This is a genomic window from Lacimicrobium alkaliphilum, from assembly GCF_002591895.1.
GTDB classification, from domain to species: Bacteria; Pseudomonadota; Gammaproteobacteria; order Enterobacterales; family Alteromonadaceae; genus Lacimicrobium; species Lacimicrobium alkaliphilum.
In genome coordinates this window covers 57,672-113,771 of the sequence record NZ_NISX01000018.1, presented here as the reverse complement: position 1 = coordinate 113,771, position 56,100 = coordinate 57,672, and the positions used below count along the sequence as shown (strand labels likewise).

39 protein-coding genes (1 of these 39 cut by a window edge) are annotated in these 56,100 nt (G+C 49.8%); 18 read left to right on the top strand and 21 right to left on the bottom strand.

Features of this window, described 5'->3' with window-relative positions; genetic code table 11:
• Together CDA54_RS15875 and CDA54_RS15870 are read right to left on the bottom strand one after the other, a co-directional pair.
• On the bottom strand, positions 1 to 1,042 hold a 1,042-nt coding region (locus CDA54_RS15875), incomplete at its 3' end, for a HipA domain-containing protein (protein WP_099036018.1).
• Positions 1,042 to 1,314 carry a helix-turn-helix domain-containing protein gene (locus CDA54_RS15870; protein WP_099036025.1) on the bottom strand — a complete coding sequence of 91 codons (273 nt, stop codon included), beginning with the start codon at positions 1,312 to 1,314 and terminating at the stop codon, positions 1,042 to 1,044. The genes CDA54_RS15875 and CDA54_RS15870, both read right to left, overlap by 1 nt.
• Positions 1,315 to 1,906: 592 nt before the next feature.
• Between CDA54_RS15870 and CDA54_RS15865 the strand changes: the two genes are divergently transcribed.
• Positions 1,907 to 2,347 (top strand): YybH family protein, encoded by a 441-nt coding sequence (locus CDA54_RS15865; RefSeq protein WP_218962419.1) that lies wholly within the window; start codon positions 1,907 to 1,909, stop codon positions 2,345 to 2,347.
• Between the two features lie 92 nt (positions 2,348 to 2,439).
• On the opposite strand, the gene CDA54_RS15860 is transcribed toward CDA54_RS15865, so the two are convergent.
• The 8 genes from CDA54_RS15860 to CDA54_RS15830 all read right to left on the bottom strand — a co-directional run bounded on the left by CDA54_RS15860 (position 2,440) and on the right by CDA54_RS15830 (position 14,761).
• On the bottom strand, positions 2,440 to 4,998 hold the full coding sequence (locus CDA54_RS15860; protein WP_099036016.1) for a family 20 glycosylhydrolase: 2,559 nt from the start codon (positions 4,996 to 4,998) through the stop codon (positions 2,440 to 2,442).
• 133 nt (positions 4,999 to 5,131) lie between these two features.
• Positions 5,132 to 5,269 (bottom strand): hypothetical protein, encoded by a 138-nt coding sequence (locus CDA54_RS19650; RefSeq protein ID WP_180237248.1) that lies wholly within the window; start codon positions 5,267 to 5,269, stop codon positions 5,132 to 5,134.
• Positions 5,263 to 7,437, bottom strand: coding sequence for a carbohydrate-binding protein (locus CDA54_RS15855; RefSeq protein WP_099036015.1), 2,175 nt, complete (start codon positions 7,435 to 7,437; stop codon positions 5,263 to 5,265). The genes CDA54_RS19650 and CDA54_RS15855 overlap by 7 nt, the downstream gene beginning before the upstream one ends.
• Before the next feature lie 200 nt (positions 7,438 to 7,637).
• The gene (locus CDA54_RS15850) at positions 7,638 to 10,211 is read right to left on the bottom strand and encodes a TonB-dependent receptor (protein ID WP_099036014.1); all 2,574 of its coding nucleotides are present in this window, start codon (positions 10,209 to 10,211) and stop codon (positions 7,638 to 7,640) included.
• A gap of 118 nt (positions 10,212 to 10,329) precedes the next feature.
• Positions 10,330 to 11,931, bottom strand: a complete 1,602-nt coding sequence (locus CDA54_RS15845) for a glycoside hydrolase family 3 protein (protein ID WP_099036013.1) — start codon at positions 11,929 to 11,931, stop codon at positions 10,330 to 10,332.
• A gap of 10 nt (positions 11,932 to 11,941) precedes the next feature.
• Positions 11,942 to 12,730, bottom strand: coding sequence for an ATP-binding cassette domain-containing protein (locus tag CDA54_RS15840; protein ID WP_099036012.1), 789 nt, complete (start codon positions 12,728 to 12,730; stop codon positions 11,942 to 11,944).
• Complete coding sequence (locus tag CDA54_RS15835; protein ID WP_099036011.1) at positions 12,723 to 13,697, bottom strand: ABC transporter permease; 975 nt, start codon at positions 13,695 to 13,697, stop codon at positions 12,723 to 12,725. The genes CDA54_RS15840 and CDA54_RS15835 overlap by 8 nt, the downstream gene beginning before the upstream one ends.
• Positions 13,698 to 13,702: 5 nt before the next feature.
• Complete coding sequence (locus tag CDA54_RS15830; RefSeq protein ID WP_099036010.1) at positions 13,703 to 14,761, bottom strand: substrate-binding domain-containing protein; 1,059 nt, start codon at positions 14,759 to 14,761, stop codon at positions 13,703 to 13,705.
• Positions 14,762 to 14,922: 161 nt separating this feature from the next.
• Here CDA54_RS15830 and CDA54_RS15825 point away from each other — a divergent pair, with 161 nt between their 5' ends.
• A complete protein-coding gene (locus CDA54_RS15825) occupies positions 14,923 to 16,116 on the top strand; it encodes an ROK family transcriptional regulator (protein ID WP_099036009.1) in 1,194 nt (397 codons plus the stop codon).
• Positions 16,117 to 16,153: 37 nt separating this feature from the next.
• Here the strand turns inward: CDA54_RS15825 and CDA54_RS15820 are convergent, their stop codons facing one another.
• Positions 16,154 to 18,208, bottom strand: coding sequence for a S9 family peptidase (locus CDA54_RS15820; RefSeq protein WP_099036008.1), 2,055 nt, complete (start codon positions 18,206 to 18,208; stop codon positions 16,154 to 16,156).
• Between the two features lie 168 nt (positions 18,209 to 18,376).
• On the opposite strand from CDA54_RS15820, the gene CDA54_RS15815 reads away from it, so the two are divergent.
• Genes CDA54_RS15815 through smrA form a run of 4 tightly spaced genes read left to right on the top strand, consistent with a single transcriptional unit; the run spans position 18,377 to position 22,410 of the window.
• Positions 18,377 to 19,552, top strand: coding sequence for a paraquat-inducible protein A (locus CDA54_RS15815; RefSeq protein ID WP_099036007.1), 1,176 nt, complete (start codon positions 18,377 to 18,379; stop codon positions 19,550 to 19,552).
• A complete protein-coding gene (gene pqiB, locus CDA54_RS15810; protein ID WP_099036006.1) occupies positions 19,530 to 21,185 on the top strand; it encodes an intermembrane transport protein PqiB in 1,656 nt (551 codons plus the stop codon). The genes CDA54_RS15815 and pqiB overlap by 23 nt, the downstream gene beginning before the upstream one ends.
• The gene (locus CDA54_RS15805; RefSeq protein WP_099036005.1) at positions 21,182 to 21,763 is read left to right on the top strand and encodes a PqiC family protein; all 582 of its coding nucleotides are present in this window, start codon (positions 21,182 to 21,184) and stop codon (positions 21,761 to 21,763) included. Before pqiB ends, CDA54_RS15805 begins: the two co-directional genes overlap by 4 nt.
• 59 nt (positions 21,764 to 21,822) lie before the next feature.
• On the top strand, positions 21,823 to 22,410 hold the full coding sequence (gene smrA / locus CDA54_RS15800) for a DNA endonuclease SmrA (protein WP_099036004.1): 588 nt from the start codon (positions 21,823 to 21,825) through the stop codon (positions 22,408 to 22,410).
• A 971-nt stretch (positions 22,411 to 23,381) separates the two neighbouring features.
• Here the strand turns inward: smrA and purL are convergent.
• Complete coding sequence (purL, locus tag CDA54_RS15795; protein WP_099036003.1) at positions 23,382 to 27,275, bottom strand: phosphoribosylformylglycinamidine synthase; 3,894 nt, start codon at positions 27,273 to 27,275, stop codon at positions 23,382 to 23,384.
• Positions 27,276 to 27,504: 229 nt separating this feature from the next.
• Between purL and mltF the strand changes: the two genes are divergently transcribed.
• Positions 27,505 to 28,905, top strand: a complete 1,401-nt coding sequence (gene mltF, locus CDA54_RS15790) for a membrane-bound lytic murein transglycosylase MltF (protein WP_229748178.1) — start codon at positions 27,505 to 27,507, stop codon at positions 28,903 to 28,905.
• A gap of 42 nt (positions 28,906 to 28,947) precedes the next feature.
• Positions 28,948 to 29,103 carry a hypothetical protein gene (locus tag CDA54_RS19645; protein WP_180237247.1) on the top strand — a complete coding sequence of 52 codons (156 nt, stop codon included), beginning with the start codon at positions 28,948 to 28,950 and terminating at the stop codon, positions 29,101 to 29,103.
• Here the strand turns inward: CDA54_RS19645 and tadA are convergent.
• Positions 29,100 to 29,606, bottom strand: a complete 507-nt coding sequence (gene tadA, locus CDA54_RS15785; RefSeq protein ID WP_099036002.1) for a tRNA adenosine(34) deaminase TadA — start codon at positions 29,604 to 29,606, stop codon at positions 29,100 to 29,102. The genes CDA54_RS19645 and tadA overlap by 4 nt on opposite strands.
• 157 nt (positions 29,607 to 29,763) lie before the next feature.
• On the opposite strand from tadA, the gene CDA54_RS15780 reads away from it, so the two are divergent.
• From CDA54_RS15780 to CDA54_RS15765, 4 genes are all read left to right on the top strand, one after another.
• Positions 29,764 to 29,976, top strand: a complete 213-nt coding sequence (locus CDA54_RS15780) for a hypothetical protein (RefSeq protein ID WP_099036001.1) — start codon at positions 29,764 to 29,766, stop codon at positions 29,974 to 29,976.
• A 150-nt stretch (positions 29,977 to 30,126) separates the two neighbouring features.
• Entirely contained in the window at positions 30,127 to 33,408 is a 3,282-nt protein-coding gene (locus tag CDA54_RS15775) for an nSTAND1 domain-containing NTPase (RefSeq protein ID WP_099036000.1), read from the top strand.
• 34 nt (positions 33,409 to 33,442) lie between these two features.
• Positions 33,443 to 33,814, top strand: coding sequence for a DP-EP family protein (locus tag CDA54_RS15770; protein WP_099035999.1), 372 nt, complete (start codon positions 33,443 to 33,445; stop codon positions 33,812 to 33,814).
• A gap of 247 nt (positions 33,815 to 34,061) precedes the next feature.
• Positions 34,062 to 35,117 (top strand): sensor domain-containing diguanylate cyclase, encoded by a 1,056-nt coding sequence (locus tag CDA54_RS15765; protein ID WP_180237246.1) that lies wholly within the window; start codon positions 34,062 to 34,064, stop codon positions 35,115 to 35,117.
• A 109-nt stretch (positions 35,118 to 35,226) separates the two neighbouring features.
• Here the strand turns inward: CDA54_RS15765 and guaA are convergent, their stop codons facing one another.
• Together guaA and guaB are read right to left on the bottom strand one after the other, a co-directional pair.
• Positions 35,227 to 36,804, bottom strand: coding sequence for a glutamine-hydrolyzing GMP synthase (gene guaA, locus CDA54_RS15760; RefSeq protein WP_099035997.1), 1,578 nt, complete (start codon positions 36,802 to 36,804; stop codon positions 35,227 to 35,229).
• Positions 36,805 to 36,895: 91 nt separating this feature from the next.
• Entirely contained in the window at positions 36,896 to 38,365 is a 1,470-nt protein-coding gene (gene guaB, locus CDA54_RS15755; RefSeq protein WP_099035996.1) for an IMP dehydrogenase, read from the bottom strand.
• A 207-nt stretch (positions 38,366 to 38,572) separates the two neighbouring features.
• On the opposite strand from guaB, the gene CDA54_RS15750 reads away from it, so the two are divergent.
• Positions 38,573 to 39,481, top strand: a complete 909-nt coding sequence (locus CDA54_RS15750; RefSeq protein WP_143452316.1) for a sensor domain-containing diguanylate cyclase — start codon at positions 38,573 to 38,575, stop codon at positions 39,479 to 39,481.
• Between the two features lie 10 nt (positions 39,482 to 39,491).
• On the opposite strand, the gene CDA54_RS15745 is transcribed toward CDA54_RS15750, so the two are convergent.
• Entirely contained in the window at positions 39,492 to 39,974 is a 483-nt protein-coding gene (locus CDA54_RS15745) for a hypothetical protein (RefSeq protein WP_099035994.1), read from the bottom strand.
• Between the two features lie 135 nt (positions 39,975 to 40,109).
• On the opposite strand from CDA54_RS15745, the gene CDA54_RS15740 reads away from it, so the two are divergent.
• Entirely contained in the window at positions 40,110 to 41,465 is a 1,356-nt protein-coding gene (locus CDA54_RS15740; RefSeq protein ID WP_099035993.1) for a DUF3300 domain-containing protein, read from the top strand.
• 131 nt (positions 41,466 to 41,596) lie between these two features.
• Complete coding sequence (locus tag CDA54_RS15735) at positions 41,597 to 43,468, top strand: DUF885 domain-containing protein (RefSeq protein WP_099035992.1); 1,872 nt, start codon at positions 41,597 to 41,599, stop codon at positions 43,466 to 43,468.
• A gap of 370 nt (positions 43,469 to 43,838) precedes the next feature.
• On the opposite strand, the gene CDA54_RS15730 is transcribed toward CDA54_RS15735, so the two are convergent.
• The gene (locus CDA54_RS15730; RefSeq protein WP_229748179.1) at positions 43,839 to 44,582 is read right to left on the bottom strand and encodes a L,D-transpeptidase family protein; all 744 of its coding nucleotides are present in this window, start codon (positions 44,580 to 44,582) and stop codon (positions 43,839 to 43,841) included.
• Positions 44,583 to 44,714: 132 nt separating this feature from the next.
• On the opposite strand from CDA54_RS15730, the gene alr reads away from it, so the two are divergent.
• Positions 44,715 to 45,797 carry an alanine racemase gene (alr, locus tag CDA54_RS15725; RefSeq protein ID WP_099035991.1) on the top strand — a complete coding sequence of 361 codons (1,083 nt, stop codon included), beginning with the start codon at positions 44,715 to 44,717 and terminating at the stop codon, positions 45,795 to 45,797.
• A 105-nt stretch (positions 45,798 to 45,902) separates the two neighbouring features.
• Here alr and CDA54_RS15720 read toward each other — a convergent pair whose 3' ends face one another.
• The 3 genes from CDA54_RS15720 to CDA54_RS15710 form a co-directional block, all read right to left on the bottom strand.
• A complete protein-coding gene (locus CDA54_RS15720) occupies positions 45,903 to 46,691 on the bottom strand; it encodes a MurR/RpiR family transcriptional regulator (RefSeq protein ID WP_099035990.1) in 789 nt (262 codons plus the stop codon).
• 105 nt (positions 46,692 to 46,796) lie between these two features.
• The gene (gene pbp4b / locus CDA54_RS15715; RefSeq protein ID WP_099036022.1) at positions 46,797 to 49,283 is read right to left on the bottom strand and encodes a penicillin binding protein PBP4B; all 2,487 of its coding nucleotides are present in this window, start codon (positions 49,281 to 49,283) and stop codon (positions 46,797 to 46,799) included.
• 271 nt (positions 49,284 to 49,554) lie between these two features.
• Positions 49,555 to 52,563 carry a carboxypeptidase regulatory-like domain-containing protein gene (locus CDA54_RS15710; protein WP_229748180.1) on the bottom strand — a complete coding sequence of 1,003 codons (3,009 nt, stop codon included), beginning with the start codon at positions 52,561 to 52,563 and terminating at the stop codon, positions 49,555 to 49,557.
• Positions 52,564 to 53,196: 633 nt separating this feature from the next.
• On the opposite strand from CDA54_RS15710, the gene CDA54_RS15705 reads away from it, so the two are divergent.
• A complete protein-coding gene (locus CDA54_RS15705; protein ID WP_099035989.1) occupies positions 53,197 to 54,576 on the top strand; it encodes an SH3 domain-containing protein in 1,380 nt (459 codons plus the stop codon).
• A 9-nt stretch (positions 54,577 to 54,585) separates the two neighbouring features.
• Positions 54,586 to 55,680, top strand: coding sequence for a dipeptide epimerase (locus CDA54_RS15700; protein WP_099035988.1), 1,095 nt, complete (start codon positions 54,586 to 54,588; stop codon positions 55,678 to 55,680).
• A gap of 96 nt (positions 55,681 to 55,776) precedes the next feature.
• On the opposite strand, the gene CDA54_RS15695 is transcribed toward CDA54_RS15700, so the two are convergent.
• On the bottom strand, positions 55,777 to 56,100 hold the 3' portion of the coding sequence (locus CDA54_RS15695; protein ID WP_099035987.1) for a M15 family metallopeptidase. 351 nt of this gene lie beyond the right edge of the window; the window shows 324 of its 675 coding nt (coding positions 352-675); its start codon lies off the right edge, out of view; its stop codon occupies positions 55,777 to 55,779.

Genomic DNA, 56,100 nt, shown 5'->3' with positions numbered 1-56,100 from the left:
TGGCATTACCCAGAGGCTGAGATAACTCGGCATCAATATGTTTATGTATTGGCTCGTAAATGACCGTCGAGAGTAAGTCATAGTGAGGCAATAAAGCTATACCCCCTCGCGCATAGGTAAAAGACAAATTCTTCAGATGGGCGTCGTTGTTACCAACAAAAAAGTTAAACAGTACCCAGCGATACAATTTTATTGTCGCCTGTGCCCTGGTTCGGCATAAATTAGCCAGTTGCTTCAGGCTTTCAATGGTGCTGAAGCGGTACTTATTTGAAGCTGCCAAATCGAGTAATTGACAGCCATCGAGTACATGTATTCGCTGTTGGTCAGGAAAGAGACCTTTTCGGTCAAACCGCTCTACCAGATAAACGGGCTCGGGCAGATAGTCAACAGCCACATCCGGTACCGTCAGACCACATAATCGCGCCAACGACATCACAAAATATTCATTTCTCACCGTAAACGAATAAAGTTCTGGTTGGGAATGTTCTGGTTTAAGTATATGCGTTGATGGCATCTGGCCTACGGGCTCGTACAAATGACCACTATGAGCAACCACCAGCATTTTGTGTTGCGCGCCAGCCAATGACATACGCTTACGGGTACGATCATTTAAGGGTGCGCGCGGTAAGCGCCTTATCCGCTTGCTAAGCTCTTGTGCAGTTAATAACTCAAGCTCTCCTGTGGACATCTGATCACCAGGATGCAGGAGTGTAATCGCTCCGGCTGATTCGCTGCCAACGGCTTCAAGCAAGCCAAAGGCATCCTCGCTACTGACTTTTACGTCCCTTGCAATCACTGCTCTGGCCCCTTCCTCCGGTAACAGGTTATCGAAAAACCATTGCACCGGACGATGGGTGCCGGTATCACTATGCACTTGTGACTGCAGGTTCAGAGAGGGGGAAAGGGAAAAAGCGGCGCTGCTTTTTAACCAGGCTTCCTGGTATTCAAATCGCCACAGTCCATTATTTTCATACAAGGTGCCTATATGATCCTGGTTAATAAAGACCTGCAGGCACCTTTCGATACTCTGAGCTGGTGCCATTAACCCATATCCTTATGATTTACAGCCAACACGCCCTGAGACGAGTCACTTTCTTCATCAGGGATATCGAGATAAACCTGTATACCCAGAGCATCAAGCATCTGAAGCGCTTTTTCCAACTGCACCGTAGGTTTACCGTTCTCAAATTGACTGACAAAGGTTAACCCACAACCAGCGAGGGAGCCTGCTGTCACCTGATCCAATGACTGTGCCTTGCGCACCTTTCTGGCTATCGCGCCAATACTGTTGGTGTCTGATACTTTCACTAACATCATAGACTCTTTTATTCGATCGCATAAATTCCAGAAAATAAGCCACTCTCATCGCCAGAATTTATGCGTACGGATAAACTTTATCTTCTATTACTAAGTATGTCGAACAATTTATGCGAGCGCGAAAAGTTAAACTAACCAAGACCATTAATTTAACTTAGCCTCGAAGATAAAATAAGGAGAGTCGCTTCAACGTGCTCAATGCTGCATCGAAACAAAGAAAAACGGCCCTCCCCCCTCTCCTGCTATCTTCAAGGCTTCGACCAATGCAACTAGCCGAACAAGCTAGCAAAGAAGATCACGGCGAACTTCAGAAAAGGGGTCGCATGCTGTTTGAACTGAAGTACGTAACACGAGAATGAAAACCAAACATTTAAACTTTACAAATTACATTCTTATATAAAAAAAGCGTTCCATATGGGGACGCCATCTCGCTCCTTTCGCGCTCAAATCAAATTGTCCGGGCATCGCAGTTCAATCACTAAAACCTGACCTTATATCACTCAGTTAAGGGGATTTACCCCTCTGCCCTTGATCTTGCCCTGCCCTTCACGAAACATCATCATCTGTTTCATTACTACAAGTGAACATTATGAAAAAAGGATCTCTAATGATGCTGCCGTTGCTGGCAGTCCTCGCCTGGCCGGTTTTAGCATCCCATGACGAGCTGGAGAAAATGCTGCTGCAGCGTGAACAGGCTTTTGCCGATTCGATGGAGAAGCGCGATTTTGCCGCGTTTAAAACCTTTCTTGCTGACGAAGCGATATTTTTCACCTCAGATGGTGTACTGCGTGGCAAACAAGACGTTGCACAAGGATGGAAAGTTTATTATCAGGGCGAACAGGCCCCTTTTAGCTGGCAGCCCCGGCAAGTGGAAGTACTGGCCTCAGGTGATTTGGCCCACAGCAGCGGGCCGGTATTTAATGCCAAAGGGGAATGCTTCGCCACCTTTAATTCAATCTGGCGCAAACAGCAATCCGGTGAATGGCTGGTGGTATTTGATAAAGGCACACCGGGATGCGTAGAAAAATAATAACAGAACGGACCTGAGTCCGCTCTGTCAGTCTTTCCTGTAACGTCTGTTGACGGGTCCGGCCAGAACATAATGTGGCCGGACATCAGCCGCTATTCCTGGTTTTGCAATATACTTATCCTGCCCGGGCGCTCCAGTCCCGGCATCCGTGTGCGCAGTTCAATTTCCCCCTCACCCACTGCAACCGGCTGTTTATATTGCTGCCATGATTGATTGGCCTGACGATATTCAATCAGCAATTCAGGCCAGGGGCTGTTGGCGTGCAGTTTGCCCTTATCAATACGGGCACCAGGCAGAGGCAGCCTGAACATCACACCTTCATCTGCCAGGCGGGGTAAAAGCCTGTCAGTCAGCGCATGCGTAAACTGTTGCCAATCGGCCAGCATTGAGGCTTTGTGATCTGGCGTGAAAAACGCCGTATCCGGCCCGTAGTTTCTGCCGCGCACATAAGGCAACTCCCACTGTGCATGATGCCAGGCCCGCTCGGCCAGGGCCGCTATGCGCGGATAAAGCATATATTCTGCGCGATTGTCGTCCCGAACCACCTCACTCCAAAGCTGCCCCTGAATGCCTTTGAATGCCCGGCCTTCCTGTAACGGAACATCGTCTTCAAGTGGCATCGGGTTACCAAAGCGATCCTGCCAGATTTCTCCGTGAACCGGCAGATTATCCGGCATAAACTGAAACACCTTAAAACTGTCAGTGCCTCTTGACGCCCAATAGTAACCGGGTTCTTTGGGATCTGCCGTATAAGGAAAGTCAAAATATAAAACATCGGGGATCGACAACACTGTGTCCCAGCCGTTATTGGCATATTGGTGTGCCCGTTTATGGCCATCAAAGAACAAGGCATCCCAGATATTGGCATGCAGTCTGGCGGACATTTTGTCTTCCTGAACATGCTTGAGGCCATCGCTCCAGGCACCGGCGACAATCCCCATGTCATTCACTATAGTGATCACTTTTTCAACAAAGTAGGTGGTCAGCTCGCTGTCGTCTGAGATGTCCTGCTGCTCTATCAGGTTGGCGCATGCAGGAGACTCACTCCAGGCCCCTTCAGTTTCATCAGCACCGATATGATAGAGCATCAGCGGCAGGCCTGCCTCAGCATGCATGGCGCGGATTTCCTCTAACACCTTACGAATAAAGCGGTAGGTGGATGGCAGGCAAGGGTTGATCGTATTGTCGTGGTAAAACTGTACCGACGAATAGCGCGTGGTATTGTGTAAGTCGGTTAGCAGATACTCACGAGCCTTATCGGGTTGCTCCTGCTCAATATAGGTATGATATCTGGCCAGCATCGAGCGCACCGCGGCTCTGGCATGCCCTGGCATGTCGAGGGAGGGGATGACCTCAATATGACGCAGGCGGGCATAACTGAGGATCTCCAGATAATCTTCCACCGAGTAATAGCCATTGGCGTTACTGTCACGATCCGGGCCGGATCCCAGCATCGGCAGCAAACAACGACGCTCAGTCAGATCAAAGCAACGGTACGCACCAATATTAGTCAGCTCTGGCAGCCCGGGGATCTCAATACGCCAGCCTTCATCGTCAGCAAGGTGCAAATGCAGCTTATTCAGCTTTAATACAGCCATTTGGTCAAGCAGGCGAAGCAGCATCTCTTTTGAATGGAAATTACGCGCCACATCAATGTGTATGCCACGGAAATCATACCTGGGTTGATCGCGGTAATCACCTTGTGGCACTGTCATATTATTCCGGTCAAGCAGCCAGTAAAGGCTGATTAACGCATAAAACTGACCACTGCCGCTACCAGCCCTGATGCTGATATGATCATCGCCGATCTTTAACCGGTAGGCATCGGCTGGCATATCCTCATCAAACTCAAGGTTAACCTGCACGCCCTGAGCAGACATTTTAACGCCCGCTTTGGTTAATTGCAGAGCCGCTACCTGATTGACTTGCTCGACCTTCAGCGCCAGCCCGGAGCTCAGGTCCAATTGCCCGGAGCCGGCTTCAACCTGCTCTATGGCAGGGATAATGCGTGTCGGATTCTTCTCTTTGTGTTCTGGTGTTGCCGACTGATAGTAATCATAAAGGGATGATGGCGTTGCCAGCGTAATGTCTTCCCCGGCAACCCGATTGTACTGCTGCGGTGTGGTAAAAGCGCCGGCATGTGCTATTGATGTTAACTTAGTGGTCTGGTCAGGAATCTCGCGGGTGGCATCTACGGTGCGTGGCGAGAGCTGGCCGGAAACCAGAAAAAAGTTTGGCAGGACATCAGACTCTGACACCATCCAATAGGCCCCCCGGAACACAATGCGGTAGTCATTCCCCCCCTGCAATGCCACTTTGGGTGTCAGTCGGTGTATATCACCGTTAAGGTGCTCCAGGGTAAAATCCTGGCTTTCATACCACTGCATTGGCAAAGTTAAACTGAAGTAAAGTTGCCAGTCTTTGGGCACATCTTCCGGTACCCGCAACCGCAACTCAGCGCTGTAACAGTTGCCGGCGGCTACGGCTTTTTCGCACTGGCTCTTGTCCAGGTTATCCAGTACCTGAATACTGACTTTCATAGTGGCTGCAAGCCTGTCCAGTTCATTCTGCTGCATACCTGCAACAAAAAAGCTCAGCGAGAGCTGAGCCAAAAGCAATCCCCTGAGCCAGGGCATTCGTATTTTTCTCATAGATATTACATTCCTGAGTGATTAGTCGCTAAGCAAAAGCGTACACGCAATATATCGAAATGGGGCGATAGCCTCGCCCCGGGGCATAAACCAACACAGATGAGAGGGCATCGTCCATGTTGAGTTATTTTACTCATTTTTCCGGCACCACCAGCGCATTACTACAGCCCCCGCTATACTGCTTGTTGTTGCCGGTAACCAACACTGAGGACAGGGTCGCCCTATCACTCAACACACCACCCTGACGGATGGTGTGCTGTGCAATCAGCAAGACCCCTGGCTTTCCCAGACGCCACCGGTACCTGGCGTATTCCCCTGAGTCCACCATTTTGCTCTGTAGATCACGCCCTGATAGCTGACCTCATCACCACCGGTATAAACAGCGCCGGCGTCCCAGGCTGCCGGACAGCTGGTACCAACAGCGAAGGTCACGACTACCGAATGGTTAGCCGACAGGTTGCTGAAGGTATAACTACCCGCAGCGGTCTGGCTGACACCGTCGACGGTCAGGGTATCTACTGCATAACCGCTGTCAGGAACAAAGGTCAGAGTAAAATCCTGATTGCCCTGAGCATTGATAACACCGTTGCCATCGGGCGCGGGTGATACGCTGCCGTTGCCGCCGGATACGCTTACACTGATGTCGAAGAACACGGGAATGTCAGTGGTGATATCAGCAAAGTTACCTGATACACCTTCGAAGTTAGCCCCGCTCAGATCCGATATCTGGGTGTTTTTCAGAACCAACTGCTTATTATTGCCACCGGACGCCGCAGTCGTTAGTGACAGCACGGTATCCGCACCACTTTGGGTAAGTTGCAGCTCACTGAAGCTATGCTGGAACACAGACATGTTGATGACTGTTTTTTCTGGCACAAAGGTGTCCACAGTCACCACGGCATTCCAGCCCCAGTTCAGCCAGCCCAACGACACAATATAACCCAGGCGGTCGAAACTGCCGGTCATATTATCGAACATATCCACATGCAGATCGCTCAGACCCAGTCCGGGCATTTCGATATAGCTGTAGATACCACCATCACCAGCCTGAACCCCAACAAACAATGAGCCATTGCTTTCATAGGCTTTTAAATGCTTAAAGCCGATACCCGCTGTTCCACGGATCTTATCCACCGCCGGATCAAAGTTATTCGCAACCTGAGTGCCGCTCCAGGCAATAGTGTATACATCAGACTGTACGATTACCGCCGCGGGATCAGCATTAATCTGAGCTGCTGTTGCTCCTTTGAGCAATACAGATTGAGCAGAAAACGACAATAACGCACCATCCGTTGTATCGGACACCACCAGATTCGCCAATGGCGCCGTATCCGCCCAGTCACGCAGAATAATACGGTCTTCACCCACGGTGAAGTCATTAACCGTTACCGCAGAGCCGGACTCTTCGTGGAGCAAAAGGGTATCCACACCACCGCCGGTGATCACGGTGTCATCGCCCCAGCCTGCCGACATCACTTCATCATATGCCGACCCTTCAATGGTCTCGGTGGCTGGCGTGTCAAACAAGGTATTAAATCCGCCAAACTTGTGCACATACTTGGTAATGCAGGTGCCCAGTTCGTCACAGGTGATTTGATCTGTGGTCAGTAACTTGGCGGTTCCCCAGGCACCACGCAGATGCGACGCCGCCAGCAGACCAGACATGGTAGCCTGAACCTGAATCGGGTTGCCGTTATCATCGGTATCAGGCCAGGATTTGGCCAGTGCCTGCGCCCAGGTCATATTGGCGTCTTCAAGCAACTGGGTCATCACGTTATAGTTAAAACGCATCGCGTCACGCATCACCAGTTCCTGCTTCTCTGGTATGCGCAGATCAGCAAAGGAATTAATGCCATTTTTACCGATAAAGGTACCTTCCCAGTTGTTCAGAGACGTGGCGATAACCTTATTACCGCCAGACCCTTCTACTTCAACCAGCGCTTCGGTTTCACAGCCAATCCAGTTGCTGTCATCCACGAAGATATAGAATTTGTCGTATTCAACACCGTCCACAACCCCGGTAACCGGGCTATAGTAACCGGTATCAATAAGCAGAGCTTCACCCAACTGATAGCCTACAAACCCCCAGGCATTGAGGGAGTTATACTGCATATCCCGGTACATCTGGGCATCATAAGGGGTATTGGTATCATAAAACTGGTCCACCCCTAATTTGGTAAAAAACTCATTAATTGTGGTTGGTTCGGGGATCATGCTGCCGGTAGCACAATCACGTACCATCTTGCCTGGCGCAGAAACCTGAGCATAGGTATAAACAGGGTTGTTAAGGTTCTGCAGATAGAAATCCGCCAGTGCCGGGTTAATACCCGACTCGAAATCACGCAGGCTATCCAGAAAATCCTGAATGCCGCCATTGCTGGCGTGGGCGCCAGAGGCCATAAGACCGCAGACTAACATCGATGCGATTTTGTTCTTCATGTTGATTCCTCATTTTAAGGTTTATGGTAATGAGACCGACAATCACGCCTCATATCAGTAAGGGCGATAGCCTCACCCCGGGGTAAACCAATGCAGATTAGAAGTCACCGTTCATGTTGTTCTGTCCGGTCATATCCATTTGGTTTTGACAAGCCAGCGCCCCTGAAGACATGCATTCTGCTGCCTTCAGGGGGTAGGGTTCAGAGTTTGTAACTGACACCAATAAAGTAGCGGGTACCGAATTCATCAACATTATGCACAATGCCGTACTCGGGTAACCGACCAACCCTGGCTTCATTAAGGAGGTTGACCCCTTCAAGCGAGACATCCAGTTGCTCATTAACGTGCCACACTATGGATGCGTCCACTTGCTTGTAGGGATCAGCGGTAACCAGAGCACCGTTATAATTGAAGGTCCACTCGTCACGCCCGTTAAAGGCAACCCTGGTAGTAAATACCTTACTTTCGTAATAAGCGGCCAGGTTGTAGGAGTTATCAGACACTTCGTACATGGGTACCGTGTCACCAGAGGCCTGTTCCAGTTCACTGTCAGTAAAGGTGTAATTAGCCTGAACCCCGAATCCATTTCCGAAGTCATGCTGGTACTGAAGTTCAAGCCCTTTGACTGTTGACGAGCCGGCATTTCTGAAACGCGTCACCTGACAGTTCTGACAGCCATCGATACTTTCCTGCTCTGTGGTTTGTTCGATGTAGTCGTCAATATCCTTATAAAAGGCTGTAGCACTGAGTAATGAAGCAGGATTGAAGTACCATTCCACACCCAGATCAGCCTGATTTGACGTATAGGGTTCGATATCCGGGCTACCTACAGTGGCTTTTTTCTGGTGAATAGTGATATCCGTTAACATCTGCATCTGATCATAATCAGGACGGGATACGGTAGAACCGGCCGCAAAGCGCAGCAGCAGATCCTCACTCAGGTCGTACACCAGATTAAGACTCGGCAATACATTGGTGTATTTCTTTTTACCACTGAGGGCATCACCGGTTGGTGTACCATCAGTCGTTCCGAGAGAGAGTGCATCGGTCTGCACATAACGCAGCCCCACATTGCCTCTGAATGAAGCGCCCTCAAAGTTCGCCTTTGCATAGGCCGAGGTAATTTCTTCTTCCACCGAGAAACGCTTGATGATCTGCAACTGACCTTTATTTGCCTCAGCAAAGTTCCAGATATCATTGTTCATGACAGCAAAGGAGGTTAACGTGCCCTGGCGACCTTCCTTGCTGTGCAAGCCCGATACATTACCGCCATTGAAATCTTCAAGGGTCAGGCCTGCGGTCATGCCTTTTTCTAACAAACCCGCATCATAGGTATGCTGAGATGCGCCGAAAACCTGTTCCTGATACTTAATGCCAGTCTCAATGGAAGAGATCATGCCCGAGCCCAGCAAATATTTATGATCCAGTTGGTAATATTCAATCTCATGATCACGCACGTTGTTCAGATAAGAGAATTCCTGATACAACTGCTGCTGACTGTGATCCTGCACGTAATCAGGATGAGTAGGATCCATGATATGGGGCCCGGAAATATCAAAGGTGAAGCCGGTTTTACTCTTGTCTTCCTGGTTACCCCACCAGGTACTCGATTGCATGCCCCTTGATTTGGCTTCGGAACGCCCGGCAACACCGCTGAGTGTCCAGTTATCAGCCGCATACTCCATACTCAGATTCAGCACATCCGTTTCCATTTTCGGATCCCGGATTACGGTATTGTTAAACATCGGCACAAGACCGCTATCCTGACTGACAGGAATGGCCTCACCTGCAACCGTTACGCCTTTGTCATTGACCACCTGAGAGTCTGCGTCTATCACAGCGTTGTGATGAAAGAACGCAAACAACGCGGTATTGGTGTGCGGATTGGTAAGCGTAAACTTGTTGTAATCCAGTGCGAAGGACAGGTTGTCGGTTGCCTGATACTGTAAGCTCACCTGAGCACTTTCACGTTCGCGTTCCTCATCAAAAAGAATTGAGGCCATACCAATAGGCACGATCGGCGCGTTACCCTCCGTATCCAGCACGCCCAGAGCCGAGAAGTCCAGCGGCACAGAAAACGAACTCAGCGTCTCTCTGACCACATCCTGTTTTTCTACCGAATAGGCCACCAGTACGCCAAACTTTTCTTCACTATTTTTCCAGCTATACAAACCGGAGTAACCTGTTTCCACGCCACTGGCATTGTTGTTTTTACTCGACTCAATGGCGCCATAAAAGGTGTTGGCATCCATATTCAAAGGTTTGCGGGTCATCAGATCGACTGTGCCGCCCATCGCTCCCTCATTAAGATCTGCCTGAGCAGATTTATACACATTCATGCTCGAAATCTGGTCTGCCGAGAGCAGTTCAAAATTAAAACTGCGCTTAAACCCTCCCAAATCAAACCATCCAACGGAGGCGACATTCTGCCCGTTTAACAGCACCATGCTTTGCTGAGGTGAAGTACCACGGATATTGACCCCGTCCACCTCACCAAAGCCGCGATTTACCGTCACACCAGGAATACGCTGCAAGGCGTCACCAATATTTTTATCCGGGAAATCACCGATGTCTTCCGCGGTAACAGAATCGAGGACTGAATCAGAGAAGCGCTTATTGTTCAGAGACTTCGTCACACTTGCGCGAATACCCCGTACCTGAATGATTTCAGTCGTGTCAGTAGCCCCCGCTTCGGAAGTATCCTGTGCCCAGGCAGGTAATGCACAGCAACTGGCCAGTATCCCCATAGTCAGGCGGTTCAATTTGGTTTTCATGTTTTTTCCTTGTTTATTGTCTGTTTGGTGTTAATTAAAGGCGCACGGCCTTTTGTCTTTTGTTTTTACTTATTATTAATCCATCATTTAGACTAATGTCAAGAGTTTGTTTAAAAAGTTAATCCAGAGTTAACAGAAATCTGGCCAGTTCCAATGCCGCGACCCGGCGACTGGAATAGGTACACACGCAGGTTTGTAAGCCTGGAAAAGCACTTAAGGGATAGTCTGGCCCGAGGCAGGCTACTATCAGGTTGTCGGGATAACATTGCAGCAGTGATTTCAATCGCTGTTGTTGCCCCGGATCGAAATCTTCGCCCGGCAGCGGGTAGTCTTCCCACACCGCTATTACCGGCCGGTCCTGCCAGTCTGAGCCAGCACTGTGCAATTGCCTCTGCAGCGCCGTGAAAGTGATTTTCTCCAGTGCAGCTCCCTGTTCCAGCATAGCCTGATACAACTCGTTGCTTGCAGCTCTGGGATCATTGGGGCCTATCCCCCGGCTGTTCACCAGTTTGTCAAAGTTGGCCGGATTGGCCAGCGGCACAAAGTAGGCCTGTTGCTGCAGGGGCAGCAATTGTTGCCTGTTTGCCAATACCCGAATGGCCTTTTTCGCAGCCCGGGCAGCGATCTCTGAGGGGGCATCAACCAACGACATATCCGGTGGCGCTTGCTGCAACCGGCCATAGCGAACCGCCAAAACGCGGGTCAGGCGCTCATCTAACAGCGTCTCGCTGATTCGTCCCTGCCGGACGGCCCGCAACATGCCATCCAGCGTCTGTTGCTGCAGAGCCTTGTAGTCGGTGGTCTGATTTTCGTAATGTTCTTCAGATAACATAATCAGATGGGCGCCCGCTTCCAGCGCTCTGATGGCAGCATCCACAGGATCATACCGCCGACGCATAGCCCACATATTCATGCTGTCGGTAATAATCAGTCCGTTAAATCCCATGTCTTGTTGCAACAATTCAGTCAGTATGTTTTTTGACAAAGTGGCGGGATTATCCATGTCTATCTGCGGGTAGCAGATATGACTGGTCATGATCATATCCACCCCTGAGCTGACCGCCTGTTGAAACGGCAGTAAATCTGTCTTTCGCAGCACCTCCAGTGGCTTATCTACACTTGGCAGGGTTTGGTGGCTGTCTTCGCTGGTATCTCCGTGCCCCGGGAAATGCTTGGCGCAGCTGAGCAGGTTACCTGAATCAATCCCCTTTATCGCGGCTGTCACATGTTCACTAACATGGTGCGGTATGTCACCAAAGCTGCGCTGGCCGATAATAGGATTGTCCGGGTTTGCATTCACATCGGCGCAAGGCCCTAAGATACAGTTATATCCCAGCGCCCCCACCTGTGAGGCGAAGATGTGGTACATCTGCTGTGTAAGTGCGGTATCCCCGGCCTTGCCCAATGCCAGATTACCAGGCCCCAGCTCCAGGTGCTGCGTCAGTATTCCCCAGGCGCCTTCCTGATCCACGGCCAGAATCAATGGCGCATCGCAGGGACGAAGACTGGCTTCAAACTGCAATGAAGCCGTTAACTCCCTTGCCTGCTGTGGGCTGGCGGCATTATCATCGGTCAGATAAAAGCCGCCTACGTGACGTTCACGTACCAGATAAGAAGGATAGTCCGGATCCTCACCGGCAAAAGCCAGAATAAACAGCTGCCCGACTTTTTGCTCCAGACTCATGCCATTGAGTAATTGTTTGATATTCCTTTCTACCATGAACGCTTCCTTATGCTGATTCGGGTAATGGCAAATCAGCGGCACCTGTGATCATCGAGACCAGTCGGTTTTTGTCGACATCTTCGATGGCAACATCCGCGCTGCATTGCCCCTGGTACAGCACCACCGCACGGTCGCAGGTCTCAATAACATGCTGCATATTGTGGCTGATCAACAGTACTGCCACACCCTGAGAGCTGATCAGCTTGATCAGGTCATTCACCTGCGCACTCTGTTCTACGCCCAGCGCTGCAGTAGGCTCGTCCATAATCACTAATTCGGCGCCCCAGCTGACCGCTCTGGCAATAGCGACTGCCTGACGCTGACCGCCTGATAGGTTTTCAATCTTTTCATACAGACTGGGAATACGACTGTTGAGCCGGTTAAGGGATTTCTGGCAGCGTCTGGCCATGGCCCTTGTGTCCAGCCATCCCATCCAGCGCAAAAGTGGGTTGGCTGAGCGTATCTCCCGGTTCAGGTAGAGGTTTTCCACTACATTGAATTCCGGCACCATCGCCAGATCCTGAAATACGGTCTCCACGCCCGCGTTTCGGGCCGCCATGGGTGTGTCAAGATTCACTTCCTTGTTAGCGATAAGTACCTGGCCTTCATCCGGTGGATGAATGCCGGAGATACAACGTACCAGAGTCGATTTTCCTGCACCGTTATCACCCAGCAGGCCCACCACTTCACCTTTACTGATAGTGAAACTGACATCACGCAGGGCACGCACGCCACCGAATCGCTTACTGATATTGCGAACTTCCAGAATAGTCTGGCTCAGTGCATTTCTAACCATTTTTTGCCTCCCTTGCGCCTATCGCCACCGCCGTGATCAGGATCACTCCACGGGTGATCATCTGCTCGTCAGTAGAAAAGCCCGACAAAATCAGGCCGTTGTTGATCATACCCATCAGCCAGGAGCCAATAACGGCCCCTATAATACTGACCCGGCCTCCAAACAGACTGGCACCGCCAATTGCCACGGCGGCGATTACCGTCAGCAAATCAGCCTCACCCAGGGTATAGCGTGCGCCGGCCAACCGGCCTGCATACAGCAATCCGGCAAGAGCCGCGCACATAGAGCAAATAATCAAAGCCTGAATCCTGACCCGCTGAGTACGAATTCCCATGGCCCTGGCTGCGTCAGGGCTACCACCCACTGCCAGTAAATGGCGACCAAATACCAGTCTGTTCATTACCAGATAGGCCACCAAAGCACTTAACAGCGTCCACCACAGCAAACCAGGTATCCCGAACAAACTACCATTGCCAAACAACGCCCGGAAACTATCGGAAATAATAGGGATCGACTCCAGGCCACTGATCTGACGGCTGACTCCCGTAATCACCCCCATTGTCCCAAGCGTAATCAGCAATGAAGAGACTTTAAGTCGTTCAATCAACAGCCCGTTGATCAGGCCCACCACGAGTCCGGTGGCCAGCGCACCCAGTACTGCCAGAGGTACACCGGTGTATTGCAGAAGGATTGCTCCAACGATAGCACTCAGAGCCACTACTGAACCTATAGACAGATCGATATGCCCCACTGCCAGTGCAAAACTGAGTCCCACCGCCATCACCGTAATCGGTGCAGTCTGGCGAATGATATTCATAAAGTTGCTGGCACTGACAAAACCTGTGTCGTGCAAGAACAGAGCGAACCCTGCCAATACCAGAATAAACATGTAGTAAATAAAGTACTGACGCTTGAACAGCCGCATCAGTCCCTCGGTGGTTAAAAGCGCCGGGGATGTTCCGGACATGATCTTTACTCTCCTATAGCCAATTGAACAATACGCGGCAGCTGACTCCGATAGGCCTGCTGCCAACTGTTTGCGATGTTCTCTTTGGTTACCACATCAAAGGGTACCAGTGTAAAAAGAGGTGAAGACTCCCCCACCTCTGCCAGCAACGCCACCTTCGCCATGGTCACGCCTATTTCAAAAGGTCTGTCTGCAACAGAAGCGAGCATATTGCCCTGCTGCGCCATATCAAGAAGATTGTTGACACCCAGATCATGGGAAATCACTTTGACACTATTGTGGCCATCGCTGCGCAGGGCCTCCACTACCCCCTCCGCAGCGGTATCCCAGGAGACGTAAAGCAGATCCAAATCCGGATTGCGGAGCATCATCGCCGATGCGATAGCACTGGTATCGTGTTCTTTGACAAATCCCCGTTTCACCGTCATTTCTATCCCCGGAAAGGCCGACATTGCTTTTAAAAACGCCTGATCCCGGGTGTTGGTAATGAAATAGTTAGCATCGTGATAGATCATGCCGATTTTGCCTTTTCCCTGAAGATAGGCATTTGCCTGTTTCGCTGCTGTCTGGCCCATTCCCCGCATATCATCGGTAACAATACCGGCAAAATCCCGCCCATGTACGAATCCCGGAATAGGGTTGCTCAACAACACTAACTTCGTCTGTGCATCAACTATGGCTCTGTAGGCCTCCCTGGCACTCACCCCGTCGATGACCAGCGACAGTAACAAGTCCGGTTTCAATGCCTGAATGTTCTCGATGTCTGCTACCTGCTTCACTGGATCGTATTGCGCATCGGTCGTCACCAGCACCTTAACCCCATATTGGTTAAAGGTTTCTGTCGCGCCCCGGTTAACCGCACTAACCCATGGGCTTGCGCCATGCCAGGCCAGTGCCGCTGTCAGATTTTTCTTTTTAATTTGTTCCACCTGGCTTTTATTCAGTTGGATTTGTGAAGCTAAACCCGCCTTGTCCAGTTGCGCAACCAGTCCATCCTGCGCCAGCAATCCAGTTGACAGGCATAAGAACAGGCCACAAATGGCTGTTAATAAGAGTCGTTTCATTTACTATTCCATCACGATTAATTTACAAACAGTATCTAGTGTAAAATGCCTTCATATTATGTCAATCATTTTTACTTAAAAGAATGGTGAATAAAAAATACTGGTAGCTGTAGTCATAATACGTACAATGTTTCGGCGCACTAAACCCAGAGAAGCTTTCATTGCAAGCATCAAATTCCAAACAAAACAAAGCATTAAACTTACGACTGGTCCTATCTCACATCGCGACCCTCAGCCCTGTCTCCCGGGCTGAGATCGCCAAGATAACCGGCCTCACTAAGCAAACTATCACCAATATGGTGGATGAACTGCTGGCGGCCGGGCTGATCAACGAATTAGGAGTAAAACGACAGGGCACCGTGGGTAAGCCATCTAAGATGCTGGCGTTGTCAGGAAAAAACACGGTCAATGCGGGCATACGTTTGTTCGATAATCACTGTCGTTTGGCGCTCTTCAGCCTGACCAATGAAAAGATTGGAGAGTGTGATATTCCACGCGGCCAGAAGTTACCGGGAACACTGCATGAGGCTTTGCAGGCATTATTGACGGAACATGGCGTGCAACAAGGTGAGTTGCTAGGCGTAGGCATCAGTTTTGTGGATCAGTTTGATCATGACTACCCCGACCCTAAGGCCAGAGAGATGTTTTGCCAGTCTCTGGCTATCACCCTGGGGCATCCTGTGGTCATGGAATCCACAGCGGCCGCCTGTGCCGCCTGGCATATGCTCCATGGTGAGGCCAGAGGACTGCAGGGATTTGTTTATGTACATTTAGGCCTGCAGATGGAAGCTGCGGTTGTTTATGGCCGCCGCATTCTGCTCGGCCACAATCGCTTAACAGGCGCTTTTGGTGACATTTTTGTCAGCCCCGAGGTCAGTAGCAAGGACGGCGAGCTGGGCAGACTGAATGATTTTGCCTCACTCAATGCACTGAGAGAACTGACCAGACAAACGGACATGGATCTGGAGGCGATCAACCACCTGAGTGAAAACAATCCCAAAATCCTGTCACGCTGGCTCGAACAGGCGGCCGAACCCATGCGCATTGCCATTCATATGCTGGAGTCAGTACTCAATAGCCAGACCATTATCTTCGGTGGAGATATTACCCCTGAATTGCTGGATAAGATGATTGCCCGGCTGAGACCTTTGATTCCTTCTATTTCTCAGTATGGCGAACGGCATGTGCCAAGAATTATCAAAACCCCCAATGTCCAGGAAATTGCCATGAGCGGACTGGCTACCCTGCCCCTCCACAGTGCTTTAGATACCGAGCAGCCTTACTCCGCTTTTCTGCCAGCAAACTCTGACCTGACAGAAAAGCAGATTCTTCTTTACACCGCGAGCTGGGCTTAGTGCAAACATGCACTAAGCGGTTGTCTGAACGTTTCTGTTAATCCTCGTTGCGATATCGCGCAAACCAGGCCAGTGTATGCTCAATCTTGGCGATCATCCTCGATGGCTTGCCGGCGATACCATGAGGTGAGCCAGGCACTCTGACCAGCGCCGCGTCTACTTTTTTCAGTTTTAATGCCTGATAGAACTGCTCAGATTCAGATATCGGTGTGCGCCTGTCTGCTTCGCCGGTCATTATTAATGACGGCGTGACCACATTGCCCACCAGAGACAAGGGAGAGCGCTGCCAATAATGTTCAAGGTGCTCCCACGGCATGCCGGGGAACTGATTACGGATCTGTCCAAGATAACTATCTGCGGTCAGTACTTTACTGACCCAGTTAATCACCGGTTTGGTTATGGCTGCAGCGTTGAATCTGTCGGTCAGGCCAATTGCGTAGGCACTGGCAATGCCTCCTGCCGAGCCACCTGCAATAAACAGGTTTTGTTCATCAATAAAGCCCCTGGCGATCATGGCGTCGACGCCGGAGTTATGATCGGCAAAGTCTTCTTTGGAGCTGTACTTTCCATCTAATAACATGGCAAAACGCTCGCCGTAGGAAGAACTGCCACGGTGGTTAGCGTAAAACACCACGTATCCCTCGGCGGCATAGCGTTGCAACTCAGCACTGAAATGAGGTCCATAGGCCAGGTGTGGTCCGCCATGAATCTCCAGCAGTAGCGGATATTTTTGCTCAGGATCAAAGTCCGGCGGGGTGATATACCAGCCCTGAATGGTTTCGCCATCAAAGGAGGAAGCATACTCAATTTCATGTACCTGTCCGAGTTGCTTATGTTCAAGTAAATCCTGATTCAGATCGGTCAGCTGGCGGGTTGTACCTTTAAACCAGTAACCTAAATCTGCCGGGCGCTGGCTGTTCCCGTGGGTATAAGCAATGGCACCATTGCGTGCGACTGAAAAACTGCCACTGATATAAGGCCGCCCCAGGGTGGTGCCAGAGAGAGTGTCGGTCAGTGCCTGCACTTTTCCGTCAAGGTCAATTTTTGCCAGCTTACGTTTGCCATGATCATCATACTGAATCACCAGACTGGCGTTATTGTGCCAGCCATAGTGACCGACAGAACGATCCAGCTTGTCGCTGATCTGGCGCGTTTTCCGGTTGTTGAGGTTCATTAGCGCCAGACGGGTATTCTGATAAGGCACCCTGGCATCGGTGCGGCTCAGATAAGCCAGCTGCTTACCATCCCCGGAAAACTGTGGGTTGTATTCAGCACCCGCAGCATCGGTCAATTGATTCAATTCTGAGGAGTGAAGGGATATCTGATACAGGTTTGCTTCACTTCCCTGATACTCCCAGTCTTTACTGCGATTGGCCGAAAAGACTAATGCCTGGCCGTCTGGGCGCCATGCCAGCGGACCGCGGTGCTGATAATCACCTTCAGTGACCTGCCTGGCGCTGCCACCGGTCACCGGTACCACAAACACATGACGATACGCAGGTTCCAGCATCCCCTGGCCATCAGCCTGATAACGTGCCTTTTCGATTATTATTGGTGCATCTGCCCAGTTCGCTCCTTTGGGCTTTTTCGGCATTTTCACGGATTTGGCAAAGTCAGTAGGACCCGCCGGCACCTCCATGGTAAACGCCAGCCAATTGCCGTCAGGAGACCAGCTGATATCGCTGATGCCTTTCTCCACCTGTGTGATCACGGCAATTTTATCCTGCTCCAGCCAGTGTACATATAACTGATTACGGCCGTCACGATTCGAGACAAATGCCAGTTTTTTTCCATTTTCTGACCATACAGGCTTGCTATAGCTATGTTGATCCGCATGCAAAGGGTACTGATTGCCCGAGCTTAAATCATGCATCCATAAGCTGCGCCGGTTGCCATCAGTCATCACATCGTAACCACTGCGCACATAAACAATGCGGGAGCCATCCGGTGAAATCTTCGCGTCGCTGACATATTCAAGCTCAAAGATATCTTGTGAAGTGAACCCAGAATTTACCTGTGCAAAAACCGGGCTGGATATCATCAGGGCGAGCCCCAGTATCACGCAGCCCGGCAATCTAAAACCAAAAACCATAGCAGTGTTCTCCAAAACATTTCAGGTTAACGACCATATAAACAATTACCCACGGAAACAATTCCAATGCGTTGTTCTGCATAGAATAACGGGGACCTGCGTCTGCTAATGGTATTAATTCCGGTCCCTCGTTACACTGACGTCATCTTATGATGAAAAACACAGCCTATGAATGAAGATTCAGCTAATTCGCCGGATATAATTCAGGTACGGTGCCCGGAATGTCACCTGGTGGTATCGGTGACGGACCTTCAGCACAAACAGAAAGCCTTGTGCCCCAGGTGTGGTTATCAACTTACCCTGATGCGCTCTCATGCTAATGAGAAGGTATTGGCCTTCAGCCTGGCGGCGTTGTGTTTTTTAATAGCCTCTGTTCCTTTTGAGTTTATGATATTCAGTGTTCAGGGGCAGTTTCAGCGCATGAACATTCCATTGAGTATCAGCACACTGGTTGAGCAGGAATATCCCATTCTGGCTACCATTCAGTTGCTGGCTATCTACGTCATTCCGGCCTGCATTTTACTCTGTATGATCTACCTCAGTTATCATTTAAAACGAGATAAGTATCCTCCCCATGGTGGCTGGGTAAAGCGCATTCTCTTCGCCCTTCTGCCATGGAGCATGGCAGAAATTTTCCTGGTGGGTGCCCTGATCAGCCTGATCAAGATCCGGGATATGGCTGACATTCAGTTGGGTTTGTCGTTTTATGCGTATCTCTTTTTTACCCTGTGCCTGCTCTGTTGTCTGATATATCTGGATGAATTTCAGTTGTCTAAAAGTTTACGCCGCCTTGGTGAACAAAGATGGAAACTGGCAAAATCTGCCCCGCCCCCGGTAAACAAGGTGACACAACGGACATGGGCGTATTTACTCGCTGCTCTGATACTCTACATCCCTGCCAATACTTTACCTATTATGCATACCAGAGTGCTGGGGCAGGAGCAGCCCAGTACAATACTTGGCGGCGTCGTCAGTCTTTGGCAAGATGGCTCTTATCCTGTTGCACTGGTAATTTTTGTCGCCAGTCTGGCTGTGCCGATCGGTAAACTGCTCACTCTGTGCTGGCTGAACTACAGTATTCAGAGGCAGGTGCTCACAGGCCAGCACTGGCGTACAAAGCTATACAGAATCACCGACTTTATTGGTCGCTGGTCAATGATAGATGTATTTGTCGTCGCGATTCTGGTCAGCCTGATCCAGCTGGGTAATACAATGAGTGTCTACCCCGGACCAGCGGCACTGGCATTTTCAGCAGTGGTTATTCTGACCATGTTGGCCGCCAACAGTTTTGACAGCAGATTAATATGGACACAAAAACCTGATGACAACGACACAAAACAGTAGCAGCGCCCGACTCGAACAGGCTTCCTCATGGTCAAAAGTCTGGCTGGTTCCCCTGGTTGCGTTGGGTATCGGGATCTGGATGATCTACACAGAACTGAGCCAGCAAGGCCCGATGATCAATATTCAGTTCAGCTCTGCTGAAGGTCTGGAGGCTGGCAAAACCCGTATTAAAACACGGGATGTGGATATTGGTCTGGTTAAAGAGATCCGACTGGCAAAGGGCAGTAAAGGGGTGCTGGTAACGGCCAGAATGACTCAGGAATCAACTCCCTTATTAACTGAAGATGCCAGTTTCTGGGTGGTATCACCCAAGGTTAGCCTGTCGGGTGTGTCCGGACTCTCGACACTATTGTCAGGCGCTTATATAGAATTAGCACCGGGTTCGAGTGATCAAACTGCCAAAAGTTTTCGTGGGTTGGATGATCCGCCACTCACTCCGGCAGGTTCGCCCGGTATGCACTTAACCCTGAGTAGCGGCGAAGAATTTGCCTTTACTGAAGGCGATCCGATCATTTACAAAGGAATGAGCGTAGGAAAAATTGAAAATGTCTATTTTAACTATGCTGAGCGTACAGTCTATTATAACGCCTTTGTCCATGCGCCCTATCACCAGTTGATCACTCAGAATACCCGCTTCTGGAATATCAGTGGCATCCAGGTAGGGTTAAACACTGAAGGGCTGACAGTGCACACCGGTAACCTGCAGACCTTACTGACCAATGGCGTAACATTTGGCATACCCGAGGGAATGGAGGCAGGAAAAGTCGTGCGGCGACGCACTTTCTTTCATATCTACGCTGACTATGACCAGGCTTCCCGCCCGCAACTCAAACAAAAAGTTGAATACGCATTACTGATAAAGGACTCGGTAAAAGGGCTGGATATCGGCGCACCGATTGAGTATCACGGGCTCACTGTTGGCAGAGTTGAGCAGGTGAATGTGGCGCTGGAGCAGAATCACCAGCCTTATCTTGCCAGGGACTATCGCATTCCGGTGATTTTCTCCCTTTACCCTGCTCAGTTAGGCTTAACAGACGATGACAACGGCAGAGAAACACTGAAAAAGAATATGCACAATTGGATATCAGAGGGCCTGAAGGCTTCGCTGGCAACAGGAAACCTGCTGACGGGAAAACAATATATCGAGCTGAAATATCATCCGGGCATAAAGTCGGTTTCAGTAGAACAAATTGCCGACTTCACCCTGGTTCCCAGTATTTCCGGTGAGTTCTCTCTGTTGACACAAAAACTCGATGCCATATTGGATAAACTCAGTAGTTTGCCACTGGAGCAACTCAGTATGGATATCTCAGAAACCATGCAAAGTGCCACGACGGCATTACAAAAGATGCAGGGTAGTCTCTCAGGAATCGACAACCTGATCGACGATGTGGAGAAGAAGCAACTGATACAGCAGCTCAACAACACATTGCAAACATTCGAGAAACTCGGCGGCGACTACGGTTCAGGCTCTTCCAGTCATACCCAGCTAAACCGCTCCTTAAAGCGGCTGGAGCAAAGTCTCAGTCAGTTACAACCGCTGCTGCATAAGCTTAACCGACAGCCCAACAGCCTGATATTCGACCATAACAGCGATGAAACAGAGCCTAAAGCCAAAGGAACCCGGGAATGAAAAATAGCCACTTGCTTCTGTTTGTCCTGCTGCTGAGTGCCTGTAGCAGCGCCCCCACTCAGATCACATACTACATGTTGGATAACCCGACCCGGACAATGTCAGCCCCTAACAACCAGGCACCGACAGTGACGCTGCAAAGTCTTAACTTACCGGATTATTTACGTCAGGATGGACTGGTAATGCGCCTCAGCAATAATCGGCTACAATTGTCCAGTGAACATTATTGGGCACAGCGTATTGATGCCAGCATCGAAACAATAATGCTCAAACAACTCAATCACCCCGATGCGTCGTTTCACCTCCAATCGATTACCGAGCCTCTGGCACAACAAAGCGACTACCAGTTGCATATTCAGATTATTCACCTGCTGATTGAACAACAGAATGCTGTCCGGTTGCAGGCCAGGTACTGGGTGACGAAAAGTGACTCTCATCAGTCCCTGATGAGTGCCAATAGCGATATCGATATACAGCTTACAGCCGATGGCTATGAGCATGCGGTAGAGAAAATGCGTCAGGCACTGGTTCACTTCAGTGATGAAGTCAGTAAAGATATCAGCACAATAGTGAAGTAAACTAATCCACTTTCTCTTTGTCACGTAAATATAGACTTGTCAGTGCAACAGGAGGAATCATGGGGGCAGCTAAACAAGATCAACAAGCTTTTCTCGACGCCATGCAGGACGTCAGGCCAATTGCAGCCAATGACAAAGTGGTTCACCAGGTTCGGGGCACAGAAACCCTGGCTCAACGACTCAAACGACAGGCTCTTGAAAAAGCAGCATCACAGAACCCAAATATCCTCAGTATCGAAAAAGTTGAGTCCGTGGAGCCTGATGCTTTTCTTGAGTTTAAAAAACATGGTGTTCAGGAAGGTGTGTATAAAAAACTACGCCTCGGTAAATATCGCATCGACGATGTATTGAATATCCGCAGAATGAAGTTTGAGCAAGCCCGGGAGCAGATGTTTGACTCGCTGACACAGGCCCATGACAGAGGAGTCAGAACCCTGTTGATACAGCATGGAATGGGGATAGACAGTAAACCCTTTCCGGCATTTCTGAAAAGTTATGTGAATCAGTGGCTAAGACAATTACCTCAGGTACTGGCTTTTCACACAGCGCAGAGAGCCCACGGCGGCCTGGCAGCCACCTATGTATTGTTACAGAAAAACCAGCGACAAAAACAGACTAATCGCGAGCTCCATCAGAAACCACGGTAACCTCACTTTTATGTTCTGCGTTATTCTGATAATCAGGCGCAGACTCGGCCCTCGTCCCGAAAAATGCAGTAACGACCATGATAATCACGGCGAACAACACCCCGGCCAGGCCAAAACCTCGTGATGAGCGATTCATAAACCATCTCTTTTATTGTTTTATTGTCTACAAATCCCTGCTCTGTCCGATTTACTTACCCATTACGTCCCTGCTATGAACAAACTTCTGTAAACCGGCAATTTCCGGGAAATAGCTTAAAAATCAGCTTCCCCTCGGAAATTAGTATAGATACTAAACAGGGTTTTGTTATTTAACAACAGCTTAGGTAAAAAAATGTCATTTTTTTGACATTTAGGCAGCAGAACACCTGTTTTCGGCCAAATATAGGGGTCGAAAGCGAGTACAGGGAGGGTTTGTCTCGTGAACAGAAGGATGGAATTATGCGTCGAATCCATTCGGCCAGTGCACCGCATTGCTCTCCCAAAGGTGCAGAGAAATAGGAGAAATTCACCACCAAAATCCTCAGCGCCTCTGCGAGATCGACTTCCTGTCATTCAGGCCCAATAAATTGGGCTCTACAAAGCTGCGCATTTTCCGGGCGTTCACAGCCCCTGGACATCGCCGAAAAAATGTTCCCGACATTTTCGGTATACGACCGCCAAGGAGGGCGGAAGTGCAGGTTATGCAGGAGCACCATGGCGTATGGAACGCCATGGAACAGCTTTAGCTGGCCTGCGCAGCAGGTAAGCTACAGGGAGGTAGCTTATAATCACCTGCCCGTCCTTCCCTGGACATCGCCGAAAAAATGTTCCCGACATTTTCGGCATACCGTCCTTCCCTGGACATAAAAAAGGCACCAGCCGAAAACCGGCGGTGCCTGTTAAAAGTGAGCCGAAACTCATTCAATGTTCACTCAAAACTCCACGCTAAGGAGTATCCATACAGACAGGAGAAGAGAACAAAAAGTTTCAGGTTACCCCACAAATACTCTCGCATTCCTGAACAAACGCATCCAGGGGCTGTCTTCCTGCCACTCATCGGGGTGCCAGGAGTTCGCAACAGTGCGGAATACCCGTTCCGGGTGCGGCATCATAATCGTCACGCGACCATCACTGGTCGTCAGGCCGGTGATGCCCTCGGGCGAGCCATTAGGATTAGCCGGATACTGCTGCGTCACATTCCCATAGTTGTCCACATAACGCAGCGCCAGTTCACCACTTTGCACAGACTGCTTCAGAGCACTGGCATCGGCAAACTCTGCCCGGCCCTCACCATGGGACACTGCTACCGGCATCCGTGAGCCCGCCATGCCTTGCAACAGCACTGAGTCTGATTGCATCACCTCCACCATAGAGAAGCGGGCCTCAAAGCGCTCACTGCGATTAGTAACAAAATGAGGCCAATGGCCGGCGCCGGGAATTAACTCTTTCAGATTGGACAACATCTGGCAACCGTTACAAACCCCAAGGGAGAAGGTTTCATTGCGATTGAAAAATGCCGCGAACTGATCTCTGGCACGGCTATTAAATAAAACAGACTTCGCCCATCCTTCACCGGCACCGAGCACATCACCGTAGGAAAAGCCACCACAGGCCACCAGCCCCTGGAACTGATTCAGCTCAACCCGACCGCTGAGAATATCGCTCATATGCACATCAATAGCACTGAATCCGGCGCGACTGAATGCTGCTGCCATCTCCACATGGGAGTTAACTCCCTGTTCCCGCAATATCGCCACTTTCGGCCGTACACCCGACGACAGATTAGTAGCAATTAATGGCGCCGCCACGTCTTCGTTTAAATCAAAGGTAAGACTGGCATGTAAACCAGGATCGGTCGGGTCATTTTTCTGCTGCAATTCCTGCTCAGCACACTCTGGGTTGTCCCGCAAAGATTGCATATGATGGGTGGTCTGTGCCCAAAGGTTCCGATAGTGGCTGCGGGTGTTTTCCAGCACCGTCGCGCCTTTCTGAACAAAGCGGATACCATCTCCGGCGGTTGGCTGACCGATATCATGCACATGCTCTTGCAGGCCCTGTGCGGCAAACTCCTGTTTGACCGCTGCAATATGTTCTTCGGCTACCTGAATCACCCCACCCAGCTCTTCACTGAACAGCGCTGGCATCGCCTCGCCCAAACCATCAAGGTTGATATCGAGACCACAATGACCGGCAAAAGCCATTTCCGTTAATGTGGTAAACAAGCCACCGTCTGATCTGTCGTGGTAGGCCAGCAGTTTACCCTGAGCGATCAATTTTTGAATCGAATTGAACAGACCTGAGAGTAAATCCGGCTTGTCCAGATCAGGCACCTTGTCACCCAGCTGTTCATAGACCTGAGCCAGGCATGACCCACCCAGACGATTCTGTCCTGCCCCTAAGTCCACTAACAACAGGCGGGAAGCCCCCTTATCCATGCGTAACTGCGGCGTCAGGGTACGACGAATATCTTCGACCCGGGCAAAGGCGGTGATCACCAGAGACAAAGGAGATGTGACGGATTTATCTTCGTTTTGTTGCTGCCAGCGGGTCTTCATTGACATCGAGTCTTTACCCACCGGAATGGTTAATCCCAGTGCCGGGCAGAGTTCCTCACCCACCGCTTTTACTGCAGCATAGAGACCTGCATCTTCACCGGGGTGCCCTGCCGCCGCCATCCAGTTTGCAGAGAGTTTAATACGTTTCAGATCACCGATATCAGCCGCCGCAATATTGGTAATGGCTTCCGCCACTGCCATTCTCGCCGATGCACCATGATCAAGAAGTGCCAGCGGAGTGCGCTCCCCCATCGACATGGCTTCACCATGGTAGGTGTCGTAACCAGACGCGGTAACAGCTACATCAGCCACCGGGATCTGCCAGGGCCCGACCATCTGATCCCTATTCACCAATCCGGTTACCGAGCGGTCACCGATAGTGATCAAAAACGTTTTTTCTGCCACCGCAGGCAGTTGCAATACCCGCTCGGCCGCATCCGACAGCTCAACGTGGCTTAACTCAAGCCCATTACCTTCAACGCTGGCCGTTTTAACATCACGATGCATTTTCGGCGGCTTGCCCAACAGCACATCCAGTGGCATATCGACCGGATTGTTATCGAAATGGCTGTCGTGCAGGTTCAGATGGGCTTCTTCGGTCGCTTCACCGACAATGGCGAAAGGCGCACGCTCTCGCTCACAGATCGCAGTAAATACATCCAGATTTTCTGGCGCCACGGCCAGTACATAGCGCTCCTGAGATTCGTTGCACCATAGCTGCAACGGCGACATTCCCGGTTCATCGTTGGGAATCTTACGCAGCTCAAAACGCCCGCCGCGTCCGGCATCATTGACCAGCTCAGGAAAGGCATTTGACAGGCCACCAGCGCCCACATCGTGAATAAACTGGATAGGATTATTTTCACCCATGCCCCAGCAACGATCGATAACTTCCTGACAGCGCCGTTCAATTTCGGGATTATCGCGCTGCACAGAAGCAAAATCCAATGCCTCATTGGATTGTCCTGACGTCATCGAGGAGGCCGCGCCCCCACCCAGGCCAATATTCATTGCCGGTCCGCCCAGAGCAATCAGCTTTGCGCCAACGGTAATTTCACCTTTCTGCGTATGCTGAGGGCGGATATTACCCAGCCCGCCAGCCAGCATAATGGGCTTATGATAACCGCGGATTTCAGTGCCATTAAAGCTGGTAACCTGTTGCTCATAGGTGCGGAAGTAGCCAAGAATATTCGGCCTGCCGAATTCATTGTTAAACGCGGCGCCACCCAGAGGCCCCTCCAGCATTATTTCCAGCGCACTGACAATATGCCCGGGTTTGCCATACTGTTGTTCCCACGGCTGTTCATAGCCGGGGATGCGCAAGTTAGACACACTGAACCCTACCAATCCTGCTTTAGGTTTGGAGCCGCGCCCTGTAGCACCCTCATCACGTATTTCCCCGCCTGAGCCTGTCGCAGCACCTGGAAACGGAGATATCGCCGTAGGATGATTATGCGTCTCTACTTTCATCAGTATATCGATGCGCTCCTGATGAAACTGATACTCTTTGTTGTCACCATCGGCAAAGAAACGCCCGGCAAAAGAGCCTTCCATTACCGCAGCGTTATCCTTATAAGCGGAGTGCACATAATCCGGACACTGTTCAAAGGTATTCTTGATCATTTTAAACAGCGACTTGGGCTGTTTCAGGCCATCAATGCTCCAGTCTGCATTAAAGATCTTATGCCGGCAGTGCTCTGAGTTGGCCTGGGCAAACATATAGAGTTCAACGTCATTGGGATTGCGGCCAAGGCGTTCGAAGCTGCTGACCAGATAATCAATTTCATCTTCCGCCAACGCCAGTCCCATCTCTTCGTTGGCCAGCACGAGGGCCTGTCGGCCCTGGCCGAGGATGTCTACTGTGCGCATTGGTGCGGGCTGCTGTTGCACAAACAAGGCTTCGGCTTGTGCGGTTCCGGCTAACACCGATTCAGTCATGCGATCATATAATAACGCCTCGCACTGTTGCTGATCTTCCTCACTGACGCCTTCAAGGTAATAAGCAATGCCCCGTTCAATTCGTATGACCTTATTCAGACCACAGTTATGCGCGATATCGGTGGCTTTTGACGACCACGGAGAAATTGTACCGGGTCGGGGCACAACCAGTATCAGCTTGCCTTTGGCTTCGCGTTCATCTGCTTTTGGTCCGTACACCAGTAAGCTGGCGAGCACCTGGTGTTCCTCAGCGCTTAACTCCCCCTCTGTCTGAGCGAAGTGCACGTATTCGGCGGTCAGGGCCGATACCCCAAGTTGTTTGTCCGCAAATTGTGCGAGCAGTTTATTGATTCGAAACTCAGAGAGGGCCGGCGCCCCGCGAAGAACTAGCATGCTATCTGTCACCAAAATTGCTGGAAATGTCAGGGCGCGAATTATATACCTAAATGCCCCCTGAGTGATAGTTTCAGCGACGCTCGTTGCGTAATACCAATGCGCATAGATACATAGCTTATCTGCACTGGTTTTCCTGCTTTACCCTGTGCGTTTTCGACAACACTGGCACCCACGCTAAATTTTGGTCACAATGGCTATTAATCTGTTGATTTAGTGCAGGATAACCGTGCTTTCGCTAACCACTTCCCGTCGGGCAATATTGCTATTCATATTGAGCCTCTGTTTGCTGTCGTGCCAGCCACAGAGTAAGCCCAATGTGCTGCAGCAGGTTACGGACTCAGGCGTACTGAAGGTGGGCACACAATATGGACTGACTACGTATTACACCGGACCAAACGGACCCGAAGGGTTTGAATATGAACTGGTAAAAGGCTTCGCTGATTTTCTGGGCGTACGCCTTGAAATCTATCCCTATTTCAGTCTCAGTCAGGCATTTTCACAGGTGCAAAAACAGCAGATTCAGCTGCTCGCAGCTGGCCTGTCGGTAACACCACAGCGCTCCAACGAGTTTAAATTTGGCCCCCCCTATCAATACGTAAGCCAGAAATTGATTTTTAAGCAGGGTGCAGTAAGACCAAGAGGGCCCGAAGACCTTACCGGCGAAATGATTGTCGTGGCGGGCAGCAATCACACTGATACCCTGAGACGCCTGCAGCAGGAATATTCGAACCTCGACTGGCAGGCGACGAATGAGATGGATAACGAGGAGCTGATGGAAGCGGTACTGCGTGAGGAATATGACTATACCATCGCCGATTCCAATATCCTGGCCATTATGCGCCGCCGCCATCCTGAATTGTCCATCGGTTTTACCCTGCAGGAACCTCAACGGGTCGCCTGGGCAATGAGCAAAGCCCAGGACGATTCATTACTCGCCGCCATGCTGGATTATTTTGGGACACTGTATGAGGATGGCCGCCTGGCTGCGCTGGAAGATAAGTATTTTGGCCACATCAGACAGTTTAACTACGTCGATACGCGTTTATTTATCAAAGCTGCAGAGAAGACCTTGCCTGAATACCTGCCGCTATTTGAGCAATATGCCGATAAAATAGACTGGCGTTTGCTGGCGGCGATGAGTTATCAGGAAAGCCACTGGAACCCCCGGGCTCGCTCACCCACTGGCGTAAGAGGCCTGATGATGCTGACCTTGCCCACGGCAAAGGAGCTCGGCGTCACGTCCAGGCTGGACCCGAGACAGAGTATTCAGGGCGGCGCCAGGTATCTTCAGGGGTTGATAGAACGTATCCCTGAGAGAATAGAATATCCGGACAGACTATGGTTTGCGCTGGCCGCCTATAACGTTGGTATGGGGCATCTGGAAGATGCCCGGATCCTGACCGAACGCCAGGGAGGCAACCCGGATATCTGGGTGGATGTGAAATCAAGACTGCCATTGTTGCGCCAGAAACGTTTTTATAAAACAACCCGGTATGGGTATGCCCGCGGTGACGAAGCGGTTACCTATGTGTCTAATATTCGCCGTTATTATGACACGCTAGTATGGCTGGACGAACAGCAGAGGCTCGGCGTCGATACTGATCAGCCGGAAGCGATCGGCGACTAATGTTTTCGAAATCTGAATAATCCGGTATTAAAGGAGATAAGTTTGCGCAGAAGAAACCAGCTCAGAGCCACGCCACCTCCTCGCTCCCATCACCGGCGTCGTTTGGTAATGAAAAAACTACAACGCAAAATACAACTCAGACGACAGCAGTATCAGACAACTGAGGCTCAGACCGACGACACCACACAGACCGACTAAGCTTTACGTTCAGGCGCTATCCGGGAGGCTTTTTTTTGCGTTCTTCGCCAGCGAAAAAAATCAGACAACAACGTGGCACAGGATTCTGCCATCACCCCGCCTTCAACCTCTATCTGATGGTTCAGCGCAGGATGACGAACAATATCCATTACCGAACCACACGCCCCTGTTTTGGGATCACTGGCACCGAACACTAATCGGCTGATGCGACTATGTACCAGAGCACCGGCACACATGGCACAGGGTTCCAGCGTCACATAGAGCACAGTATCCAGTAGCCGGTAATTGCCAATATTCACACCCGCTTCACGAATTGCCATCATTTCAGCATGGGCGGAGGGATCATGGCTGCCGATGGAACGGTTCCACCCTTCGCCGAGAATCTTCCCCTCCCGCACCAGCAAAGCACCAACCGGAATTTCTCCTTCATTCCAGGCTCTCAGGGCCAGTTTACGGGCCTCGCCCATCCAATATGCATCGGTCTTTTGTTGGCTATCTTTCATCTGGTCAAAGTTACTATTGATTCGCTTAATTCACCAACAGCACGTGGCTATGGTTCTTTGCTAATTTATAAGACAATGAAAATTATAACTTTTTTCATTGGCCTGAGGTTTGCTATACAGGTTAGGATACTAGAATCTCAACAAGGAATATATTGCTATGAATATTACCGCCGTCGTCATCGTCGCCATTGTTTGCTGGGCCATTGTGGAACTGTTCAGTTCACGCAACAAAAAGGCACCAAAGAATCAGGATTTCAGCGCGCTCCAAAAGGAACTGGCTGGCTTAAAAGACCGGGTTCAGACTCTGGAGAAAATTGTTATCGACGAAAACTACGATCTGAAAAAGCAGTTTGATGATCTTAAAGACTGAAACCTTCTAAGGGTGCGTTTTGCATAGTTCCGAAACGCATTGCCCACCATCAACATGCAACTGAAACAGTGGCGGGCAGAATAAATATGCGTATAGTAAGTTAGCATTGACGTTGGCCCCCTGATCACCGCCAAAGGTGTCATCAGAGGCATGCTTTTTGAGCGAGAAGTGGATAGTAGTCAGTTTTATCTTGGCGATTGGCAGGTATCACCTGCAAGTAATAGTCTGAGACTGGGTAAAACAGTCAGCGTAATCGAACCCAGAGCCATGGACGTATTGCTGTTTCTATGTCAGCAGGCAGGTAATGTCGTCAATGCCGAGACGATCGTGAATCAATGCTGGGGCGGTGAGGTGGTGGGCGATAATCCAATCCACAAGTCCATCACTCAGTTGCGCAGAGCCTTAGGTGATAAGGCGAACACCCCGATTTATATCGAAACGATCCGTAAACGTGGATACCGTGTTATCGCCGACGTGGTATTTCCGCAGGATGATCAGGCCAGAGCTGAAAAAAGCCAATGGCAGGGTAGCTCACCTTTTCCCGGACTCAAAGCGTTTACCAGTGATGATGCCGGTGTCTTCTTTGGTCGACAATCACAAATAGAACACATTCTTGAACGGCTAACAGAGCAATTGAAACGCAATCATGCGCTAACCCTTTTGCTCGGTGCCAGTGGCTCAGGTAAATCCTCGCTTATCCACGCAGGCCTTATTCCCCGGCTGATGGCGCCGAATGGCATTGATGGCGTAGGCGTTGTCAGCGCTGTGACGATTGACTTTGCCGACGTCATAGCGGAAAACCTTTGGCAACACTTCGCCAGTTGTCTGTTAGATTGGGACGTTAACGACGCACCGGTATTCGAAGGTCACAGTGCCGAGTCATTAGCACAGGTGTTGCAAACAGATATTGGTCAGGTGTGTGAGTTATGCCAACTCGCTATCAGAAACTCCCCGGCTTACAGCCAACCAAAACTTCTACTGGTACTGGATCGCCTGGAGGTGCTGCTGGATGCCCCTCAGTACAGTTCGGCAGTGCGCTCGGCATTTTTAACCATGACAGACGCTCTGGCAGGTTGTCACGCTATTATCATCTTTGCAGCCTGTCGTAACGAATTTTATCCGCAATTAACCCGCTACCCGATGTTAATGCGCGGCAAAGACAAAGGTGCCCATTTCGATCTGGCACCGCCCTCGCCTCACGAGCTTAGCCAGATGATTCGGCTACCCGCCATTGCCGCAAAACTGGAATGGGATATCGACAGTACGACAGGTATGCCACTTGACGATTTATTGGTACTGGAGGCCACCTCTCAGCCTGATGCACTGCCATTATTGCAATATACTCTTCAGGAGCTGTACGAACAGCGCACTGACAATCAGCTACAGGCCTCTGTTTACAGGGAGCTAGGGGGAATTGAGGGTGCCATAGGACACAAAGCAGAAGAAATTTTCGCTGCCATGAAGCCTGACAATCAGCACGCTTTCCCCCATGTATTGTCTCTCCTTATCACGCTCAGTCATGACACCAGTAATCTGACCAGCCGAACTGCCCGCTGGGAAGAGCTGAAAACCCCGGCACAGCACCAATTTGTGCAATCAATGGTCGATAATCGTTTGTTTGTTTCCCGTTTACAAAACCAGCAACCCTGCTTCCAGGTCGCTCACGAAGCGCTGTTGCGCTGTTGGTCCCGTGTCACAGATTGGATCACCCGTCACAAAACCAGTCTGGCCATCAGAAGCCGCCTGCATCAGCAAGCCGACAACTGGCTGGCAGAACAAAAAAGTACCGCATATTTGCTTGCAGAAGGTAAACCCCTGCAGGAAGCAAAGAGCTTACTCGAGGTAGATAGTTTTACCCTATTGCCTCATGAGTTAGCTCTAATAAAGGCGTCTTCCAACAAAGCCAGAACCAGGCGTTGGCTCAAACGGGCAACACTGGGGTTATTAGCAATACTCACCAGCATATCGTTGTTTATGAGCCTGCAAAGTCAGCATGCCCAACAGATAGCCGAACAAAAACGCCAGGAAGCAGAGAGTTTGCTTGGCTTTATGGTAGGCGAGTTTGCGGACAAGTTGCGCAGTGTTAAGCGGATGGACCTCCTTGATGGTATCAGCGCGAAAGCCATTGAATATTTCAGCACCAGTGAGGCGCTGACCGAGGATCATCCCTGGTGGGCACTTTTTACCCTAAATCGCAGTACTGAAGGCCGTTTTCAGAGGGCACTAACACTTCAGGCATTGGCGGAAGTCGCCTATTCCAGAGGCAACAGCAATGAAGCGAGGCAGAGTTTTACTGCTGCCGGGCAGCAATTGAATAAACTATGGCAAAAAGATAAAGACAACCCTGAACTGTTGCAAGCGCTTGGCGTCAACGCCTTCTGGCGTGGTCAGCTTGATTACGACGCAGGGCACTACCAGCAGGCGTTACCGGCTTTTGAGCAGTATCTTGCCTACAGCGAGCGCCTTGTAGCAGTTCAACCTGGCAATACTAATGCTCTTGCTGAACTGTCTTATGCTCACAACACACTGGGTTCCCTGGCCCTTAAACAGCAAAAATATAAGCAGGCATTGACCGAGCTGAATCATTCACTGACTCTTAAAAAACAACTGATAGAAAATGATACTGGCAATGTTGCGTTACTTGCTGACATTGCAGACACCTATTCCTGGCTCGCATCAACTGCCCGTCATCTGGGCGATATTACTGCCGCTCTTGATTACTTCTCACAAGGACAACAACGTCTGGAAAAGGCACTAAAAGTAGATTCAGACAATGCTTATACCATGGAGAGCCTGGCGCTACTGTTGTGGCAACATGCCAATCTGCGCGAACTAACAGGGCAAATAAGCCGGGCCGTGTCGCTGGCTGAAGGCGCGCTGCACTATCTGGACGCACTTGTAATGCAGGATGCAGACAATTTGTTCTGGCAACAAGACAGGCGCAGTGTTCAGTTGTTACTGATTCGACTCAACACTAAGCTGCCAGATCAACACAAGCATCTCACACAGACCGAAGTGAACCAGCAGGTCTCTGCCATCAGGGCCTCTGGTGCGCTTGCTGGCTCTGATTATCTGAACCTTGCGCGGATTTACCAGCTGCGCCGCCATTTTGAACAAAAACACTCTATGCTGGAGAAAGCCAATGACTGGCTGCAAAGCCTGGATTCTGCAACGGACACTCAGGATGCCGTCTTTTTTGCCCAGTTTCAGATGCTACTGGCACATCCCGCAGAGGCTTTACAGACTCCAGATAAACAGGCTCAATATTGTCAGCGTGCTGTAGATGCACTGGCACCATACACCAGAGTCAGCAAGGATCCACAGACGTTGCTACTGTTTGTGCGTGCGAGCCAGTGTGCTTCAGACAATCCCGACGTGACTTCGTATGTTAAGCAGTTAACCCGGCAGGGGATTTCCCTGTCTTTATTTTAATAACCCTTAACTCAACAACCAAAAGGTACGCTATATGACTGACACTCCACAGATTGAATTTAAAGTCACTGTTGATATCTCCGTTACACCTCCGGTTTTTACCATTTATAATCAACAGGGCCATATCGACAATAATCCAATCAATGTGACAGAAAACAACACACGGATAATTTACAGGCTAAAAGATAACAATGATGGCCTGAAATTTATTGCACCAGAGGTTTCTGATGACCCTCACGGTGACATTACCCCCAGTATTTCTGAGGATGGTCAAACGCTGACCATCACCGATAGCGATGCCGACAATGAGACCATTTGCGTCAGGCTCGTGGTGATTCAGGCGAACTCACCAGATACGCATTATGTCAGTCAGGATCCACAAATCCGCAATCGTCCGCCAGCCTGATATAAGTCACATCAACGCAGCCCGAAGTTTCACCTGCTATCGGCGTTCCTGGCCCCCGGACATGAGCTGGCGGGCCTGCACGTTTCTGTTTCAGCACCTTCAAATCGCTGATTCAGTTCACACAACATAAAATATTCATCTATTTTTCAACACCTTACACGGGAAGGTTGGCGGAAGGTTTAGCGCGCATAAAATTGATACGCTTTTTCCTGGCATAAGCCTGATTCATTGAAGTTAAGGAAAAATGATGCGTAATACTGACAAAACCAGTGATCAGTCCCGGACAAACGGTTATGAAGCCCATCAAGGCTCCCATGCTGTTTCAACCTCCCCCCAGACAATAGAATTTTCTAACCACCATAACGCACCGCCATCCATAACATCACAAAGCCATGGATTGCTGTCTGAATCAGGTTCACTTGCGACGATGATTAATTTCATGAGCGAAGGTATTGTTATCCTCAATGCTTCGGGGATTATCGAAATGGTTAATCCGGTCGCGGCAACATTATTCGGCGACTCCAGAGCCTCATTACTGGGATGTAATCTGCTGTCTATGATGAGCGAAACCTATGCAGAAGAGTACCGCATCCTGTTTAATGAAATACGAAATGACAACGGGCTCAAACTCAGTCACGGCCCAAAAGAAGTGGCGTTTTGTCGTAATAACCGCAATCTGCTTGAGGCCGATATGTCATTGTCGAGCTTACCGGATATTTTCAGCTTTGATGGCGTTTATCTGCTGGGCGTGATTCACGATTTAACCGTTCACAAAGCCGAGTATGGACGCCTGAAGAGACTCGCCCGGACAGACCATCTCACTGGCCTGTCTAATCGACACCGTTTCGCTGAAGCCCTTGCCGAGAACTGGCAACTCTGTGCCCGTGAAGGTTTACCCTTGAGTATGCTGTTGATAGACGTTGATTTTTTCAAACGGTTTAATGATCAGCACGGCCATATTCTCGGCGATAAATGCCTCAGGAAGATAGCGAACATCATTGAGTTGTGTCTGCCAGCACGGGATTGTCTGGCAGCGCGTTATGGTGGCGAGGAATTTGCGGTATTATTGCCGCGCTGCCCGGCCCGTGTTGCCCAGCTTATTGCGATCAGAATGAATCGTCATATTGCCGAACTCACTTTTGAAGACCTGAATTTACCTTCTGCGGATCCCATCAGTGTCAGTATTGGTGTGGCTTGTCAGCAAGATCATCGCTTTGAAAACTCAGAGTCCCTGATTTGCGCTGCGGACTCGGCACTCTATGAGGCCAAAGCAAAGGGTCGCAATCGTATTCAGTGCAGCTAACCGCCGCTACGTGTTGCCGGAGTATTACTTAACGAAGACGACACCATTCAGGAAAGGCCGCGATCAAAACGATAGCGTGCCTTTTCAAAGTCAATGAATTAGATACGCTTCATTCCCACTCAATTGTCGCCGGGGGCTTACCGGAAATATCATAGACCACACGGGATATGCCATTGATCTCGTTGATAATGCGGTTGGACACTTTACCCAGAAACTCATAGGGAAGATGGGCCCAGCGCGCCGTCATAAAGTCGATGGTTTCCACGGCTCGCAGTGATACCACCCAATCATATTTGCGCGCATCGCCCATCACACCGACCGAACGCACCGGCAGGAAGACGGCAAAGGCCTGACTGACCTTGTGATAGAGATCGGCCTTGTGCAGCTCTTCGATAAAAATCGCATCGGCACGGCGCAGCAGATCACAATACTCTTTTTTCACTTCACCAAGTACACGCACACCCAGACCGGGGCCGGGAAACGGATGGCGGTAAAGCATGTCATAGGGCAGACCTAATTCCAGACCAATCTTGCGCACTTCGTCTTTAAATAATTCTCTTAAGGGCTCCACCAGTTTCATCTGCATGTTATCCGGAAGACCACCGACATTATGGTGAGACTTGATCACATGAGCCTTGCCGGTTGCCGAACCGGCCGATTCAATCACATCCGGATAGATAGTACCCTGAGCCAGCCACTTGGCATTAGTCAGCTTACCGGCTTCTTCATCAAACACCTCAATAAAGCTGTTACCGATGGCCTTACGCTTAAGCTCAGGATCATCCACCCCGGCCAGTGCATCCAGGAAACGTTGTTCAGCATCAATCTTGATAATATTCAGGCCAAAGTGGTCACCGAACATGTCCATAACCTGTTTGCCTTCATTCAGGCGTAACAGGCCATTGTCGACAAAGACACAGGTCAGCTGTGAACCAATAGCCTGATGTAGCAGCATGGCAGTAACCGAGGAATCTACACCACCGGAAAGCCCGAGAATGACCTCATCAGTCCCCACCTGCTGACGAATCCGTTCAACGGCATCTTCAATAATCGAAGCCGGTGTCCATAACTTTTCACAACCACAAACATCATTGGCAAAATGTTCAAGCATCCGCAAGCCCTGACGGGTATGTGTCACCTCAGGGTGAAACTGCAAACCGTAGAATTGCTTCTCCTGATTAACCATCGCCGCAAAGGAACAGCTGTCCGTGCGGGCCAGCGTTTCGAAACCTTCAGGAATAGCACTGACTTTATCGCCATGGCTCATCCACACATCCAGCAGGGCATTGCCATTCTCACCAATATGATCTTCAATATTGCTCAGAAAAGGCGAGCGCTTTATCACTTCCACCTGCGCATAGCCAAACTCGCGCATATCAGAGCCCTGCACTGCACCTCCAAGCTGCACCGCCATGGTCTGCATGCCGTAGCATATCCCCAAAACCGGCACACCAGCCTCGAATACATAATCAGGCGCTCTTGGGGAGTCAGGTAACGTCACCGACTCCGGACCTCCGGAGAGAATAATACCTTGTGGGTTAAATTCGCGGATCTGTGCTTCGCTCACATCCCATGCCCAGAGTTCACAATATACGCCTATCTCTCGGATCCGGCGGGCTATCAATTGGGTATACTGGGATCCAAAGTCCAGAATCAGGATACGATGGTCATGGATGTTTTTGGTCATGAAATTTCCTGGAAGGTCTGTTTAAGTTACAACATACAAAAAGCAGTTTTAACACGGCGGTACGCAAAGCGTACCGCACAATGGAAGCACATCAGCCCATACGGTAATTCGGGGCTTCCTTGGTGATAGAGACATCATGCACATGGGACTCTCCCATGCCCGCAGCACTCACTCTGACAAAGCGGGCTTTACTGCCGAGCTCATCAATAGTGGCACAACCTGTAAGGCCCATGGCACTTCGCAACCCGCCCATCTGCTGATGGATAATATTAGCAATAGGGCCCTTATACGCCACACGACCTTCAATGCCTTCAGGCACCAGTTTCTCGGCGTTGTCTGAGTCCTGGAAATAGCGATCAGAAGAACCATGACTCTGGTTCATGGCACCCAATGAGCCCATCCCCCGGTACGACTTGAAATAACGGCCCTGATACAGCTCCACCTCGCCAGGCGCCTCTTCGGTACCGGCCAACATACTGCCGACCATTACACAACTGGCACCTGCCGCCAGGGCTTTGGCGATATCACCTGAGAAACGAATACCGCCATCAGCAATAACCGGAATACCGGTTCCCTTGAGCCCTTCAACGGCATCAGAAACCGCTGTAATCTGAGGTACACCACAACCGGTCACGATTCGGGTAGTGCAGATGGAACCCGGGCCGATACCCACTTTAACCGCATCCACACCGGCATCGGCCAGTGCTTTGGCGCCCTCTGCGGTGGCCACATTACCTGCGATCAAATGCAGTTCAGGATAATCTTCACGCACCCGGGTGACGCGGTCGATAACGCCCTGAGAGTGACCATGGGAGGTGTCTATCAACAGAATATCGACTCCTGCTTCCACCAGCAGTGCAATTCGTTCATCAGTGCCGGCGCCAACCCCTACTGCTGCACCTACACGTAAGCGGCCTAACTTATCCTTACAGGCATTGGGTTTACTTTCCGCTTTCTGGAAATCTTTTACCGTGATCAGACCTTTGAGTTTGAAGGCATTATCCACCACCAGGATTTTTTCAATCCGGTGTTCATGCATCAGTGCTAATACCTCATCCGAGCTGGCTCCTTCTCTGACCGTTACCAGACGCTCTTTTGGCGTCATTACCTTGCTGATAGCCAAATCGTGATTGTTTTCAAAACGCAGATCCCGGCCGGTCACGATCCCTACCAGATTATTCTCCGCATCCACAACCGGAAAACCAGAGTAACCGTGCAGCTGGCTAAGGGCATTGATTTCTGTGATCGTGGCATCCGGAGTAACGGTGATAGGATCAGAAACCACACCACTCTCGTATTTTTTCACCTGGCGCACATGGCTGGCCTGCTGTTCGGCGGTCATATTCTTGTGAATAAAACCAATTCCCCCTTCCTGCGCCAGAGCGATGGCAAGGCGTGCTTCACTGACAGTATCCATCGCAGCGGAAATGAGTGGAATACTCAACTCAACGTCGCGGGTCACTCGGGTTTTAAGACTGGCTGTGTGGGGAAGAACAGTGGAATGTCCTGGCACTAACAATACGTCATCGAAAGTCAGGGCTTCTTTTTCGATTCTGAGCATGGCAACAACACCTTTAGAATGGGGCTTTAGTTGCGGCGCAATTCTAACGGTTTTGCCCTTTTGGGTAAACCAAATTCCACCTTTATCATGCAAGTTTTTACCGCTGAGGAATCACACCGACGATGGTTTTCTAGATCCAGGTCAAAAGATCCTTTAACAGTTCCATTACAATAATAATCTGAGTCTGTTATCAGGGGTGTCGAAAACGTGGATATATCAACGCCAACAATGGTTTTCGACACCCTGTTACAGGCCCTTCCTGATGCCGTTCTGGTTGCGGATCGCAATGGCAGAATCATTATGTGTAATGACCAGCTATCACAGTTATTCGGTTATAAAAAAAGCGAACTGATAGGGCAAACCGTTAACATTCTGGTGCCGGAAACGCAGCGAAAGCAACACCAGAATAAACTCATGAATTATATGGCTGAACCGAATCGTCGTACGATGGGTAAGATTATGTCGCTGGCCGGACAACATAAAAATGGCGGTCTTGTTGCTGTTGATATCATGCTCAGCCCCATCATCCTGGAAGATAAAACCTGGGTTATCTGTTCCATCAGAGACATAAGTGAATTACAACGGCTGCAGTTATCCCTTAAACACGCCCTCGATAAAGAGAAAAAGCTTGCCCGTATGGATTCTTTGACCAATGTGGCTAACCGGCGCGCTTTCTATGAGTTTGCAGAAAAAGAAAAAGATCGCAGCCTTCGTCATAGTCTGATATTCACCCTGGTGTATATTGATCTGGATAACTTTAAACTGGTTAATGACCGCTTCGGTCACAATACCGGTGACAAATTACTTAAAATGGTCGCATCGAATACCCTGCACAGCATCCGAAGCTCAGATATGCTGGCAAGACTGGGCGGCGATGAATTTGGAATTTTACTACCGGAAACAGACGCGGCGCTGGCCAGAAAAATGATGACCAGACTGATCAGAAAGCTTGAAAAAGTGATGGATGAAAATCAATGGCCGGTGAGTTTTAGCATTGGCGTATTAACATGTCAGAATGCCAACACCGCCTTTGAAGACCTGATGAAAAAAGTCGATGGGCTGATGTACCAGATTAAACATCAGGGTAAAAATGCGATTAAATATTGTATTGAGTAATCACCACCAGTTACTCAAGGACGGGCAATATTTCTCTGGCCGCTGTCTGACTAAATTGCTGATGCATAACCTGATATTGCATAAAACTGGCAAAGCCTTCGGCAAACCAGGCATTGTTACTGCCAAGATAGGGTAACGCCAGGTGACTTAATTCATGATACAGGGTCCAGTCCCGGGTAAAATGCTCCAGGGAAAAACGACTATCGACGTAAAGGTGAACTGATTGCGCACCTGCCCGCCATGTATTCGCCCATGGCACAGGTTGCCTGCCCTGACGGGGATGCAGGTGCAGCTCCATGGTAAAGGGATACGTCCCGAACACCCGCTTCGTTTGTATAACGCCATGATCCAGCCACTGGTTTAGTTTTTGTTGATGCTCTGAGGTAAACCGCTGTGCTCCTTTGATAACATAGGTCTGCGGGTGTTCATCTCCCTGCAGCACCGCAGAGATCAGGAATAAAGCTGCGCACCACCATCTGATTTGTATTCTCATGCCTTATCCGGTTACGCCAACTTATGGTTATTAATTATACCAACCGAATCAGCTTTTCAGTTCACCTTTAATTCAGCCGGGGTTAAGGCCCGATTGTCTATAAAGCAATAGTGATTCGTTAAACCGGAGGCAATTATGCCCACTTTACCCTACTGGAAAGCCCATCTTCGCTTACTGATTATTCTGCTGCTGGCACTGTGTGTCGCGTCCGTTACACAGGCGGCACAGACCGATGAACAACCGGACGAAGCCTTGCTCGACAGCCTGCTAGCTCCTGTCGCACTGTATCCTGACACCCTTTTGTCACACATACTGATTGCCGCCAGTTACCCACTTGAAGTGGTTCAGGCATCGCGATGGCGCGCGCAACACCAGGATCCTGATCAAAGCGACATAATTGACAAAGCCGAAGATCAGGAATGGGACCCCAGTGTTAAAGCACTACTGCCCTTTGATGATATTCTTTCACGTATGAGTGAAGATCTGCAGTGGACCCAGAATTTAGGTGAAGCGTTTATTGCCGATGAGGAGCTGGTGCTGGCCAGAATTCAGGTACTGCGTCGTAAAGCGTATGACGCTGGAAACCTTTATTCCAACGAAAATGTAGCGGTAGAACCAGAGCCGGAAGTGATCCGTATCGAGACCATTCGCAAGGAAGTGGTATATGTGCCTTATTACGATACCCGTACGGTTTATGGTGACTGGTGGTGGGCTCATCATACCCCCCACTACTGGCATAATCCTTATGCCCATGCTTCAGTCAATATTTTTTGGGGTCCGCGCATTACGGTAAGGCCCTATTTCTACTTCAGTAATTTTCACTGGCAAAACCACCATATCGTGGTCAACCGCCCCCACTTTTACAAACGGCCGAGATACTACCCACGTCATACCGTCATCATTCGCGATGGTAAACGCTGGCATCATGAGCAGAAACATCGTCGTGGGGTACAGTATAAAAACCCCGTAGTACACAGAAAAGTCAACAATCAGCGTGTCAGTCTGAGTCGTGAAAGCCAACAACATCCCGTCAGAGTTTTAGGAGCACAAAGCCGGGCTGTGAGATCCAAAGAATCTGTTCGCCATCATCAGGCTGTGCAGCACAAACTGCATAAACAATCAAAAACGCAAAGGCCGGTGCACAAATACGGCAGGTCGGTTGAACAGAGTCGAAACAAGGCCAGCGATACGGTTAAGTCTCCTACGCAACGTGCAATCAGACAAGCCAGGAGGATGCGCTCTGAATCTGTAAACAAGGGGCTTCACTCCGCAAAAGGGATAAAGCGGAAACCTGTTCCGGCTGGCAAAACCAAACACACCGCAACCCGCAGCAGATCTCAGGTGCATAGCAGGCAGAGACCTGAACGTACCCAGCGCCTGAAAACGAACCATACCCGGACGCACCAATCCAGAGCGGCAAAGACTGTGCAACACACTAAGCCATCACGTCATATTCGCAATAATGACAAGTCAAGGATACAGAAACACTGAACCATCATAGTCGCCCAAGCAGTAAATGATCAGACAGAATCCGTGGGTTTCACGGTAAAAGCCATGCCATTTCACCCACAAACGGAGTAAGTTAAGCTAATAAAGTCATTTTTTAACTGAAGAGCATCGCAATGTACTCAAAAAGTCTGATCAGTTGTGTTATCGCCATGTCGCTGGCGGGTTGCCAGCCTGATTCCACCACCCAAACACAGAGCAGCCAGGCTCAGGAACCTGCAGCGCAGCAAACTCAGCAACAAAATGTCAGAGCCGAAATTGACAGGTATACCCAACAGTTTCTGGCACTTCAGCCGGCTCTGGCTACCATGCTGGATATTCCTGAAGAGCTTGCAGGGGGGCCTTATAACCATCGCTTGCCGGATTATTCTGCAAAAGGTATGCAGGCAGTGCAGCAGTTGATGGCAGAGGCGTTGGCGTCATTGGAGAAAGCCGATAATCAGCAGTTAGATGAAGATACCCGCCGGCATGTGAATATCGTCAAGGTGATACTGGCCTACTATGCGGGTGATAAAGACTACAGTGCAGGATACATCGATACCTGGGCAGGTCACCTTCCTTATATCATAAACCAGATTTCCGGGCCGCTGATTGATATCCCCAAATTAATGCAGGTACAGCAACCGGTGACCAATGCGGCTCAGGCAGAAGCTTATCTGCAAAGACTGGAAGCCCTTGAGCAGATGACTAACCAGGTGGTCGCTAAATTTCAGCAGGATCAGCAACAGGGGGTCAGACTGCCCGCCAATCTTATCCCCGGTACGCTGGATTATTTTGAACGCTTTGTGGCACCACAGCCATCTGAACATTCACTGGTCACAAGCTTTGCAAAGAGGCTGGAAAACGTTGAATCACTGGCTGACCAACGTCAGGCGTTAGCCGATAAAGCCGCTCAGCTCATTGCCACAAAAATCTATCCCGCCTATCAGCGCGCTCAGCAGGTGGTCGCGGATTCAGTCGAACAGGCGCCTGAGGGCGATGGTATCTGGGCACAACCGGGAGGTGAAGGGTTTTATCAACACGCGCTCACCTATCTGGGTGATACGCAAATGAGCGCAGAACAGGTACACCAGACCGGGCTTGATGAAGTAGACCGGATCAGCACTGAGATGGATACCATTCTTAAGGCCAATGGCTATGAAGAGGGCACGGTGGGCGAACGCATGGTGGCCCTTGCCAGTGAGCCACAATTTCTGTTCGGGGATTCCGACGAAGGGCGCCAGGCTTTGCTGGACTCACTGAACGTAGAAATCGATGCTATCATGGAAATGGCGCCTTCTTTGTTTGCCACCATGCCAAGTCAGTCTGTAGAAGTCCGTCGTATTCCAAAAGTGTCGGAAAAAGGCGAAGCAGGTGGTTTCTACACGCCGCCTTCGATGGACGGTAAACGCCCCGGAATCTATTGGATAAATCTGCGTGATATGTCGGCGGTACCCAGTTTTGGTCTGAAGACCCTGACCTACCACGAGGCCGTGCCGGGGCACCACTTTCAGATTGCCCTGAATATGGCCCAGCAGGATATTGGCCTGATGCGTCAGAACGCACCGTTTAACGCCTTTGTAGAAGGCTGGGCACTGTATTCTGAACTGGTGGCCGAGGAGATGGGCATGTACCAGGATGACCCGTTTGGCGATCTTGGGAGACTGCAGGCAGAACTTTATCGTGCAGTGCGTCTGGTAGTGGATACCGGGCTGCATGCAAAGAAATGGACCCGCGAGCAGGCCATTGAATACTTCCATACCGCAACCGGAACCTCTATGACAGACGTCGTGGCTGAAGTGGAGCGCTATATGGCCTGGCCTGGTCAGGCGCTTGGCTACAAACTGGGAATGCTGAAACTGGTTGAGCTACGGGACATGGCCAGACAACAACTGGGAGAGGATTTCGACCTGAAATTTTTCCATGATCTGATCCTGCTGCCAGGAGCACGGCCGATGAGTATTGTTGAACAGGATGTGAAAAACTGGATCGCTGAAAAGCAAAAATAACCACAGAGGCGCGGGGGGAGTGATTAGTGCTGAATGATGAATAAAAAGCTATTCACCACAGAGTCACAGAGAACACAGAGGTATCATAATTTAAGTCGTCAGTTGTCAGTAGGGGCGAAGGCGGATACAGGGATAGTTTGTTTCGCGAACCGAAGCATCAAGCGCGGGGCTGGCTCGAAGGATGGAACTTATTCACCTGACACCGCCAGATTAACCATACAAGTCCAATAAATTGGACCCTACAGGGGAACGCGGTGTAGGGTCGAATTCATTCGACTAACAACGTTGGCTCAACACCATTAGCTTACAAAATAAATATTTTTAGCCCTCTGTGTTCTCTGTGCCTCTGTGGTGAAATCTTTTGAATACCTTACAGCGCCGGTAGGCCCCAGGCAGACTGGCGCTTTATATATTCACCACGCGGCAGCAATACCATGGCAGGCGCGTCATCGGCATCCAGCCAACGAATTAACTTATCCATGACTTCTGCCGGCATTGCAGTGCAACCCGCTGTAGGTTTATCGTCGCCACGCCACAAATGCAGGAAAATACAACTCCCGGCACCGGGCACATTCTTCGGGTTGTGGGCAACAAACACGCCTTGTCGATATAGCTCATCACCATAGTGCAGATCACGGCGCATCCCCTCTGAAGATCCTTCAACGGCGTCTTCTCCAACAACACTGGCATCAACTATCTGGTTGTAATAAGCAGAGTCATTGACATCCATACAGTAGTGGCTGCCCTGCATCTGCTGGTAAGGTATCTCCAGTCCGGACAAGGCCTCATAGCCAAAACCACTGGTCAGCGCAAAGATTCCGGCAGGGGCTTTACCATCCCCTTCTTTTTTCTGCTGTCCCGGCTGAGCAGGATGAAGTCCAATACCCCAGGCCGAACCGGTACGGCCAATGGTTACACCAGAGCTGTATGGCTGAGCCTCCCAACCATTGTCAGTACGGACATAAGTTTGCAGTGTCCCGGTGATCCCGTCCCAATCGTCCGTCGTCACCACCACCAACTGTTGCGTTTCGTCGGGAACCTGCCAGGCCGCCTCAATCGGCAGACTGGTAACCACCAGCAGGCCCATAGAAAGTTTGAGTAGTGTGTTCAACATATTAATCCTTATCACCTTAGCAAGATTAGTGAATAATAGAGCAAGCCCACTCAAGAATAAACTATTACTAATATCTAAACTTGTAGTAAGTTAATATTCCTCATATAAGTTGCATTGGAGCCCTTTTCAGATATGACGTACAGGCCAAGTTTCGCCGAAATAGACCTTAATGTTATTCGCAACAATTACCAATTGAGTTGTCAGCAGGCTCCCGCATCAAAACAACTGGCAGTGATCAAGGCAAATGCTTATGGTCATGGTGCCGTTCAGGTAGCGAAGCAGCTGGAGGATATTGCACCGGCTTTTGCCGTCGCGTTTATTGATGAAGCCCTGGCATTGCGTGAGGCCGGGATCCGTTCTCCGATATTAATTATGGAGGGATTTTTTCGCGCACAAGAACTGAGTCTTGCTTCAGAAAAAGGGTTCTGGCTGATGCTGCACAGTCCGGAGCAGATTGAAATGCTGGAAAAAACACCTCTGCCATCACCTCTTAACTGCTGGTTAAAAGTAGACACTGGCATGCACCGGCTTGGCATCCTCCCTGAACACGTGCCGGCAATACTGGAAAGACTGACTAAAAGAGGAAAGCTGGCTCAGTCGCCCGTACTTGCAACCCATATGGCTAACGCGGAAGAGATGAATAATCCGCTAAACCAACGGCAGATTGATCGATTAAGACAACTGGGAAAAGATACGAACAGCCCACTGAGCCAGGCCAACAGCGCCGCACTGATGCAACTGCCTGCCAGTCATAGTAACTGGAACAGACCGGGTATAATGCTCTACGGCTGCTCACCGCTTGTACAGCGCTCGGAGCAAATTGGCCTGCAACCGGCCATGTCAGTATACAGCGAAATTATCGCCATTCGGGAGCTGAAAAAAGGTGATGCCGTAGGTTATGGCGGTTGCTGGCAAGCCCGGAAGCCAAGTCGTATTGCCACCCTTGCCATCGGTTACGGAGATGGTTATCCACGCAGTACAGACAGCCAGTGCGAGGTGTTTTTGCATGGCCAGCGAGCTACCGTGGCGGGCAGTGTCTCTATGGATATGCTGGGGGTGGATATCAGCCATATCCCTGAGGCCAGAGTCGGCGATAAAGTGGAATTATGGGGCAACAATATACCGGTAACAGAACTTGCCCGGCGGGTGAACACGTTAAGCTATGAACTGCTGACCCGCGTTAACCAGCGCCTGCCCAAACATTTTGTTGATTAAATTCCCAAAAGCACGAAAAAGGGGTCGTAGTTAATTATCCGGCTCTGCAAGTAGTCGTATACCGGCCAGGATAAAATAATTAACTACGACCCCTTTTTAGGTTATTCACTCACGGCCACGCTGCAGCGCAATGATCAGCATATCCATCAGATAAGAAAGGTTAATTGCCTGTGGTGGCAGTAACAGTTGGGGTACCTGCGTATCTACCAGCATCTGCAGGGTAATATCACACATACTGGGCAGCTTGGTATCACCATACTTGCATATACCGATGATTTTATTCCGGTGGCTGCGGTTCAGTCGAATCAGTTCCTGCAGATGCTCATCGCAGTCTTCCAGGCTGATAATCACCAACACCTTATCTTCCACTACCTGATCGGCCAACAATAGATCGAGCCGATAGTCTGCTATGTGCTGTACCTGCTTGCCCAGTTGACATAACCCCTGAGCCAGTCGGGTCGAAGGGTACAAACCTTCCCCCAGCCCCTGCAGTTGCACCCATTTGGCTTCTGCCAATACATTCACCGCATGTACAAAAGCATCAGAGGCTTCCACCTCAGCAAGATATTCAATGGTTTTTGCTGATTCCTCGCGGATAAAGTCGGTAATAGATTCTTTCTTCTGCCGCCGCGACAGGGGTCCATTGCTGGTATTCAGCCCGATCCCACGGGCCAGACTCTCGTTCACAGCCAGCTTCAGATCCGGATAGCCCCTGTAGCCCATTTTCTGACTGAACTTGACCACACTGGACTGGCTGACCCCCACTGCACTGGCGAGTTGCTGTGAGGAGTAGTCCCTGAGCAAATGGGTATTATCCAGAATAAAATCAGCCAGCTTCTTCTCACTGGAAGAAAGGTTGTCACGCATGGCTTTCATTTTCAGTAAACAGGTCAATGGCTTTCCCTACTGCAATTGCATTTTTATTGTTGTTTATCTGCATAGAATACCGCTTTTTATCTCTGAGTCATCCCTGGAGTCACAATTTTGACAGGCAAATTGTCAACGAGAGATTACCGACTCATATATCAGTGAGACAATACTGCCATAGCGGCCCAGTTCGAAATCATCGCCGGTAAAGCCATAGAGATCATCTTCCAGATTCACAACGGGTGTATGTCGCCGATTAGTCAGCAACACAATCGCCAGATCATATTCAGGATCCACTACGGTCACGGTACCCGTCCAGCCGGTATGGCCGATGGCCTGAGAGCTGGCGTAAGGGCCAAAATGCCAGCGACGCTCACCATTGCCTGCCCGGCGCCAGCCGAGCCCCAGCGTAATATCCATATCAGACGCTTTGGTAAACTGATCAAGCACAGAGGGAGCAAAGATTTGCTGTTCACCGTAACCGCCGCGATTAAGCAATATCTGGGTCAATACGGCCATGTCTTCTGCGCTGGAAAATAACCCGGCATGGCCGGCGACGCCTTGCATGGAGTAGTAAGCTTTTTCGTCATGCACCTCTCCCTGCAACACATAATCGCGGATATTATCAAAGCTGACCCGCCCGCCACGGCTGTTACCCTGTATCTCGGTAGCCGCAAACTGACTCTTAACAAAGCCTTTTTTAAGCGGAGTGAATTTGCTGTTACGCAAACCAAGAGGCTCATAAATCTGTGATTCTACATAGTGATCCAAACGCATACCGGTGACTCTCTCCACCAGCACTCCCAACAGCATAAAGCCGGTATCGCTATAGACAGGCTTAAGACCACGACCGATTTCCAGCGGCACTTCGTTGAGCAATAATTGTGCAGTTTTGTTCTTATTCTGAGAGAAAAAAGCCTCTCCGAACTTGTTCTCCCGTTCGAAAAAACGCACTTCCGGCCCATACCCGGCAGTATGATTCAACAAGTCCTTGATCCTGATCGCCGACCTGCCCTGCCCCTTAAACTCTGGGATATGGTCCGAAACCTTGTCATTAAAGCTCAGCTTCCCTTCCGTCATCAGTTTCATAAGCGCAAAATTCGTGGCGAACATCTTGGTGTTGGATGCCATATCAAACAATGTGTCTTTACGCATTTGTTGTGGCTCAGGCAGCATTAAGCCGTTATCGTCGTATAAGCGCTTATTTCCGTACGCAGAATGCTTGATCACCTGTCCATCTTTGACCACCAGCAATACTGCACCGGGGTAACCTTGTTCTATTTCTGAATTAATCAGCTTATCCAATGCCGAGAAATCATATTGGTTATCTGCTGACTGCTGCAGCGTTGGATACGGAATTCTGACCCGTATACTGGCCCCCTCAGGCCGAACATTTTCTACCCGCAACTGATTAAGACCATCATGAGTGCGCCGCGCCAGGGAGTAGCGATATTGTGCCTCTGGCGCAAAGGGCTGCTGGATATTGAGCTGGTCGCCATTGACATAAATGTCAGCAAACTCGGCGTCCAGACTATCGATAATGATCTCTCCCTGCCCGGCATAAGCCTGAAAAGATCTGCGATCATTCACCAGCACCCTCTCGCTGGGCTCCGGTTCCGGGAAGTGGCTGTCGACCTGCCCCAGAGGCTCTACAAATTCAGCCTCCGGCACAGCTGTTTGTTCTTTTTTATAGCGCTCCATCAAAGGCGCTATTTCTTTCGGAAAGTACTTATCAATCAGCGCAAACAATGTAGCAGCGGTTTTATCGGTGGCTTCTCCACTCACATGCCAGGGTAAGAAATGCATCTGAAAAGCAGATAAAGTATCCAGTGTCTGGGCATCCATACGACCGGTTTCCTGAATACCGTATCCGTACGTTCTCAACGCTCTTTGTATTAATCCTAAAGAAGGCGAAGCCTTGGTAAATTGCTGCCAGTAATCATTGACTGTGTCATTGTCATACCAGGCACCAATGCCTTCCTTATATAACTGATACCAGGGAAATCTGGGGCCCGGATCGTTTTTACGACTGGGGGTAATGTCAGAGTGGCCGATCACCTGCGTGGGACCAATATCAGGGTGACGTGCCAGAATGTCTTTGGAGAGTTTTACCAGTAAGGCGATCTGTTCAGGGTCAAAGTCGGGGAAAATACATAACCTGCCATCGCCGTGTTCATTGCCATTGTGAGGGTCGCTGAAATGGTGCCCCATTTCCCGCTCGCATTGCGGCACATTGACGATTTCAATACCAATAGACTGATCGTTCAGAGCCTTTCGACCTTGCCAGTAACTGCGGCCTGCGTGCCAGGCACGGTTCTGTTCATCCACCAGCTGCAGCACCTTCAGTTCTTCGTCAGGGTAACTGTCATCAAAACGCTCAGGAATCAGATAGTGAGAACTCACATAGGGCCCTTTAACCAGGGCATTAACTGACCTTTCGTAGTCTATGGCAGTAAAGTGCATCACCAGAAACTGTACTCTGTGGTTATAGGATTTGGCAGGCATCTGCTCGATTGGCAGACTGGTGCACCCAACCAACAGGAACAAAACAAAAAAAGCACTAAAACGCGCGGGGACGACAATGGAAAAAGGTGAAAGAAACAGAGATTTTACTTTCATATGAATCAGTATCCGAATTCTGTCTAACTCAAATGGCTTTATTAAACAGGTATCTAGTAATTTAATCGCCGAAGATTTGTTCCCGACAATCCCGGCATACCGTCCCTCCCTGGACATCGCCGGGAAGTGTTCCCGACAATCCCGGCATACCGTCCCTCCCTGGACATAAAAAATCCCCGCTATACTGCGGGGATTAAAACAGGTAGCCCCACGAAGGGGAAGCAAACCCAATGGCACTCCATTGCCGGTACAACACACAACATCTAATTGATTAGAACGTCAGGTTAACCGATAACTGCACTCGACGCGGCAAAATCAGGTCACGTGGTTGACCAAACGTCTCGTTAGATACGTAAGGGTCATAGTTGTAACCGGTTTGATTGTCGAACACGTTATAGATATCGGCAGCAAACTCGAGATTAATATCATCGGTCAGCGCAAAGTCCTGACGATAGTTCAGGTCTAACTGCCAGTGACTGGACTCACGACGGCTTCCCGCCGGTTCAGCATAACGGATAGTCGAGCTGGAATAACCGTACAACGTTCCATCCCAGGCTTCCCAGACATCCCCTGACTGGAACAGGAAGTTGGCGCCGATATTCGCATTCCAGTCTGTGGTGTAGTAACCAAACAGTTTCACTTTGTGCGGCCGGTCGCCATTCAGTGTACCGTATTTGCCATCCCACAACTGACGGCCAATACCATCGGCCAGTAATGATGAACCAATAAAGCGGTTCGCATCAGAAACACCACTGGTTATATCCTGGTCGTAGTTACCGTAGTAATGAGACCAGACATAAGAGGCATTGATATACCAGTTATCACTGAAATATTCACCCTCAAGGCTGACTTCCCAGTACTTATTCTTAGCATCATCCAGTTCGGCGACAACATAAGAAGAACCACCTACTTCGGCCCGATAATCTTCCAGCTCAGGAATATAAGGTCCCTTAGCTGCGATATGATCCGGTACACCACCAAAGGGTCCGTCATAATCATACTCTCTAGAATAGTTCCAGGTATCTTCCCAGGGGTGTGAGGCTTCGCGGTGGCGAACGTGACCTCGCAGCATCCAGCCGCTCTCCAGGTTCTTGGTCATACCAATAGTGAACTCATCAGTACGACGGGGCTTAATGCCTTCCTGGAAGAACTTGCCGGAAGACCCTGCTCTGGGATCGTTGCCGATATAATCGCCGTTTTCATCGAAATACACGTTCAGTGTAGCCTGACTATTACGCGCCCAGGACGCCGCACGGGCCAGTGAACTGGCGGATGGATTGTAGCTGGCAAAGTTAGCAAACACGGTGGAATCTGGCTGGAACTGCCAGGTCACACCCAGGCGTGGCTGAATCATATCCTGCCAGTCAACGGTGTACATCTTGTACTTATTGCCTGGCGCCAGTTCATAACCAGAAACATTAGAAGAGTTTTCACGCAAGCCCTGGCCATACAGAATATCTTCACTGATCAATACACCCACATTGTAGATGAAGTCACCATGCTCAATGGTGTCATTGATCTCCAGATTGTAGGTTTCAGTAGAAGAAGAAATCGGTGGTACAGACTCACCGTCTTCACCTAAGAAGCTCATCTGCTCTACAATGGCCTGATAATAAACCGGCTGATCACCAGTGTAAGTATCTGGTGGTAAGCCACCGGTATAGGAAATAGAACCCCAACCGTTCGAGCGGCGAGCCAGAACCTCTTCGCTTTCCTGCCACTGGAAACCAAAATGCAGCGTATGATAACTGCTACCGATCTGCATCTCATGATCGACATTAAACTCGAACATATCGCGGTAGAAGTTCTGTATACCGATGGTCGACCCCACACCAACATCGCCACCGCCCTTCAGCTGGCCGTCTTCGGTATAACCATAACGGTCAATCAGCGCCTGAGCACCGGCTAAGTCATAGTTAGGATCATCTTGATTAGTGGTAGGAACATTAAACAGCCCCAATTGGTCCAGATTACCCAGATCCAGCGATGCCCCAAGCTGCGGCGTCACATCAATCAGATTATCGGGCTGGCCCTGTGTTTCATAATCCCAGGTACTGTAGCTGAATGTAACGGTAGTGGCATCACCCACGTAGTAAGAGCCATCCAGCGTAAAGATCTGCTCTTCTACCAGTCCACCGGTGGATGTTGAATCCTGCGCGAACGCACCAACAGAATCTCCCTTGGTTTCTTCTTCGGAATCACGCAGGCTGACGTTAAATAGCATATCGGCGATCGGTGCCCAGGTCAGCTTGGCAAAATACTCGTTGTCTACCAGCGAGTAATCTTTGGTCGGACCATAAGCCGTTTCTTTGTTAACACGCTTATCTTCGGGGCGGTAATAAGAGCCGTAGAAGAACAGTTCATCTTCAATCAGAGGCCCGCTGAAACTGCCAATAATCCAGCTTTTGTCCAGCGTTGAGCTCTCTGCGGCTGTATCGTCGGTAGTATCCCTGTCAGCAACAAAATTGCTGTCCTGCAGGCGATATTCGACACTGCCCTGAAATTCATTGGTACCGGATTTGGAAGTGGTATTAATGGCAAAACCACCGGAGCGGTTAAAACCAACGGCTTTGGCACCACCGCGATCGATGGAAACGTTGGCAATATCGTGCGTTGACGGAGAAGACGCCAGATTACCAAACAGCGGCAAAGACACATCCACGCCATCGAATGAATACTGGTTATCACGACCGGAACCACCTGCAGAGGGGCCCAGAACACTGGTTTCAGTGTATTCTACCCCAGGTACAATTTTCAGCAGATCACGGTAAGACTGGCCAATGGGCAACCCTTTAATGGCATTTTCACCAAGCGAGTTACTCAGAGCCGAGTCACCCACACGCACCAACTGGGTTCCGACAATAGTAATCACTTCCGCATCCGAAGTTTGCGCAGGTAAAGTGATATCCACCGAAGAAGTCTGATCCAACAAGACTTCAAGCTGCACGGTCTGACTGGTACCGTTTTCAGCTTCAACCTTAACGGTATAAACACCCGGAATCAGAGACGGTAGTCTGAAACCACCGTTGGCATTCAGTTTAGTGCTTCTCGCCTTAGGCATATTCGGGCTACTGGCAGTGACGGTTACTGTAGTCGGGTCCATATCGCCCTGAACAGTAACTTTACCGCTTAATCCACCTGTTTGTTGCGCCAAGGCGGGAGCCACCATCATCGAACTGGCCAATACGGCGGCTGACACTGTAGTTACTGGAGCACTCAGTGCTCCGCGCATTGCCATGACAATACGCTTTTTAGCAAAAGCTATATCTTTGAGTTTCATAATTTTCGGTATCCCTGGATCAGTTTTGCTTGTTTACTTGTTATTCAACACTTGTGAGTTTGTTTTCTGCTGGCTTTTTAGCCAGTCACTATTAAACCTATCACTCTTTTTGCAAAAATAAAATATTTTATTCCTTTATTATGGTAACCAAGGAATAAGCCCTTCATACTTTCACCTGTTGAATATGTCCCAATCCATAGTCCTCTGCTATCAACCTGCCAACTGCTGACACTGACAACAGCAGACACTTTATCCCTTACCCTGACTAGCCTTAGCGTAGTTTTTCAGCACCCGCCTTCAGGCTGTACCTAACAGAAGTGTAGCAGTTATCTGCAATATTGTATTAGCTGAAAACCTGCAGAATAATAATTTATTATTGATTTAAAGTTGATTTGAAATAATATTCCTTCATACTTTTTAACACAATAGAGCTCTGTGCAGATTCTGGTCAGAAGCAGAGTCACCTTGCCTTGTCAGCATCCGTCGTGGATAAGTGAGTTTACGGATACAAGATTCTGAGGCATTTTAGACTCAGATTAATAGCCTCAGGGGGCTCACTGCCTGTTTCGGCAATTGATATACTGACGGGAAAAAAATCGACCATTAACTCAGGAATTCACAAAAAGAGTCATAATGAAACTATCGTCTTTGCTTATTATTACCGCGACAACACTGGCCCTGAATTGGTCACACTATCTGTCAGCTCAGCCCACAGATGTGCCGCACATTTCACCCCGCCACCTCAGCGCTCAGTATTGGGTAGATAAGACAGAGGATGCCGAACAAAGGTTATTGTCAGCGTCTGCAATACAAGAGCTGAACCAGCATACTTTTAAACAACAATCAGAGCTGGCTGAAACAGATAAACTGCCTGAACAATACGCCAGGGCGCAATTACTGGAGATGCTCAACAATGTCAGCTCCGTGCCCGGCTACAATCGCTTTTTTGCCAATGGCGACCCGCTCACCGAACAAGACTATGCCCGCTATCGTGATAATATGAACCTTGATGCATTGGAACCGAACAATCCCGTTCGTCATGCATTGGTCACCACACGCACTACCATGCGCCGATTCCCCTCCCCTGACAAAGCTTATAATGATGAAATGGATCCGGATATTGATCGTTTTATTGAAACCGGGTTGTTTCCTGGTGATGCAGTGGCAATTTTACACCAGAGTAAAGACGGTGACTGGCTGTTAGCACGAGCCTATCATTATCTGGCCTGGATACCGGCAAAGGATGTAGCCATTGGCAGCAAAGAAAAAGTCTATGGCTTTAAAAATGCAGAGCCTTTTGTAGTTGTCACCGGCGCGAAAGTCTTTACCAATTACAATCCACAACTGCCCCAGCTTTCAGAAAAGCAGCTCGATATGGGGGTGCGTTTACCTTTACTGAGCAATCAGGAGGTAGAGCATAACCTTTATGGCCAGAACCCCTATACCAGCTATGTCGTAACACTGCCTTTTCGTGAAGACGATGGCAGTCTGAGTATTAAGCCCGCTCTGATCAGCAGGAATCAGGACATCAGTAGCGGATATCTGCCTTTCACCCGTGGGAATATTATTCGTCAGGGCTTTAAGTTCCTCGGTGAGCGCTATGGCTGGGGGCATGACTATAATGCCCGTGACTGCACAGGCTTTGTGTCGGAAGTTTACCGGACCTTCGGTATTCTGATGCCAAGGAACTCAACTCAGCAAGGCAAAGGGCGATATGGGATTAATGTGCGCTTTGACCAGAACGCCTCGAAGAAGGAAAAGCTATCAGCCATTAACAACATGGACGTCGGCGATCTTGCCTATATTCCCGGCCATGTGGTGATGTATCTGGGTGAAGATAATGGCCAGCCCTATATTATCCATGACGTACATGGGATGTCTTACCTGGATGATCAGAACAATTATTACAAGGGCATACTCAATGGCGTGTCCGTTACTCCGCTTTTACCCATGCGCTTGTCGGAATCAAGCAGCTATGTGGATAAAGTTTACACTATCAAGTCTATTCGCTAAGGGAACCAGATGAAAATCACTGATATCAAATTCGCCATGCTCAGAGTACCGCTGAACACACCATTTAAAACTGCCCTGCGTACGGTAGACAAAATAGAAGATGTCGTGGTCATAATTGAAACGGATACCGGCCATATTGGCTATGGAGAGGCACCGGCAACAGCTGTGATTACCGGTGACACCCACGGCTCAATTATCGAAGCCATTAAAACCATGATTAAGCCCAAATTGATTGGTGAGGAAATCGAAAACCTCAATCGTATTACCCATCTTATTCAGGGTTCAATTGTTAAAAACTACAGTGCCAAGGCGGCTGTCGAAATTGCCGTTTACGATCTTTTTGCACAGCTTTACAAAGCACCGCTGTATAAAATACTCGGCGGCGGTGAGCCCACCCTCAGCACCGATATCACTATCAGCGTTGACTACATCGACAAGATGGTGCAGGACAGCATTGAGGCCGTGAACAAGGGCTTTGAGACCCTCAAAATTAAAGTTGGCAAAGATATTGGCGTAGATATAGAACGGGTTAAAGCCATCTATGCGGCAGTGGAAGGCAAGGCGTTGTTGCGATTAGATGCAAATCAGGGCTGGACCGCAAAAGAAGCCGTCTATGCGCTTACCCGTCTTGAAGATGCCGGTGTGCGCCTGGAGCTTGTTGAGCAACCGGTGAAAGGTCATGATCTGGAAGGCATGAAGTACATCACCGAACGGGTACATACGCCGGTAATGGCTGATGAAAGCACCTTCGGTCCCAAAGAAGTGATTGAACTGATCCGCATGCGCGCCGCCGATATTATCAATATCAAACTGATGAAAACCGGCGGTATCAGCAACGCCATACGTATCGCCGATATTGCCGAAACCTATGATATTCAGTGCATGATCGGCTGCATGTTGGAAACCAGCATAAGCGTCAGTGCTGCGGTGCATTTAGCGGTCGCCAAATCCCATGTGATTACCAAAGTAGATCTCGACGGGCCTTCACTCTGCGCTTTTGATCCCGTGGTAGGTAACGTCAAATTTAAAGGCTCTGACATCATCATCGAAGATCAGCCAGGAATTGGTATCGAAAGTATTCAGGGGCTTGAGATGCTGGAGTAAGTGAAAAAGTGGGGTCAGAGTAAACTTAATTATCAGGGCAACCACCGGAGCCGGTTGTTCGGGAGACAGAGTTAAGTTTACTCTGACCCCACTTTTTTATTTTACCGGGAAATCAAAATAGGTATCCGTATAGGGTTGTGGTACCAATGAATAATGCCACCATTCCATCGAATAATTATCGAACCCTTCGCTTTCCATAAAACCTTTCAGCAACTGGCGATTGGCAGCCTGTTCGCTGCTGATAGTAGGGTTGGCTGTATTAGACAGCGGGTCAAACATATCAAAAGGTGAGGCCATATCCAGCTCTTCCCAATCTCCCTGGCTATTCTGCCTTACGAGAGTCAGATCCACCGTCGCACCCCGGCTATGGCCCGAACGCTCGGCGATATACTCCCCTACCAGTTTGGTTTTAGGCAAATT

What these genes read in the sequence shown, in the direction of transcription:
- CDA54_RS15700 (WP_099035988.1), top strand. Translation starts at nt 54,586, where the DNA reads ATGAAAATCACTGATATCAAATTCGCCATGCTCAGAGTACCGCTGAAC.
- CDA54_RS15815 (WP_099036007.1), top strand. Translation starts at nt 18,377, where the DNA reads ATGAATGAAGATTCAGCTAATTCGCCGGATATAATTCAGGTACGGTGC.
- CDA54_RS15805 (WP_099036005.1), top strand. Translation starts at nt 21,182, where the DNA reads ATGAAAAATAGCCACTTGCTTCTGTTTGTCCTGCTGCTGAGTGCCTGT.
- CDA54_RS15735 (WP_099035992.1), top strand. Translation starts at nt 41,597, where the DNA reads ATGTACTCAAAAAGTCTGATCAGTTGTGTTATCGCCATGTCGCTGGCG.
- CDA54_RS15775 (WP_099036000.1), top strand. Translation starts at nt 30,127, where the DNA reads ATGCTTTTTGAGCGAGAAGTGGATAGTAGTCAGTTTTATCTTGGCGAT.
- purL (WP_099036003.1), bottom strand. Translation starts at nt 27,275, where the DNA reads ATGCTAGTTCTTCGCGGGGCGCCGGCCCTCTCTGAGTTTCGAATCAAT.
- CDA54_RS15850 (WP_099036014.1), bottom strand. Translation starts at nt 10,211, where the DNA reads ATGAAAACCAAATTGAACCGCCTGACTATGGGGATACTGGCCAGTTGC.
- pbp4b (WP_099036022.1), bottom strand. Translation starts at nt 49,283, where the DNA reads ATGAAAGTAAAATCTCTGTTTCTTTCACCTTTTTCCATTGTCGTCCCC.
- CDA54_RS15830 (WP_099036010.1), bottom strand. Translation starts at nt 14,761, where the DNA reads ATGAAACGACTCTTATTAACAGCCATTTGTGGCCTGTTCTTATGCCTG.
- CDA54_RS15780 (WP_099036001.1), top strand. Translation starts at nt 29,764, where the DNA reads ATGAATATTACCGCCGTCGTCATCGTCGCCATTGTTTGCTGGGCCATT.
- CDA54_RS15705 (WP_099035989.1), top strand. Translation starts at nt 53,197, where the DNA reads ATGAAACTATCGTCTTTGCTTATTATTACCGCGACAACACTGGCCCTG.
- CDA54_RS15835 (WP_099036011.1), bottom strand. Translation starts at nt 13,697, where the DNA reads ATGTCCGGAACATCCCCGGCGCTTTTAACCACCGAGGGACTGATGCGG.
- CDA54_RS15855 (WP_099036015.1), bottom strand. Translation starts at nt 7,437, where the DNA reads ATGAAGAACAAAATCGCATCGATGTTAGTCTGCGGTCTTATGGCCTCT.
- CDA54_RS15840 (WP_099036012.1), bottom strand. Translation starts at nt 12,730, where the DNA reads ATGGTTAGAAATGCACTGAGCCAGACTATTCTGGAAGTTCGCAATATC.
- guaB (WP_099035996.1), bottom strand. Translation starts at nt 38,365, where the DNA reads ATGCTCAGAATCGAAAAAGAAGCCCTGACTTTCGATGACGTATTGTTA.
- CDA54_RS15730 (WP_229748179.1), bottom strand. Translation starts at nt 44,582, where the DNA reads ATGTTGAACACACTACTCAAACTTTCTATGGGCCTGCTGGTGGTTACC.
- tadA (WP_099036002.1), bottom strand. Translation starts at nt 29,606, where the DNA reads ATGAAAGATAGCCAACAAAAGACCGATGCATATTGGATGGGCGAGGCC.
- CDA54_RS15845 (WP_099036013.1), bottom strand. Translation starts at nt 11,931, where the DNA reads ATGGTAGAAAGGAATATCAAACAATTACTCAATGGCATGAGTCTGGAG.
- CDA54_RS15710 (WP_229748180.1), bottom strand. Translation starts at nt 52,563, where the DNA reads ATGAAACTCAAAGATATAGCTTTTGCTAAAAAGCGTATTGTCATGGCA.
- CDA54_RS15860 (WP_099036016.1), bottom strand. Translation starts at nt 4,998, where the DNA reads ATGAGAAAAATACGAATGCCCTGGCTCAGGGGATTGCTTTTGGCTCAG.
- CDA54_RS15740 (WP_099035993.1), top strand. Translation starts at nt 40,110, where the DNA reads ATGCCCACTTTACCCTACTGGAAAGCCCATCTTCGCTTACTGATTATT.
- CDA54_RS15820 (WP_099036008.1), bottom strand. Translation starts at nt 18,208, where the DNA reads ATGGTTTTTGGTTTTAGATTGCCGGGCTGCGTGATACTGGGGCTCGCC.
- CDA54_RS15870 (WP_099036025.1), bottom strand. Translation starts at nt 1,314, where the DNA reads ATGTTAGTGAAAGTATCAGACACCAACAGTATTGGCGCGATAGCCAGA.
- CDA54_RS15865 (WP_218962419.1), top strand. Translation starts at nt 1,907, where the DNA reads ATGAAAAAAGGATCTCTAATGATGCTGCCGTTGCTGGCAGTCCTCGCC.
- alr (WP_099035991.1), top strand. Translation starts at nt 44,715, where the DNA reads ATGACGTACAGGCCAAGTTTCGCCGAAATAGACCTTAATGTTATTCGC.
- CDA54_RS15765 (WP_180237246.1), top strand. Translation starts at nt 34,062, where the DNA reads ATGCGTAATACTGACAAAACCAGTGATCAGTCCCGGACAAACGGTTAT.
- guaA (WP_099035997.1), bottom strand. Translation starts at nt 36,804, where the DNA reads ATGACCAAAAACATCCATGACCATCGTATCCTGATTCTGGACTTTGGA.
- smrA (WP_099036004.1), top strand. Translation starts at nt 21,823, where the DNA reads ATGGGGGCAGCTAAACAAGATCAACAAGCTTTTCTCGACGCCATGCAG.
- CDA54_RS15770 (WP_099035999.1), top strand. Translation starts at nt 33,443, where the DNA reads ATGACTGACACTCCACAGATTGAATTTAAAGTCACTGTTGATATCTCC.
- CDA54_RS15745 (WP_099035994.1), bottom strand. Translation starts at nt 39,974, where the DNA reads ATGAGAATACAAATCAGATGGTGGTGCGCAGCTTTATTCCTGATCTCT.
- pqiB (WP_099036006.1), top strand. Translation starts at nt 19,530, where the DNA reads ATGACAACGACACAAAACAGTAGCAGCGCCCGACTCGAACAGGCTTCC.